The following is a 41,243-nucleotide window of genomic DNA, read 5'->3' as shown; positions in this document are numbered from 1 at the left end:
GTTCAACGCTTACGCACCGACCACCAAACCAACCTTCAACCACCACGACACGCGGCCGCTTGACATAGGAGCAACACGCTCGCGGCAAGGGTGCCGTCGTCCCCTGGATCGTTCAACGGCCACGGATTTCGGGCGGACAGTCGGTTTTCTGGTGTTCCTCGATGGCGGCGATCACGTCGTCGGAGGCCTCACGGAAAGCGGCGAGACGTTCGGGGCCAAGCACGTCGATGAAGAACTTCCGTACCCGGGCGGCGTTGGCCGGGGCGCTGGCTTTGATGGCGTCGCGGCCGGCCTTTGTCAATACGACCTCCGGGTAGCGCGCATTGCACGCTTCCCTGCGGACGAGGCCGCGTTTCTCCATCCGGCTCAAGTGATGCGACAGCCGACTCTTTTCCCATTGAGTCGCCTCGCCCAGTTCTACCGGGCGCATCCGCCCTTTCGGCGACTCGGACAGATTGACCAGAATCTCGAAGTCGGAATCTGATAACCCGAACTCGCGCTGCAGGTGACGCTCCAGATGCCGCTCCAGCAGATGCCGCATCTCCACAAAGCTGCGCCACGCCTGCTGCTCGTCGTCACTGAGCCACGGTTGGTCTGGCATCTGCCCATCCTATCCGATTCGGTTGACATATCAACCAGGCCGGGTAATATCTGCCATGTTGGTTGACGCATCAACCTAAATTGGCTCGAGTAAGGAGTTGCTATGACAGGACAGAAGCTGATCGCAGTCGTCGGGGCTACCGGATCGCAGGGCGGCGGGCTGGCGCGGGCAATCCTGGCTGAGCCCGATCGCGGGCTCACGGTGCGGGCGTTGACCCGGAACACTCAATCCGGCAGCGCACAGGAACTAGCGCGGGCTGGCGCCGAGGTCGTGGAGGCCGACCTCGACGACGAGAAGAGCATGCGCCGTGCATTCGACGGAGCCCACGGCGCGTACGTCGTGACGAACTACTGGGTCGACCGGACCCCGGAGCAGGAGGCCGAAAGGACCCGGGGCGAGATGGAACTGGCGCAGGCGGAGATCGCCGCGCGAGCCGCCCGTGACGCCGACGTCGCGCACGTGATCTGGTCGACGCTGGAGGACACCCGCGACTTCTTCGGCGACGACGAACGAGTGCCGAACGCCGAAGGCCAGTACAAGGTTCCCCACTTCGACGCTAAAGCTGAAGCCGACGAGCTTTTCGTAAAATACGGTGTCCCAACGACATTCCTGCGAACTGCGTTCTATTTCAACAACATTGCCGACGGCCTGGGATTGGCGCGCGACGCCGGCGGCCAGCTGACCCTGACCCTGCCGATGGCCGACCAGCTGCTGTCCGGCATCGCCGTCGACGATATCGGCAAGGCGGCACTAGGCATCTTCAAGCGCGATGCGGCGCTTATCGGCAAGACGGTCAGCATCGCTGGTGACCACCTGACCGGTGACCAGTATGCGGCGGCGTTAACGGAGGTGCTCGGCGAGGAGGTCGCGTATCGCCCGCTCGATTGGGACCTATACCGCGCCTTGGGTTTCCCCGGGGCCGTCGAAATGGGCAACATGTTTCAGTTCTATGCCGAGAATTCCCAGCGGTTCGTCGGTGATCGCGATCTTCACCGGGTGCGGGAGTTGAATCCCCAACTACAGTCGTTCCGCGACTGGCTGGGGGCGCATGTCAACGAAATCGCCGTGCCCTGAGTGCCTCCGCTGGGCATCAAAAGTCGCCGGCGTTGTGCCGCAGCGTCTCGATCGATGACACCAGGGCCTGTGCGTCGGCATCCGACATTCCGATGTCGACGAAGACCTGCTTGTTGAGCGTGACGGTGGCATCCTCGACCGTCGAGCGGCCCAAGTCGGTGATCTGCACCAACGTGGTCCGCCCGTCGGTCGGGTGCGGTACCCGCTGCACCAGCCCGCTGGCTTCCAGCCGCCGAATCGCATGGGTGACGCTGGTGACATGAACCTGCAGCCGGTCGGAAGCCTTGGTGATCGGCAGCGCGCCGGTGCGGGTGAACGCCAACAGGCGCAGTAACTCGAACCGGGAAAAACTCAGGTCATAGGGGCGTAATGCCGTCTCGACGCGGGCGAGCAGGATCTGGTGGGCTCGCATCACCGAGGTCACCGCGACCATGCCCTGAGCCACGTCGCCCCATCCGGCACGCTCCCAGTTGGTCCGCGCCGCAGCGATCGGATCACGGTTATCGGAGGCGGCCACGCCCCTTCTTACCGCACTTCGACGCGATCGCGCCGACTTTCATACCGCGGCCAGCACCGCCAGCGTCGACTCTCGAGCGCCGACGGTGATGCGCGCGCCGCCGTCGGCGTAACAACGGATCTGCAGTGCGCCGCCCGCCAACACTTCGCGCCACGGCCGACCCCTCGACGGCAGGTACAAGAAGTTGGCATGTGAGTCGGTGCTATAGATGCCCACCGCGGATAGCCGCATCCGCAGATACCGGCGTTCGGCAGTGATGAGCCGGATTCGCTGGAGCAGTTGGTCTTCGGCGTCATAGGACGCGGCGACGGCCGTCAGGCTGGTAATTGCCATGCCGAACGGCAGCTGGCTGGTCCACAATGTCCCGATGAGCTCAGCCGACCCGAGTCCGTAACCGATCCGGAGGCCGGCCAAGCCGTATGCCTTGGAGAATGTCCGCACCACAACCACATTCGGGAAACGTGCGATCAACATCGCCGCATCGATCCGGTGCTCGGCGGCGGCGAACTCGATATAGGCCTCGTCGAGCACGACGATCGTGTCCCCCGGCACCCGGCGCAGAAACTGCAGCACGTCGGCGACGGATTCCATGGTGCCGGTCGGGTTGTGCGGCCGGCACAGCACGGCGACCCGGGCGTTCACGGCGGCATCGGCAAAGGCGTCCAGGTCGTGGTGCCCGTGCTTGTCGAGCGGGACGAGCACCGGACGCAGCCGTGCGATCTGCGCGAAAATCGGATACCCGTCGAACGTCGGCGCAGCCATGACGATGGAGTCGCCCGGCGTGGTCATCGTCTGGAGCACCTGCATCAGCACACCGGTTGCACCGGCGCCGAGCACCACCTGGGCCTCTACCACCCCGATATGTCTGGCGATCACCCGACGCAGCTGCTGCGGCAAAAACTCCGGATACCGGTTGGCCGCATCGATCGACCGGATCAACGCCGACCGCACCGAAGGCAACGGCGGGAACGGATTCTCGTTCAACGACAAGGCAAGTGGATCGACTGGATTCGGCAGCGCCTCACCGAACACCGGGTTCGCCACGGCCGGCATCAGCCGCGTCCGCCCCAGCGGACCGCCGCGGCACCGGCAAAGTCACCCGCGTGTGCAAACGCTGCCATCAGCACCACGTCACCGGCCGCGAGCTGTCCGCCACTGATCGCGCGATCGAGGTTCACTGGGATGGCGGCGCCGAACAGGTTGCCGCACTCATCGAAGGTATCGAGGTGTTTCGCGGTCGGCACCTCGAGCGCGTCACGCCAATTCCGCAAGAACACCCGATTGGGTTGGTTGGTGACGAGCAGACCGATATCCTTGGCCGCCAGACCGATTCGATCACAAACTGCCAACGCCACTTCCGGGACCTGGCGGTTGCCGCGGGCAAGCACCTTGGCGATCTTGCTGTCGGTGAAACCGATGCAGCCTTCGCCGGTGCCGGGCTGCCAGTACTTGCGCGGCGGGTCAACGGTGTATGTCATGTCGCCGGCATATTCGCCGTAGGTGCGGCACTCCGCGTCGAGGATGGGCGAGTCGTCCGACACCGTGACCAGGCCGACCGCGGCACCGTCGCCGGGAACTGACGCCTGCGCCTTGCCGCGTACGGCGGGCTGGTCGAAAACCTGACCCGCCGCGTTCTGGGCGATCGCGATGAGCGCTGTGCGTCCTGCACCGGTAGCCAACAGTTGGCGAGCCACCTTCAGCGCCAACACGAACGCGGCGCACCCACCGTTGTGCAAGTCCAGCACCCACGACGGCCGCATGCCCAACCGGTGCGCGACGCCGCCGCCCATACCGTAAAACGGCATGTCCGGCAGTTGGGTATGGGTAATCAGCACGTCGACGTCTTCGACGGCCTCCTGGCCGTGCCGTTCTATCAGCCCGGCGCAAGCCCGCTCGATCATGTCGATCGCGGACTCTCCGGGTGCGACGTGATGGCGGAACTTCGGCGCGCGAAACATGAGATTGTCACGCAGCTCATCGGACTCGCTGAACTGTGCGTAGTAATCCGCGCTGATCGGCTCTCCGGGCAGATACGTTGCAACGTCGGTAAGGCTGACTTGATTCATAGTGGGCTCATCTCATATCGGACTGGTGATCGCTACGCGCTGGCAGCGACGCGCGTGCGGTCCTCTTTTGCGGTATCTGGCTGAGCGCCGGGCATCGCGGCCGAGGCAGGCCGGAGAAACGGTGCAAACGGCGGAATTTCGTCAGCCGCGCATTCGATGCTGACGACCGTCGGCCCGTACACGTCCATCGCCGCATGCAGCGCCGCGACGAAACCGGCCTCGTCGGCCACATCGACAGAAGCCAGTCCGGGGAACATCGCCGCCAACCCCGCTCCGAGTCGGCTTGGCGCGAACCGGTTGTAGCTGTAGCGATCGTCGTAGAGCAGCTGCTCGCGGGTCACGCACATGGCGTGAGCGTTGTTGTTGAACAATACAAACGTCACCGGGAGCTGATATTGCACAGCGGTGTGCACCTCCATGCCGTGCATGAAAAATGCGCCGTCGCCGGCAATCACCACCACGCGCCGACCCGGCGCCCTGGCCTTCGCGTGGCCGAACGCCATTCCGATCCCGGCACCGAAGCTGTAGCCCATGCCCCCCATGCCGAGTGCCACCGCGAACCGGCCGTTGCGCCGCACCGGCACATGGTGGATGGCGGCCGCGCCGGTGTTACCCGCATCGACGACAATGTCCGCCCCGTCAGGCAACACCCGGTCTAGCACGTGCATCGCGGTGCGATAACGCAAGCCCGGCCCATCGAATACCGGTGGGCGCAATTCCGTGCGGGGCACTACATCTGGCACTCGCACACCGCTGGGTCGCCCGGACCCGGTCAGGGTGCTGGTCAGCATCCGCAACGACGCCCGCAGATCGTCGGTGTGCACGTGGGTGCATGCCAGGTACGGCGGCGCGGACCCGATCGATAGGGTGCGTACCCCCTTGAGCGCATCGCCGAGACCGGCGCGTGCGGTCACCGGCAGCCGGCTTCCCACGATCAAGCACAACGCGCTGCCGGCTACTGCACCGGCCACGCCGGGATGCCCCATCACGCCGGTGACCCCGAGCAACGACGACGAGCCGAAACCGGGTGTTCCGGCGACGTCTTTGGCATCTGGCACACAGGCCACACGCGCTCGCAGTACCGCTCGCAACCACTCCAATTCGGCTCGGGCGTCATCGCGGGCCACCTGCTCGCCGGCGATGATCGTGATCTGCCCGGTCACCCGGCGTAGCGCGCGGGCGATGGGGTGTGGGTCGCCGATGGCCCGGGACGGCACAACAGCAGTGGCGTGGCCGTTGGTCCGCGTTTCAGCCTGCTGAATGTCTTTGGGCAGCAACAACACCGCCGGGCCACCTGTGCGCGCTGCTGCGACGGCGGCCGGCAACGCTGCGACGATGTCGCCGGGGGTCTGTATCCGCTGACAGAACACCGACACCGCGGAGAAGACGGCCTGCGCGTCCAGTGTGCCGTTGCAACCGCTGGTGTCCTGGAAGCTGCCCAGTCCGTCCATCGCCGTCGCCGGCTGGCCCACCAGCGCCAATACCGGCACTCGGCTGGCCAATGCTTCGCCGAGGCCGGGAACAAGGTTCAGGGCGCCGCCACCGGATGTGGCTGCGACCACCGCGAGGCCGTTCCCGCCGCGGCTGTATCCGTCCGCCATTGTGGCAGCGGAGAACTCATGCTTGGCCACCACCGCGGTGATCTCTGCACTGAAGAATGCTGCGTCATAGAGGTCTTCGATGTTGGCGCCGTCCACTCCGAAGATGTAGTCGATTCCGGCCCGCGAGAGGTACTCGACGATATAGTCGACGACCCGGTGCTTTGTTGACATGCCGTGTACACGACTCATCGGTGATGCGGGTTCACCGCGCCGAGCAGTTCACGGCGAACTCACATCATCCAGGCCGGTGTGATGGGGAGGCCGTTGCGGTAGCGGTATTCGGCGATTGCCTTGAGGTTCTTCAGTTCCAGCAGGTGTCCGGCGCCGAACATGTCCCAGAAATCGCCGACCCATACGGGCCGTTGTGGCGGCGCGGTCTCGGGATACGGGTTGTGGTCGTAAAACGGGTGGTGGCAATTGGTCCACAGCACAACTGAACCCGGCTTGTCGAATACCAGTTGCGCGTCGACCACGCGCATCAAGTAGATCATCCACAAGTGCGTGCCCTGGTCCCACGCGCAGTGGTAGTCGACCGTGCGGGCTCGTTTGTCGACCCTTGTGCGGGTGTAGATCTCGGTCTCTGAACCGAGCCGATCGTGCGCGAGCCAAAGACCGGGTTCGTCGGTGGGGGTGAAACCTCGCAGACTGTACGTCCATTCCTCCAGACTGCGGGTGTCCGCCATGTAGTCGAACAGGTCGTCGGGTGGGCAGTCGATGTAATCGTTGACGGTGCAGTACTGCCCGAAAACCTGATCGTGCGGATACACCGACCGCATCATCTCCATGATGAGCGGGGTCGCCGTCGCTCTAGGGCTGGTCTCGATGCGGATCACCCCGTCGATGGGCTCGGTAGTGCCGGCGTGGGTGGCGATATCGTCAAGTGCGGGCAGCGACATGGGTCCGGTTCTCCTTGAGATCGGCGGCGGCATCGACGATCTCGTCGACCCCGAGCGCCACGACGGCTCACCTGACTCGTGGCGATGCCAATAACACGACGGGGACGTGACGAGAGTTCAACCGGCGGCCGAAGTTTCGCCGGGACTTACAGCGCGCGCTCCAACAAAATCTGGCCGCCGTCGGCGGCAACCACCTGCACAGCGGCGATCTGGTCCACCGGCATCGAGGTGCTGGCCGCGGGCGTGGCGGTGTAACCAGGTTCTGCAACCCACGTCGCCAACCTGGTGCGGCTGCCGTCGCGGCCGACCACCACCATGGCCAGCGTGTCGTGGTGGGCGTACACCGGAGCCAGGCAGACACACTTCATGTCGATGTAGGTTCCCCACCGCTGACTGCTAAGCGACACTGTGGAACTCAGCGCCGTTGTCCCGACTTGGGCCATCGGTTGGGCTGACACGGTGGCCGTCGGCGACGACGCCGGTGGATGGCCGGCAACGCCGACCAACACGCCGATCGCCAGCACGACGGCCGCGGCCGCAGAGGCCGCCCAGGCCATCACCCGGGTGCGGTTGCGCCGTCCGCGAACAACACCCAGCAATGACGGCAGCACGTCCGCCGACATTTCCGGTGCTGTCGGGTCGGCTTGACTGATCGCGGCTACCTCGCCGCGTTCGAGTTGCGACAGCAGCGCCGGCATCCCGCTGAGTTCGGTGACCGCCTCCCGGCATGCTACGCAGTCGACCATGTGTGCCTCGAATTCGCGCCGGTCGGTAGCCGACAGTGAGCCCAACACGTAGGCGGCGTCCCACATCGCGTAGCGGTGGTCACCGTCTGCGCCTAGTCCGCCGTCACTGAGCGGGCCGAGTCCCCGTAGCGACCTCATCGCGTCACCCCATCTCCAGCCACTATCAAGTATTCGCTGTCAAAGCCTGTCCGGATGGTTCGTGACATCATCGCGTCACTCCCATCTCTTGCAGCGTGAGCCGAAGTGTTCGTACCGCGTGGTGTAGGCGCGATTTCACGGTTCCTTCCGCGATCTGCAGGTCGGCTGCGATCTGCGCGGTAGTCCATCCCCAGTAGTAGGAGCGCTCGATCACGGCCCGGTGGTCGGCCGAGAGTTGGGCCATTGCATCGCCGATCAGCAGCCGGTCCAGCGCCGCGTTCACCTCGTCTGGCGACACCTGTTCGGGCGTGGCGGTGTCGTCGAATGAGCCGACGACGTGACGGAACCGTGCGCTGCGTCGTTCGTCGATGATCATGTTGCGGGCGACGGTGAACAGCCAGGCCCGGGCCGACCGCTCAGTGTCACCGACCACTTCCGGATGCTGCCATGCCCGCAACAGGGTCTCCTGGACAACGTCTTCGGCACGGCTCGCGTCACCGAGCAGCCGTAGGGCATAGCGCCACAAGACGGCGGCGTGCTCGTCGTAGAGCGCCTTCATCAGGGCGGCTTCTGGCTCCGCCGTGCCGGCGACACGGGCCACTCGATCACCTCCTGCTAGGTATACGAGTCGAGCGCCACCTCAGTTCACAGCGGGACGGCCCGCCGCGGCCGCCTGCACGCTCGCCTCGAAGGGCAGGCGACGGTGATCACGAGGTGACGGCGCCCAGTAAGGCCGACAGCGTCGTGTGGATTTGCTGGACGGCGTCGTCGACGGTGGTGTTCATCGGTTGCAGGAGATGGCTGAAGGTCAACCGGACGTCGACCTCGACGATCGAGTCCAACTGCCGGTCGATCGCAGCCGGAAGGTCGTAGAACTCACGGACAGCGGTCGCGATTGCCTTCATCGCACCGGCCCAGATTGGCGTGGGTCCCGTTGTCAGCAGTGGGGTCAGGCCGGTGTCTCCGTCGCGGGCGCGCGCCAGGTTCGCCTTGACCAGGGCATCCTCAGCGCCGGCGCGCAGGGTGAACGCAGCGCCGGCGGCCAGACCAGCGGCGATGTCGTCGGGGTGCGCCCGCATCGCCGAAATCACCCCGGTGATGAACCGTTCGGTCTCCCGTCCCACCAGGGCCTTACCGAGCCCCTGCTTGGCGCCGAACTCTTTGTAGAGGACTTGGCGGCTGACGCCGACCATGGCGGCGATTTGCGACATATTCACCGCGCGCCAGCCTTCTGCGCAGACGAGCGCATACGCGGCATCGAGTACTCGGTCCCGCAGCAACTGACGGACCTCGGCCTGAAAGTTCAGCGCATTGGACACACCTCGGAGCATATACGACAAATCGTCACATAATGTCGTGATTGACACACTTTATCGATGGATGTATACATCACATACAACTGTGCGTTGTGTGTAATCAGCCAGGCTGGAGTCAGGGCGATGAAGTGTCCACGATCGGAGTTGGCGCGGCGGGTCGGGTGGCAAGCCGCGACTGACGCCGGCTCGGACGCAAACATGGTCCGGGATGCGGTGGCGCAGTTGTCCGACCGGCACCGCGCGATGATCTACCGATCCCACTACCTCGGACGGACGACAACCCAGATCGCGGCCGAATTCAGTACCGACGACGACGCCGTCAAGCACGAGCTGCATCACGCGCTGCGCGCCTTGCAGACGACCCTGCGGAGTGCCTCCGACCGGCCGCGCGTGCGGTAAACGACGCGTTAGCCGACGGTCAGGATGCGGGGCCCGTCCTCGGTCACCGCAACGGTGTGCTCCCAGTGCGCAGCCCGCGATCCGTCGGCGGTAGTGACCGTCCACTCGTCGTCGAGCACCTTGGTTTTGCGAGTGCCCAGAGTGAGCATCGGTTCGATCGCCAACACCGATCCGACGGCCAGCAGCGGACCGCGTCCGGGAGCTCCTTCGTTGGGCAGGAAGGGGTCCATGTGCATTTGCCGTCCGATGCCGTGACCGCCGTAGCCCTCGACGATGCCGAAGGCCCGGCCATAACGGGCTTCGGCGGCGTGGGTGGCGCTCTCGATGGCGTGCGAGACGTCGGTGAGCCTGTTGCCGGCAACCATGGCCGCGATCCCGGCGTTCATCGACTCCCGGGTCGCTTGGGAGAGCACTTCGTCGGCGGGGATGAGCTGCCCGACGCCGAAGGTGATCGCCGCGTCGCCGTGCCAACCGTCGAGGATGGCGCCGCAGTCGATGGACACCAGGTCGCCTGCGGCCAGGATCTCGGTGGCAGACGGGATGCCGTGCACCACCCGGTCGTTGACCGACGAGCAGATCGACGCCGGGTATCCGTGATAACCCAGGAACGACGGCGTGGCGCCGGCGTCGCGGATCACCGATTCGGCGATTTCGTCGAGATTCAGGGTCGATACCCCGGGCGCGGCGGCCTTTCGCACCGCGCCCAGCGCGGCGGCCACCACGGCGCCCGCGGCGGCCATCGCGTCGAGTTCACCGGAGCTGCGCTGCGGCACGACCTTGCGACTGCGCAGTCCGCCGATCACGGTTATTTACCCAGCGCCTGCAGGGCGCGGGCGAACACTTCGTCGACGGTGCCGACGGCGTCGACGGTTTTCAGTTCGTGCTCATGCTGGTAGTAGTCCAGCAACGGCGCCGTTTCGTCGCGGTAGACCTTCATCCGGTTGTGGATGATCTCTTCGGTGTCGTCGGCTCGGCCCCGGCCTTCGAGCCGCTCGAGCAGCACCTCTTCAGACACCCGGAATTCCAGCACCGCATCGAGCGGGGCTCCTCGCCGTTCGAGCATGTCGTGCAGCGCCCTGGCCTGCTCCACCGAGCGCGGGTAACCGTCCAAGATGAACCCGGAGGCCGCGTCGGGCTGGTCGATCCGGTCTTCGACCAGCGCGTTGGTCAGCTCCGAGGGCACCAAGTCGCCGGCGTCGAGGTAGCGCTTGGCCTCCAAGCCGAGTTTGGTGCCCTCGCTGATATTGCGGCGGAACAAGTCGCCGGTGGAGATCTGCGGGACCCCGAATTTGTCGGCCAGCTTGACGGCCTGGGTGCCCTTGCCCGCGCCGGGCGGTCCGAGCAAAACCACTCTCACTTCAGGAACCCTTCGTAGTTGCGCTGCATGAGCTGGCTCTCGATCTGTTTGACGGTGTCCAAACCGACGCCGATCATGATCAGGACCGCGGTGCCGCCGAACGGCAGGTTCTGTACCTGTCCGGTATTGCCGATCTGCAGGAACAGGTTCGGCAGCACCGAGATCACACCGAGGTAGATCGAACCGGGCAACGTGATGCGGCTCAACACAAAGCGCAGGTAGTCAGCGGTCGGCCGGCCGGGCCGGATGCCGGGGATGAAGCCACCGAACTTCTTCATCTCGTCGGCACGTTCGTCGGGGTTGAAGGTGATCGACACGTAGAAGTACGTGAAGAAGATGATCAGCCCGAAGTAGATCGCGATGTAGACCGGGCTGGCCGGGTCGGTGAGGTAGTTGCCGACGAACTTGTCCCACCAGCTGTTTCCCGCACCGCCGGTGCCGCTGCGGACCAGCTGGGTGATCAGATGCGGGATGTAGATCAGCGACGACGCGAAGATGACCGGGATAACGCCGGCCTGGTTGACCTTGAGCGGCAGATACGTCGAGGTGCCGCCGTACATCCGCCGGCCCACCATGCGTTTGGCGTATTGCACGGGGATGCGGCGCTGGCCCTGCTCGACGAACACCACGCCGACGATGATGATCAGGGCGGCCACGCACACTGCCGTGAAGATCACGCCGCCGCGGCTGTCCAGGATCGATTTGCCCTCGGCCGGAATCCGGGCGGCGATACCGACGAAGATCAGCAGCGACATGCCGTTGCCGATACCGCGTTCGGTGATCACCTCGCCCATCCACATCACCAGCGCCGCGCCGCCCGTCATCACCAGCACGATGACGACCAGGGTGAAGATGCTCTGGTCGGCGATTATGTCGAGGCTGCAGCCCTGCAGCAGCCCGCCGTTGGCCGCCAGCGCCACGATGCTGGTGGCCTGCAAGATGGCCAGCGCGATCGCCAGGTAGCGGGTGTACTGCGTCATCTTGGCCTGGCCGGACTGGCCTTCCTTGCGCAGTTCCTCAAACCGTGGGATGACCACGGTGAGCAGCTGCACAATGATGCTCGCGGTGATGTACGGCATCACCCCGACGGCGAACACCGTCAACTGCAACAGCGCGCCGCCGGAGAACAGGTTGATCAGCGAGTAGATTTGTGCCGCTTCCCCGCCGCTGACCTGCGCAATGCACTTCTGCACGTTCGGGTAGTTCACCCCGGGCGACGGCAGCGACGCGCCGACCCGGTAGAGAATGATGACGCCGATCGTGAACAGGATCTTCCGTCTCAGGTCGACTGTTCGCAGCGATGAGATGAAAGCCGAAAGCACTCTTCCTCCTGCGCAGCCGGGCTCGGGTCGCGGCATGCCAATGGGCTGGTCTCGCCAGCAACGGGTTGTCCTGTATTACGCGCCGACCCGCAGGCCAGAATATGCGCGTCAAGCAGTCTACGAGAGTAACAGCGCAGGCAGCGAACGCCCGCAAGCAGGCGTACAGTTTCGGTGGCTCATTACGTTGGCTAATTATCAGGAGAGCCGTGACACGCAGCGACAGTGACAGCTGGGATCTGGCGTCGAGTGTGGGAGCGACGGCGACGATGGTCGCCGCGGCCCGCGCACTGGCTAGCCGAGAGCCCGAGCCGCTGATCAACGATCCGTTCGCCGACCCGCTGGTGCGGGCAGTGGGCGTCGAGTTCTTCGCCCGGCTGCTCGACGGTGAGATCGAGGTTCCCGGCGCCGACGATGACCCGCAGTTCAACCTGCAGCGGCTCACGCAGGTGATGGCAGTGCGCACCCGCTTCTTCGACGAGTTCTTCACCGACGCCGGCGCCGCGGGGATTCAGCAGGCGGTCATTCTGGCCGCCGGTCTGGACTCGCGCGCTTACCGGCTGGTCTGGTCCGACGGCACCGTCGTCTATGAAATCGACCAGCCCGAGGTGGTCGAGTTCAAGACGTCCACGTTGGCGAAACTGGGCGCCCGCCCCACCGCTGAGCGCCGGACTGTGCCCATCGACCTGCGGGACGACTGGCCGGCCGCGTTGCGCCGCAGCGGGTTCGACGAGAGCAAGCCGACGGCGTGGAGCGCCGAAGGTCTGTTGCTGTACCTACCGCCGGAGGCGCAGGACCGGCTGTTCGACACCGTGACCGCGCTCAGCGCGCCGGGCAGTCGGCTGGCGACCGAATACCATCCCGACGGCCCGCCGATGCTCGACGAACGCGCCAAAGCGATGAACGAGCATTGGGGCAAGCATGGTTTCGACGTCGACCTGTCCTCGCTGGTATACCGCGGCGAACGCAACCCGGTGACCGATTATCTGACCGAGCACGGCTGGCGGGTGTCGACACGCAGCCGCGCCGACCTCTTCGCCGACGCTGGGCTCGAGTTGCCGGCCACGCCGATGCCCACCCAAAACACGCTGGCCGTCACTGCCGTTCGATAGTCCTGGACGGGCGGTCGGCTAGCTCCAGGAAACGGTGGTAGCGCTCGTCGGTGGCGCTCGTCCATGCCGGGTCGGGTTCGACGACACACTCGGTGCTGGCCCATCGCGCGGCGTCGGTCATCGACGATTCCAGGCCGACGGCCAGCCGGGCCAGGAACGCCGCGCCCAGCGCAGCCCCCTCGGCGACCGCTGAGACGTGCACCGGCAGGCCCGTGGCGTCGGCGACGGCCTGCATCCACGGTTGCACGCGGGTGCCGCCGCCGGCCGCCACGATGCGCGACGCCGCGGCGCCGCTGCGTTCGACGAGCTGACGGACGACGAAGCCGGAGGCCTCGTAAGCGGCCCGTCGCAGTGCCGCGGCGTCGTGGGTGAGATCCAGCCCGTCGAGCACCGCGCGGCGGTATGGATCGTGGTAGGGCGTACGCTCGCCACGGACATAGGGTGACCACACCGGAACTCGCTGCGGCGCAGCGGTTTTCGGATCGCCGGGTCGTAGGATGCGGTCCACCCAGTTCAGGAACAGCCCGCCGGCGTTGCTGGGGCCGCCGATCTGGCTCTTTCCCGTCGCGGTGTGCGGAATCGTCCACAAACCCGGCACTTGCCGCCACTCGGGAATCGTCGTCCACACGATCAGCGTCGTGCCGCACAGCACCAGCACGTCGCCGTCGGATTCGGCGCCGGCCACCAGCTGCTCGCACAGCGCGTCGATGGCCCCGACCGCCAGCACGGCGTCGGTGCCGCTCACGTGCGCCGCCGCCGCGCCCGGAGCGTCCACCCGCGGCATGTGGTGGGCGCCGGCGCCGCATTCCGCGCATGCGTGCTCGTTCCAGCCGGTGCCGTCGAAAAGCGGAAGTGTGGTGTAGGCGGTCGCGAAATCGACGACGGCGTCGCCGGCCAGCGCGTGGTTGGCCACCGCCGGCGCGGGCCAGTACCCGGCGGCTTCGGGCGCCTGGGCTGCGGTCCAGCGCAGGAACTCGGCCGCCTCTCCGGTCGGCGGAAACGAGGTGTCGGGCACCGGGACCCGGCCGCGGCTGTCGCCGTAGAGCAGGCCGGGGGTGATCGGCCGACCGGTCGCGTCGACCGCGGTCAGCGACGGCACCATCGCCGAGACCGCGACCGCTCGGGCGCCGTTTGCGGCGAGTTTTTTCAAGGCGGTTAGCGGGCCGCGCCGCCACGCCTCCTCGGCATCGTGCTCCAGCCGGTCGGGGGCCGGCACGCGAAGCTGATGCGGAATGCGTGCCCGCGTTATCACCCGGCCCTTCTCGTCGGCGGCCACCGCTTTGACCGCGGTGCTACCGATGTCGATGCCGATTGTGACCTCTGCACGTGACACGGGCGTCACCGTACGCCAGCATTGGCAGTCGTGACGCGTGCTTTGGTGACGGCGCCACTGCGTGGCGAGGGTTTCGACAAGTTGCGACGGCTGGTCGATGTGGTCTACGACCCGTGGATCGACCAGCGGCCGCTGCGCATCTACACCGCCGAGCAGCTGGCCGAGCGGATTTCCGCTGAGGGCGTCGATATCGTTGTGGTGGAAAGCGATTCGGTCAGCGGCCCGGTGTTCGAGCTCGGCTTGCAGGCGATCGCCTCCACCCGCGGCGACCCGAACAACGTCGACATCGCCGGCGCCACCGCGGCCCGTATTCCGGTGCTCAACACGCCGGGACGTAACGCCGATGCGGTCGCCGAGATGACGTTGGCGCTGCTGTTCGCCGCCACCCGCCATGTGCTGACCGCCGATACCGACGTACGCGCCGGAGAAGTGTTCCGCGACGGCACGATTCCCTATCAGCGGTTCCGAGCCTGGGAACTCGCGGGCTTGACCGTGGGGCTGATCGGCCTCGGCGCGGTCGGCCGCGCGGTGCAATGGCGGCTGACCGGATTGGGCATGCGGGTGATCGCGTACGACCCGTACAACGACGAGGCGCGCCACAGCCTCGACGAGCTGCTCGCCGAGGCCGACATCGTCTCGCTGCACGCGCCGGTCACCGACGACACCACCGGGCTGATCGGCGCCGAGCAGTTCGCCGCGATGCGGGACGGCGTGGTGTTCCTCAATACCGCGCGAGCCCAGCTCCATGACACCGATGCGCTGGTCGAGGCGCTGCGCAGCGGCCAGGTCGGAGCCGCAGGGCTGGATCACTTCGTCGGGGAATGGCTACCTGTTGACCACCCGCTGGTGAGCATGCCGAATGTGGTGCTGACACCCCATATCGGCGGCGCGACGTGGAACACTGAAGCGCGACAGGCGCAGATGGTCGCCGACGACCTGCAAGCGCTGGTGTCCGGCCAGCGACCGGTGCATATCGTCAACCCGGAGGTGCTAGGACCATGAGGTCCGTCGAGAACCCGGAAGCCGCGGTGCTGGCGGCCGCCAAGGACATGCTGCGGCGCGGCTTGGTCGAGGGGACCGCAGGGAACATCTCGGCGCGACGGGCGGACGGCAATCTGGTCATCACTCCGTCGTCGGTCGACTACGCCGAGATGACGCTCGACGATCTGGTGCTGGTCGATCCGGAAGGCAACGTGCTGCAGGCCGCCGAGGGGCGATCGCCGTCGACGGAAATGAAGCTGCACCTGGCCTGTTTCAAGGCTTTTGACGACATCGGCAGCGTGATCCACAGCCATCCGGTGTGGGCGACGATGTTTGCCATTGCGCACCAGTCGATTCCGGCCTGCATCGACGAGTTCGCGGTGTACTGCGGCGGGGATATCCGCTGCACCGAGTACGCCGCGTCCGGCACGCCCGACGTCGGCGCCAACGCGGTCAAGGCGTTGGAGGGCCGCGCGGCGGCGCTGATCGCCAACCACGGCATGGTGGCCGTCGCACCGCGCCCGGACAAAGCGCTGCACGTCACCGCACTTGTTGAGCGCACCGCCCAAATCGTCTGGGGTGCACGAGCTCTCGGCGGTCCGGTGCCCATCCCGGAGGACGTCAACGCCGGATTTGCCGGGATTTACAGCTATTTGCGCGCCAATCCGATATAGCCGGTTAGCCGACGTCGAATAGTCGCAAGCCCGCCACCCGATCGAAGTGCTTGCGGTTGCGAGTCGCGAACGGCAACTCGAAGTTCAAACAAATACCCGCCTGCAAACAATCCGCCATGCCGATATCTTGGCCGGCCGCCCGCAGCGTTGCGGCCACATCCCCTGCGCGTAACGCACTAACCGGATCCAGCGGAAAAGCCCGTGAACGTACCAAGCGGAGAATGTCGTCGCGGCCAGCCAAGAAGTCCGTACCGACGCGCAGTTCGAACGCGGTTATCGCGGTCACCCGAAGGCGGTGGTCAGCAATCAGCTCGCGCACCAGCGGTACTCCGGGCCCCTTGCCGCGGAGAAAATCGACGACGAGATCCGTGTCGACAATTACGAGGCCCGCCATCGAGCCCTTACGTCATTGATGCGCGACTGCACCTCTCGTGTCTCGGAGTCCGTGAGCGTGCCTTCGAGACCCAACAGCAGGTCTGTCTCGTTGGTGTTCAAACTCCCCAAGTACGCATCCAGCGCCTCCTGGACGAGTGCCGAGAAACCGCGAACTCCGCGGCGCTGAGCGATTGCACTGAGCGCGCGATGCTGCTGATCGGTAATCTCCACGGTTGTCCGCATGCATGCATGTTAACACATGCGGATGCTGCGACGGACGTCGATCAGGCGCGGCGGGCTGCTTCTTGGGCCAGTTGCATGCGTGAGGTGAGGCCGAGTTTCGTGTAGACGTGGGTCAGGTGTGCTTGCACTGTGCGCGGCGATATGAACAGCCTTGTGGCGATGTCTTTGTTGGCCAGGCCTTCGCAGACCAGCCGCACCACCTCGTACTCGGCGGGCGTTAAGGACGCCCACCCACTGGTCGGCCGCCGCCGTTCGCCGCGACCACGCTGTGCGTAGGCAATCGCCGCCTCCATGGATAACGCTGCACCCTCCGCCCATGCGGCCCCAAACTCCGTGTCGTCCATCGCGTCGCGCAGCGCTGCAACCGATGATTCATAACCGGTTTGATGAACCTTGAGCCGCACCATCCCCATGCGCCGCCGGAACGCCTCGGCCGCACCGAAAAGACGGGCGGCTTGTTGACTGTCGACGCTTCTGACGAGATCGGCAAGGCACTCGAAGATGTCGGCAAGGTGTAAATACACCCCGCAGCTGACGCTGCGGGCGAGCGCATCATGGGCGTCGCGGTCCGCTTCTTCGCGATCGCCTTCTGCAACTGCGATCCGAGCACGGGCCAATAGAGCCACGACCAGGTGCCATCCTGACGCCAGCGAAACGGCTTCCTCGACCCAACGGCGCGCCAGCACCAACTCTCCTTCCGCCCGCGCCACCTCGACGGCGTTGAAGGCACGCGCGGCCACGGCCATCTGGGGTTGGACCACAATGAGGTGTTGCCAGGCCCGGTCGCTCGCGAGATGGGCTGCGCTGATGTCGCCGGCCGCCAGCGCGGCCGTCGCCGCTGCCACATGACTCATCCCCTGGAAGTACTCATCTAGACCCAACGCGGCCTCGAGTGCCATGTCGGCCGCGGCGTGGGCCGCATTGATGTCACCCTGATGTGCCAGCGCAACACCTAGTCCCATCCCTGCGAGCGGTTTGAGAAACTCGTCGTGATCGGCTTCGCACTCGGCGGCCACGTTCCGGAATCCCGCAACGGCGGCGCCTACCTCGCCTTCCATCAGCTGCGCAAATGTGACGCAGAGACGGCACATCCGCGAGTTGGGCCGATCACCGATCGCATCGGCGAGATCGCGCCCTTCTTCGCCGGCCGCGCGGGCCGCGATCGGATCGCCAATGTTGACTCCGGTGTTGGCCTGCCAGGCCAGGATCTGGCTCAGGCTCCACCGATCATCCAACTGCTGGGCGAAAGCCATCGCTTCCGCGAAGTACGCTCCGGCTGCCTTGCCGTTGTATCTGCTGCCGGTGATGAAGCCACAGGCAGTCAGCGCCCTCGCCAGCAGGGCCGGGTCATCGAGTTCGCGGGCGATGGCCAGTGCGCGCTCGGCCCGATCGACGCCGTCGTCGACCCACATGTTCAACACTGCCGTGTCGGTGAGTGCACGGGCGCGTACCGCGGCGGGCACCTCGAGATCGTTCAAATCGTTCTGGGCGACAACGGTATCGAACCACGCCCGGCCTTCTAAAAAGCGCCCGCGTGTCATCCAAAGCCGCTGCAGCGACGACGCCAGCGACAACGCGCGCTCGCTGTTCGATGTCTCCAGATTCCATCCCAATGCGCTGCGTAGGTTGTCCATCTCGACTTCCGTCTGCTCGAGTCGTTGCCCGTAGTCGGTCCGGGCCGGTGCGTCGAGCAGGGCGGCCATCGACGTGTAGTAGTCGCAGTGCCGAGACCTGACGGCGTCGGCTTCGCCGGACTCCCCGAGTTTCTCCAGCGCATATTGGCGCACTGTTTCCAGCAAGCGGTATCGTGTTGTGCCGCTGGTACTTTCGGCGACCACCAACGACTTGTCGACTAGCAGGGTGAGTTGGTCGAGAACCTGGTAGCGCTCCACCCCGTCGGCTCCGGCGACGGCACGGGCGGCATCGAGGTCGAAGCCCCCCAGGAATACGGCCAGTCGGCGGAACAGAACGCGCTCGGTGTCGGTGAGAAGGGCGTGCGACCAATCAACCGAGGCGCGCAGGGTTTGCTGTCGGCGCACGGCGATGCGAGAACCGCCGGTCAAGAGACGGAACCGGTCGTGCAGGCTGTCGACGATCTCCGTCAGCGACAGCGTGCGCACTCGCGCGGCCGCAAGCTCAATCGCTAACGGCATACCGTCCAGGCGTCGGCAGATCTCGCTAACCGCGGCGGCATTGTCGTCGTTGACGGTGAAGTCGGCGCGGGCCAAGCGGGCACGATCGGCGAACAACTCGACGGCGTCGTCGGACAGCGACAGCGAGGGCACCTGCCAGCCGGCTTCCCCCATCACGCCGAGCGGCTCACGGCTGGTGGCAACCACGGTTACCCTCGGCGCGGCGGCAAGGAGCGCAGCGACCAACGAAGCGGACGAGTCGAGCAGATGTTCGCAATTGTCCAGCACCAGCAGCATATTGCGATCGCGAAGATGCTGCTGCAGCGTGTCGATGGTCGACCGGCCGGGCTGATCGGGCAGCCCAAGGGCGCGCGCTGCGGTGACTGGCACGACATCGGGATGGGTGATCGGCGCCAAATCGACGTAGCAGATCCCGTCGGCATATTCCTCGGCGAGCGCTGCGGCGACGTGCATGGCCAGGCGTGTCTTGCCCGCTCCGCCGGCTCCGGTAAGGGTAACCAGGCGATTATTGGCCAGCGCCTCGCGTAAGTTCTTGATCTCCGCGTGACGCCCGACAAAACTCGTGAGTTGGGCCGGAAGATTGTGGGAGGCAAGGGCCTTGTGCGTTCGTAGCGGCGGGAATTCGTTGCGCAGGTCCGGATGACACAGCTGCACGACCCGCTCCGGCCGGGGCAGATCGCGCAGTAGGTGGCTGCCCAGGTCGGTCAATGAGACATCGGCTGCGAGCTGATCGACGACGAGCAGCTCGGTCGCGCCCGACAATACGGTTTGGCCGCCGTGCGCCAAGTCCCGCAACCGAGCCGTGCGATTGATCGTCGGCCCGATGTAGTTGCCCTCGTCGCGCAGCCGCACCTCGCCGCTATGGATGCCGATCCGCAAGCGGATCGGCGCGAGCGGTGCCCGTTGCAAATCGAGTGCGCAGGCCACCGCATCGGAGGCGCGCCCGAACGCGATCACGAAGCTGTCGCCCTCGCCCTGCTCGACCGGCCGGGCACCGTCATGGGTGGCAATGGCCTCCGACACGGCCTGATCGAGCCGCGCAATCGCGGCGGCCATTTCGTCAGGCTGGGTTTCCCACAGCCGCGTCGAACCCTCGACGTCGGCCAGCAGCAACGTCACCGTTCCGGTCGGCAGCTCGCTCACACCAACGTCGCTCCAGTCAGTTTGGCTCATGTTAGCCAGCATGCGGCGACGCGTACGGCGGAACATCAGCGAAATCGCTAATAGTTGCCGCGTTGTATGCGTACGCGGATTGAGCTTCGCCCATCGCTGGCCGTAGCTGAAGACCTTGGTATCACTCCGGTATCATGCGAGTATGGGTATGACGCTGCGCACCAGTGCCGAGCAAACCGAAGCGCTGCGCAAACAGGCCGCTGCCGAGGGGCGGTCGATGCAGGCCGTCGCGCTCTCGGCCATCGACGAATACATCGCACGGCGGGCGCACAAAGCCAAGGTCGCGACGGCGCTGGAACGGGTGCTGCGCGAGGAGGCCGGGGTCCTGGAGCGTCTCAAAGACGCATGATCGAGTACCTCGATCTCGACGACCTGCTCGACATTGCGCGTCAGGCCGGCGGGGCCGACGCCGCAGTCCGCGATTACGGTTTGTTCGAATCCGCTCTGGCACGCCCCCGCGCATCGGTGTTCGGTCAGGACGCTTATCCCGATATCCACCTCAAGGCGGCAGCGCTGCTGCATTCTCTGGTGCGAAATCACGCGCTGGTAGATGGAAACAAGCGAACGGCATGGACAGCCTGCCGGACGTTCCTCGCGATCAACGACCAGTGGATCAGCGCCCCGGAGGATGACCGCTTCGAATTCGTCATCCAGGTTGCCACCGGCGCACTGGCCGATCTCGGCAAGATCTCCGAGCAGCTGCGCGCCTGGAGCTACCGCGAACGCTGAATCACCACGTCCGCGTAAATCTACGACCCCAGCGGCGAAAACCTACGCACGCTGGCCGATGGTCTTCGGGCGCTGCGACCAGATAGTCGAAGTGTCCGAGTACCGGCCCTAAAAGACAGGTAGTCCGCTACGCGTGTGGTGCGCGGCGGCAACGCCAAGACTTTGTGGGGCGACGGTACTTCACCGACGACCTTGGGGAGCGTGCCATGACGATCGCGATTGACCGAATCACCTACCCGAGCGTCTTTGATGCCGGCCTGCCCGAGATCGACTATGACCATTGCCAGAGCCCCGACGACGCTCACGAAATCATCTGTCAAGCACGGCAACGGGCCCCGATCGCCATTGGTACCCACGGGCCGGAGCTGCTGACCTATGAACTGGTCCGAAGTGTGCTGCGCGACCCGCGATTCCGCGTGCCGCAAGGTATGTTCCTTGCCTCCCAAGGTATTACCGCCGGCCCGTTATGGGAGCGGATGGCGGCCAGCCTGATCAGCCTCGACGGGGCCGAGCACCACCGCCTGCGCCGGCTGGTGTCCAAGGCCTTCACACCGCGAGCCACGATTCGGCTGCGCGAAACGATACTTGACGTGATCACCGGACTGGTTGACCGCTGCGCCGACAACGGCCACTGCGATGTGGTCACCGACATAGCCCGCCAGTACCCGATCCCGATCATCTGCGCTCTGCTGGGCGCACCAACCGAGGACTGGGAGCTGTTCTCCGAGTGGACCGATGACATCTTCAAGGTCTTCAGCTGGGACGTCGCCGCCCACCAGCGGGACATTTTGGCAGCGTGGGACGAACTCGACATCTACATCGATGGCATGGTCGCCCGTCGCCGCCACACCCTGTCCGACGACCTGATCTCCGAGCTGATTCGCGCCGAGGACGGCGATGATCGGCTCAGCGCCAGTGAGCTGCGGATGATGGCAGCGGGCTTGCTGATGGCCGGGACCGACACCACGCGAAATCAGCTGGCCGCATCAGTGCACGTTCTCTGCGATCACCCCGACCAGTGGGCATTGCTCGGCAGCCATCCCGAGCTGGCAGCCAACGCTGTCGAGGAGACGATGCGCCACTCCCCGATCGCCTTTGGCGCCTTGCGCATTGCGCTCGAGGATGTCGAGCTTGCCGGAGTGGTGATCCCTGCCGGCACACTCGTCATCGCCAACACCGCCGCTGCCAACCGTGATCCGGCTGTTTACGACGATCCCGTCCGGCTCGACATCACCCGCGAGAGCGCTCCAGCGATGCAGACATTCGGCGCCGGTATGCACTATTGCCTGGGCGCAAACCTGGCCCGTCTTGAACTCGCCGAAGCCCTGACCGTCATGACGTGGCGGATGCCCAACGCGCGGCGCACCGGCCCGGCCCCATGGAAGCCGCTGACAGCGTTGAGCGGACCGCTCACGCTGCCCATCGAATTCGACACTGAGCAGCGGAAGGACCTGCCATGAACATTGTTGGCGGCAACTCCGCGGTGGCCAGCCCCGCCGCGACAACAAAGAAACATCTCCGCGCGGCGCCGACGCCGGTCCTCATCAGCGAGCACGAGGTTGTCTTCGGCACCGCGGCAGCGGTACCGGTACGGCCCAACACTGTTCATTGGTGGTCCGAAGCGGCCGGTATCGTCCGCGCCGGGATGCACCGACTGTCTCTCAGCGCGACACCGAATGACCGCCAACCGCGCCGGCCCTACCCGAAGCGCTACGGATTCCTTGAGCGCTCCTGCATGGGACGCGAGATGCAGAGGCTGTGAGCGCATTTGGATCAGTGGTGGCAGGCGGCTTCTTGGGCGAGCTTTACGCGGGAGCTGGCTGAGCCGCCACCGATCACCCCAACTCGCGGGCGAGGTCGGCCGCTTCGGCGAACGATAAAGCCGCATGCCGTCAGCGACCGCAGCATCAGCCCCGTCTATCGCTGAGCCCGCGCATTCAGGCGACACCGGAAGGCGGGCCGTCTTCAGCGAAAATACGCCCTGCGCTGGCACGACAGGCCTACCATGACATCTCCCGAAACAGGAGTGCGCGGCGTGAACCATTCTGAGGGACCGGCGGCTGTGCCCTCGGGCGTCGTCACCTTCCTATTCACCGATATCGAGGGTTCGACGCGGCGGTGGGAAGCCGATGCGGACGCGATGCGGCATGCTCTCGAAGCCCACGACCAGGTGTCGTGCAAGGCCGTAGAGATGCACCACGGGTGGCTGTTCAAACACACCGGTGATGGGATGTGTGCCGCGTTCTCCTCACCGATGTCGGCCGTCGATGCCGCGGTGGCCGCGCAGCGCGAACTGCAATTACCGGTGCGGATGGGAATCGCGACCGGTGAGGCCGAGTTGCGCGGCGCGGACTACTTCGGCGCAGTGCTCAATCGTGCCTCACGGGTGATGTCGTGCGGACACGGCGGGCAAATTCTGCTCGACGGCGCCACCGCGGGTCTACTCAGCTCCGTCGACCTGATTGCCTTGGGGCCCCGGCGGTTGCGAGACTTGGTCAGGCCGGTCGAGATTTTTCAGGTGCGAGCGTCGGGCCTGCGCAGCGAGTTTCCATCGCTCCGGACGCTCGATGCGACACCAGGAAACCTGCGACCGCAGTCCACCAGCTTCGTCGGGCGCGAGTCGGAGCTGTCCGAGGTGACGGAGGCGCTGACAACACATCGGTTGGTGACCTTGACCGGCGTTGGCGGCGTGGGCAAGACCCGCCTTGCGTTGGAGGCAGCCGCACGATCGATGGCCAGCTTTCCCGATGGGGTATGGGTGATCGAACTGGCCGCGGTTGTCGATCCGGCCGCGGTACCTGAGGCGGTGGCCGCGGTACTGGGCATTACGCAGCAACCGGGACTGAGTGTGGCCGACAGCGTGGCCGCGGCACAGGAGGGCCGGATTCGGTTGCTCGTCTTCGACAACTGCGAGCACGTCCTGGATGCGGCCGCCGAAATGATACAGACGATCTTGCAGAGCGCACCGGCCGTAAGAATTATCGCCACCAGCCGGGAGGGGTTGCGGGTTTCCGACGAACAACTCTGGCCGGTGGCGTCATTGGATGTGAAAAACGGCATCGATTCGACCGCTGCAGCCCTGTTCGTCGAGCGCGTCCGCGCGGTGGCGCCCGATGTCTCGTGGGCCGGGGATGACGAGGCTGCCGCGGTCGAGATCTGTTGCCGCCTCGACGGGATACCGCTGGGCATCGAATTGGCCGCGTCACGCCTGCAGTCGATGACGGTGACCGAGTTGCGCGACCGCCTCGACGACCGATTCCGTCTGCTGGTGGGATCGCGGCGTGGGCTCGAGCGCCACCAAACTCTGCGGCACGCAGTGCAGTGGTCGCATGACCTGCTCGACGATGACGAAAAGCTGCTGTTGGCAAGGTGTTCGGTGTTCGCGGGCGGCTTCGACCTGCACGCTGCAGGTGCGGTCGCAGGCTATGACGACGAGTTCGCCACCCTGGACTTGCTGGATGCCCTGGTCCGCAAGTCGCTTGTGGTGGCCGACCGGAGGTCAGGACGGACCCGGTTTTCGATGTTGGAGACGATCCGCCAGTTCGCCGAGGAACAACTTGTCGCGGTCGGTAAAGCCGAGGAGGCCCGAGCCGCGCACGCCCGTTATTTCGCCGGACGGGAAGCCGACGTGCTAGCGCTGTGGGACAGTCCGCGCCAGCGCGATGCCTACGCCTGGTTTGCCGCCGAGCTGGCCAATCTGCGCGCCGCGTTTCGGTGGTCTGCGGACCACAGTGACATCGACACCGCCGCCGCCATCGCCGTCTACGTCGCATTTCTTGGCATTTGGGTGGAGCAATACGAACCGCTCGGCTGGGCCGAGGAACTCATCGAATGCGCCAAGTCCGTCCGACATCGCCGGTTGGCGCAGCTTTACGTCATGGCCGCAGAAAGCTACATCACCGGTCGGGTGGACAGTGCCGTCTGCTATGCCGATGCCGGGCTGCTGGCCATAGCAAGCGGGCAATTCGACAAGGTTCCGTTCGCGTTCGAAGCGTGGATCGGTGGAGGATACATAGCGAAAGGTCAACCGGAGCGGTGGGTTGACTCGTGTCGCAACATCGTTGCACGAGAACAAGGTATCGTCCCGCACGCCTGCCTGGCTTTGGCATTGAACATCGTCGGCGCCGGTAGCGAGGCGAGGGCAATCTCGGAAGATCTCCTCGAGGTGGATGATGCAACGGGTAATCCTTTGCTGAGATGTCTTGCGCTTCTCGCCTACGGTGTTACGCACCGCGAGGCTGATCCCATCGCCGCCTATGACGTTCTTCGCCAAGGCCTGAGAATCGCTCAAGAGAGTGGTAACGAATGGGCCGAGTCGCATCTTGCGGCGAGCCTGTCGCGGGTTGCGGCCACCCGCGGCAACCCCGCCGACGCCTTGGAGTACTTAGACCTGGCGATCCGCGCGTTCTACGATGCGGGCAGCTTCTCCTTGCTGAGCAGCCCGCTTGCCATCCTTGCCGGCGTTCTCGACACCCTGGGATACTACGAACCCGCCGCCACTATCAGTGCGTTCGCGAGCAACCCCTGGACGCGCTCGGCCAATCGAGAGATCGACTCGACCATCACGCATCTACGCGAGGTGTTTGGTGCCCAGGCCTACCAATCCATGGCGAATGCCGGCGAACACATGACCGACGCCGCCATGGCGGCCTACGCGCTTGATCAGATTGACCGGGCCCGAACGCAGTTCACCGCTGGTCAAACGCTACCTTGACCGCGCCGCTGTTGCCCTGGTCAGCAATGGCGAGAAACGCGTCGCGCCACTGTTCCAAGGCAAAGGTGTGAGTCAGCATGGGGCGCAGATCAATTGCGCCGTCAACGATTAGGTCGAGGTAGTGGCCGATCGCGTGTTTGCGCACGCCGTTCACCTCCTCCACACCGAAGGCGTTGGAGCCCACCCAGTCGATCTCCTTGAAATACAACGGACTCCACTCCCACCGGCCCGGCGTGTGCACACCCGCCTTCACCAACGTGCCGCGCGCCCGAAGCACTCGCACCCCGACCTCGAATGTTTCCGGTTTGCCGACGGTGTCGTAGACGACGTCGACAGCGCCCGGGTAGGCCATCGGTAGCCCCTGCAACGGTTGCCGCAGCCGCCCGCCGCCCCAGACGGCCACTTGCTCGACCACCGCCAAGCGTGGCTCGTGCGCCAGCACCAGATCGGCGCCGAACTGACGGGCCAACTCGGCCTGCGCGTCGAAGCGCGCCACCACCGCTACCGCCACTTCCGGGTACAGCGCTTGCAGGATCACGACCGCGCACAACCCCAGTGACCCCGCGCCGTACACCAGAACCCGACCGGACCGCGGCGGCGGGTGGCGGGTAATCGCGTGCAACGAAACGGAGAACGGGTCGGCGAACACGGCCAGCTCATCGGGCACCGACTCAGGAACGATGAACAACATCGAATCGTGAGCCGCCATCGACTCGGCGTAGCCACCGGTCACGTCGGCCGACACCCCGGTGTGAATGCCGGGCTTGATGTCGCCGTCGCAAAAGCTCCAGCACAGGCTGTAGTCACCGTTTTCACAAGCCGGGCAAGGGGGTTCGATACCACGTGGCCCGCAGGAGAGCCACGGGTTGAGCACCACCCGTTGCCCGACGTCCAGGCCGCGGGCCTTCGGTCCAACCGTCACGACGTCGGCCACCACCTCGTGGCCCATCACTTGCGGGAACGAGCAAAACGCCGAGATGGCGTTGTCGGCGTCGCCTTCACCGAAATCCAATAGGATCTGCTTGGAATCCGATCCGCAGATGCCGGTCAGTCGCGGCTTGGTGATTACCCAATCGTCGTGCAGCAAGCGGGGTTCCGGCATGTCACGGAGCGCGACGGGACTGTGCGCGAGGGCGTCGTCGAACCCGGGCTCCGGTGGCACCCCGAAAACCAGCGCCCTCATCGTCGCGCCATCGCGGCCGCACCGGCGAGGTAGGCGTCCACATCGGCGTTCTTGGCGTCGACGACGACCTTCATATCCGGCAGGTAGTGCTCGAAGCGGTCGCTGCCCAGCGCCGCGATGATGCCGGCCGCCACCTCCTCGGCAGGCACCTTGGGCCCGTCGTAGAGCGGATCGTCGTTGTCGGGCCGTTCCCAGATCTCGGTGTCGACGGGCCCGGGCTCGATGAGCTTCACCGAGACGCCTGTGCCGTGCAGGTCGATGGCCATCACCTCACTCCAGCCGCACAGCGCGAACTTGCTGGCGCAGTAGGCGGCCTCGTGGACGATTCCCAGCCGACCACCCATGCTGGCCACGTTGACGATCACGCCGTCACCGCGGCCCAGCATCCGCGGCAGCACCGCCAGCGCAAGCCGCATCGGCGCGACGAAGTTGACGCCCATGACCGCCTCCACCGCGGCCGGGTCCAACTCGCTGATCGCCCGGCGCTTCGGGATCGCCGCGTTGTTGACCAACACGTCGATGCCACCGAGGCCCTCCCATGCCGCAACGGCCAGCGCATCGAGGGCCGCGGTGTCGGCCATGTCGGCGACCCACATTTGCGAATCCGGCGAGCTTCGCCGGCAGACGGCCAGCACCGCGTCCAACCGTTCGCGCCGGCGGGCGACCAGCCCGACCACCGCGCCGTCGGCGGCCAACTGTTGGGCCAGCGCCGCGCCCAGGCCCGACGATGCACCGGTAATCAGCACCCGTTTGCCTACCACCGAATAGGGCATGCCCAAGCGTGGCGCGGTTGGCCCCCGATGACAGGCAAAACCGCAAGATACGTGCCTGCAGTGGCCGCTCACCGCTAAGCAAGTTATATTGGCTAAGTAACGACTTTGAAGGAGCGGACATGGCACGGACGGATAACGACACCTGGGATCTCGCGTCGAGCGTGGGGGCGACCGCCACGATGGTCGCGGCCGCTCGGGCGGTGGCGTCTCGTGCCGAGCACCCACTGATTAACGATCCGTTCGCTGAGCCGCTGGTGCGGGCCGTCGGTATCGATCTGTTCAGCCGGATGGCCAGCGGCGAGTTGAACCCCGCCGACTTGCAGGATGACGACGACCGAGCCGGGGCACACCGCATGGCCGACAACATGGCCGTGCGGACCAAATTCTTCGACGAATTCTTTCTCGACGCGGCGAAGTCCGGCATCAGCCAGGTCGTGATTCTGGCATCCGGTCTAGATGCCCGCGCCTACCGATTGGCCTGGCCGACCGGGACGGTGATCTACGAGGTGGATCAGCCTCAGGTCATCGAGTTCAAGTCCGGCACACTTGCGCAACTGGGTGTCGAACCCACCGCAGAGCGGCGCGCGGTGGCCATCGATTTGCGCGACGATTGGCCTGCGGCGCTGCGTGCGGCAGGGTTCGATCCGAGCAAGCCGACAGCGTGGAGCGCTGAGGGCTTGCTGGGCTATTTGCCTCCGGACGCACAAGACCGGCTGCTGGACACCATCACCGCGCTCAGTGCGCCGGGAAGCCGGTTCGCCACCGAAAGCGTGTCCAATCCCGATCCCGCCGACGAGGAAAAGATGAAAGAGCGGATGCAGAAGGCCTCGCAACGGTGGCGTGAGCACGGTTTCGACCTCGACATGACAGAACTGGTCTATTTCGGTGACCGCAACGAGGCCGCCCCCTACCTGTCCGGCCACGGCTGGCAGATCAATGCCGACAGCGTCCGGGATCTGTTCGCCGCCAACGGCCTTCCACCGATCGACGAGGAAGACATGCCGTTCGGTGATTTACGCTACGTCAGCGCCACGTTGAATTAGCAGCCATCGCAGCGAGCCGGCCAGACCCAATCTAGGAGGACCGAATGGCACGAACTCATGACGACACCTGGGATCTGGCATCCAGCGTGGGCGCCACGGCCACGATGGTGGCCACCTCACGCGCGCTGGCTTCCCAGGGACCCGACGCGCTGCTCGACGATCCGTTCGCCGATCCACTGGTCCGCGCGGTCGGCCTTACTCCGTTCATCCGGCTGCTCGACGGCGAGGTGGACCTGGATGACGACGCGTGGCTCAATCGCAAAACGCGGACAGAGCAAATGGCAGTGCGCACAAGGTTTTTCGACGACTTCTTCACCAGCGCGACGGGGTGCGGCGCGCGGCAGGCGGTGATCCTGGCCTCGGGCCTGGACACCAGGGCCTATCGGCTGCGGTGGCCGGCAGGAACCGTGGTCTATGAGATCGACCAGCCGCAGGTCATCGACTTCAAGTCCAGCACCCTTGCCGACGTCGGCGCCACACCGTCGGCGCAGCGTCGCACGATCGGCATCGATCTGCGCGACGACTGGCCGGCGGCCCTGAAAGAAGGCGGTTTCGACCCCGACCAACCAACCGCGTGGAGCGCCGAAGGGCTGTTGCCCTATCTACCGCCGGAGGCCCAGGACCGGTTGTTCGACAACATCACCGCGCTCAGCGCGCCGGGTAGCGGCCTGGCCACCGAACACTTCCCCGAACCCGATGCCTTCTCCGGCGACCATGCCCAGCGAATCAGCGAACGGTGGCGCCGGCTCGGTGTCGACGTCGACATGGCCGACCTGTTTTATCAGGGCGAGCGCAGCATCGTCGTCGACTACCTCTCCGATCACGGTTGGCAGGTCAGCCTCTACCCGATCCGGGAGCTGTATGACAGCAACGGCTTTGAATTTCCCGAGGGCGATTTGGTGGCTGTCTTCGGCAAGATGAGCTATGTCTCAGCCACGCTCGGATAAGGCGCCCATGGCACGCACACACGACGACAGTTGGGATCTGGCCTCCAGCGTGGGCGCAACCGCGACCATGGTCGCCGCGGGACGGGCGATGGCGACAAAAGATGCGCGCGGGCTGATCAACGACCCGTTCGCCGAGCCGTTGGTACGCGCCGTAGGGCTGGACTTCTTCGTCAAGATGCTCGACGGCGAGCTGGATCTGTCGGCCATCGAGAACGCCTCACCGGCGCGTGTACAGGCGATGATCGATGGAATCGCGGTGCGCACCAAGTACTTCGACGACTACTTCGTCGATGCGATGGGAACTGGCGTGCGTCAGGCGGTGATCCTGGCATCCGGCCTTGACTCGCGTGCCTACCGGTTGGACTGGCCGGCCGAGACGGTGGTTTACGAGATCGATCAGCCACAGGTCATCGACTTCAAGACCACCACACTGGCCGGCATCGACGCTGCCCCCGCCGCGACGCGGCGCACCGTCCGCATCGACCTGCGATCGGATTGGCCGGCGGCGCTGCAGGAGGCCGGCCTCGACACCAGCGTCCCGACGGCATGGCTGGCCGAAGGACTGCTGATCTACCTACCGCCCGAGGCCCAAGACCGGCTGTTCGACAACATCACCGCGCTGAGCGTGCCGGGCAGCACCATCGCCACCGAATATGTGCCGGGCATCCGGGATTTCGATGCCGACCGGGTGCGGGAAATGTCCGCGCCGCTGCGTGAACAAGGCATCGATATCGATATGGCGTCGTTGGTGTACGCCGGTGAGCGCAACCACGTCGTCGACTACCTTCACGGCAAGGGATGGGAAGCCAGCGGTGTGACGCGCGCGGAATTGTTCGTGCGCAACGGACTCGACGTTCCCGCAATCGAAGACGACGATCCGCTGGGCGAGATCATTTTCGTCAGCGGGACGCTTGCGGGCTAAAGCCGCGACTCCCCCAGCCATAGCACGCTCGCACCGGTCAGCGTCCGCTCAGCCTGGTCCAAAAGTCCGATGACCGACTGGCCGATCAACGCGCCCACCGCATCCGGCAGCGACGCGGCGGCCGGTTGCGATGACGGGCGCGGCCGGAGGAACTCCCACAGCGAGGACCCGGGGTAGCTGACGATACGGACCTCGGCATCTTCGTCAAGGCCGGCGAGCACTTTCGCCCGGCGCAGCGCGGTACGCAATCCGCCGAGTTCGTCGACCAAGCCACGCTCGAGGGCATCCGCGCCGGTCCAGATCCGGCCCCTGGCGACCTCCTCCACTGCCGCCTCGCTCAGGTGCCGGCCCTCGGCGACCCGCTGCACGAAGTCGGCGTAGATCAGGTCGGCCTCCGCTTCAACCTGGGCATGCTGTTCTGGGGTGAACGGCGCGTTGACCGACCATGCGTCGGCATTCGCGTTGGTGCGCACCGTATCTGAGCCGACCCCCAGCCGGTCCTTGAGGTCTCGGGCGACCAGCTTTCCAGTCACCACACCGATTGAACCGGTGATCGTTCCCGGATTCGCCACGATCGCGTCGGCGCCCATCGAGATGTAGTAGCCGCCGGATGCGGCGACGGCACCCAGCGACGCGACCACCGGCTTGCCGCGACCGCGGGCCTTGGCGACCTCGCGCCAGATGACTTCCGATGCGGTGACCACGCCGCCCGGGCTGTTGACGCGCAGCACGATCGCCGACACCGACTCGTCGGCGGCGGCTTCGCGCAACGCCGCCGCGATGGTGTCGGCGCCCACGCTGGATGTGCCGAACGGGAACACCCGGGGGCCGCCGCGCCCGCTGTCGATCATGCCCGCGACGGTGACCAGCGCGACGGTCGGCTTGGGCCGGCGGCCGGGAATCGACGGAAACGGAGCCGACCGCGGGGCACTCGCACGGGCATAGCGGGCCAGGTAGAGTCGTGCCGGCGCGTCATCGCTGTCCGCGTCGCCGGTCTCGGGTGAGATACCCTCGGCGCCAACGAGTTCCGCGATACGCGCGTACGCTTCGTCGCGGTAGCCGATGCGGTCGATCAGTTTGGCGCTCACCGCATCGTCGCGCAGCAGGGGCGCCCGATCGGCCAGTGCATCAACGGCGTCGAGGTCGATCTTTCGGGACTCGGACACCGCCTGCCACACCTGCGCACGCAGGCTCTCCAACAATCTGGTGTCGGCTTCGCGATGGGCGTCGGTATAGCGGTCCTGGGTATAGCGGTTAGCCGCCGACTTGTATTCGCCCCGGGCGACATACTGCGCCTCGATACCGAGCTTGTCCAGGGCTTCACGCAGGAACAGGGCATTGGTGGCGAAGCCGATCAGCCCGACGCTGCCCGCCGGCTGCATCCATACCTCGCCGAACGCCGAAGCCAGGTAGTACGACAGCGTGCCCGGATAGGTCTCGGCCCAGGCCAACGACGGCTTGACGGCCGTGAACGCGGTGATGGCCTCCCGCAACTCTTGAACCGGCCCGGGAGAGGCGGCGGGAAGCTGCACCCGCGCGATCAGGCCGGCGACCCGAGGGTCGTCGGCGGCCCGGTGGATCGCGGCCACGGATTCGCGCAGTACCTGTGGCCGGCCACCGGCGCTGATGATCGCCAGCGGGTCGAAGCCGCTCGTTTCCGGCGGTGCGGCGTACAGGTCGAGTTCGAGTACGCACCCGTTGGGGATGCCGTGGTGGCGGGCGGCGTCGACGCGACGTACCAGCGCGCGCACCCCGTCGGCGCCGGGCGGGTCGGGTAGGAAACCAAACATGTCGTCGAGACTACCGATGGCCCAGGTCACCGCGGCGGCCTACGGTGAGCAGGATGAGATTTTCAATCTCCATCCCGCAACTGGACTCGACCGTGAGCGCGCGAGCGTGCGTGTCCCCGGTCGACACGCCGAACAAATCACCGGGTCTGCGCACCTTCGCGCCGCGGTGGAAATTCCGATTCGCCCGTCCCCGGCGGGGAGTCGCGATATAAACACGCGATGGTTCTCAAAGTCACCGTGTCCCCGGATCTGATCGACGGCGACGTCGACGAGGGTTATGGCAAGGTCGCGGACGCGTTTCGGGCCAATTTCGTCCGCGGCGGTGAGGTCGGTGCCGCCGTCGCGGTCTACCGCAATGGCGTCAAAGTGGTCGACTTGTGGGGCGGCTACCGCAACGGCATCACTAAGGAACCGTGGCGCCAGGACACGATGGTCAACATGTTTTCGACGACGAAAGGCATTGCCTCCCTTGCGGTTGCCGTCGCCGCCTCCCGTGGGCTAGTCGACTACGACGCCAAGGTCACCGACTACTGGCCGGAGTTTGGGCAGGCGGGCAAGGGCGAAATAACCGTGCGGCAGCTGCTGTCCCATCAAGCCGGACTACCCGTGCTGGATGCGCCACTGCGGCTGGTCGACCTGGCCGACCCGAGCAAACTGTCGGCGGTGCTGGCTGCACAGGCTCCGGTCTGGCCACCGGGAACGCGGCACGGCTACCACGCCATCACCCTGGGCTGGTACGAGTCCGAACTGATCCGGCACGCCGATCCAGCGGGCCGCACGTTGGGCCGATTCTTCGCCGACGAGATCTCTACCCCGCTTGGTCTGGACCTGCACATCGGATTGCCTGCCTCGGTGGATCGCGACCGCGTGGCCCACTTGCACGGTTGGCGGCGCTCCGAGGCGCTGCTGCACGTCAATACGATGCCGCCACGAGTCGCGCTGGGCTTACTGAATCCCTTCGGCCTCACCAGCCGAGCCGCTCTGCTGCCCAACGACATCGACGCGATGCGCGACTACAACCGCGAAGACGTGCGAACCGTCGAGATACCGGCTGCCAACGGAATCGGCACCGCCCGCTCGGTCGCGAAAGCCTACGGTTGCGCGGCGACCGGAGGCAGCGAACTCGGTTTAACCACAACCGCTTGCGATGCGCTCACCCAGCCAGCGGTCGCTCCCACCGACGGGCTGCACGACAAGGTGCTGCACGTCGACTCAGTGTTCTCGTTGGGCTATTGCAAACCGGTGTCACACTTCTGCTTCGGCTCCTCCGACAAAGCGTTCGGCACGCCGGGGCTCGGCGGCTCGTTCGGATTAGCCGACCCCGACACCGGTATCGGATTCGGGTATGTGATGAACCGCTTGGGTTTTCACCTGTGGAGCGACCCACGGGAAATCGCGCTACGCCAGACGTTGTTTCGCGACGTGTTGGGCACTCGACCGCAGACTTAGCCGCGACGAGCGTGCGCAAACCCGGTCCTGTGTGCGGCGTGTCGACCGGGGACACGCACGCTCGCGCCAGAAGGTTACAGCTCGGTGACCGAACCGCCCGCGGCGGTGATCTTCTCCCGGGCGCTGCCGCTGAACTTGTGGGCGGTGACGTCGGCCTTGACCGTCAGCTTGCCGTCGCCGAGCACCTTGACCACTGAATTCTTGCGCACTGCGCCCTTAGCCACCAGTTCATCGACACCGATCGAACCACCTTGCGGGAACAGCCGATTGATGTCGCCGACATTGACGATCTCGTATTCGGTGCGGAACCGGTTACGGAAACCCTTCAACTTGGGCAGCCGCATGTGGATCGGCATCTGCCCACCTTCGAAGGTCACCGGCACGTTCTTGCGGGCCTTGGTGCCCTTGGTTCCGCGGCCGGCGGTCTTGCCTTTGGATCCCTCACCCCGACCGACGCGGGTGCGTTTGGTCTTCGACCCCGGCGCGGGCCGCAGGTCGTGAAGTTTGATCGTCACTTCTTGGCCTCCGCAGGTTCTACCTCGACGAGGTGGCGCACCACTGCGATCAACCCGCGAGTCTGAGCATTGTCTTCGCGGACAACCGAATGGCGAATTCGCCGCAGTCCCAGGGTACGCAGGCTTTCCCGCTGCTTCCAGCGAGCACCGATGGTGCTGCGCACCTGGGTGATCTTCAGGTCTGCCATGGCTACGCCGTACCTTCCCGCTCAGCACGCGCCGCGCTGGTCGCCAGCGCTTCGCTTTCCCGCCGCGCCTTCAACATGCGGGCCGGTGCGACGTCCTCGATCGGCAGACCACGACGCGCGGCCACTTCCTCGGGCCGCTGCAGCATCTTGAGCGCGGCCACCGTCGCATGCACCACGTTGATCGCGTTGTCGCTGCCCAGCGACTTGGCCAGAATGTCGCGCACCCCGGCACATTCGAGCACCGCCCGCGCAGCACCGCCGGCGATCACACCCGTACCCGAGCTGGCCGGGCGCAACAGCACCACACCAGCCGCCGCCTCACCCTGCACCGGGTGAGTGATGGTGCCACCGATCAGCGGCACCCGGAAGAAGCCCTTGCGCGCCTCTTCGACACCCTTGGCGATCGCGGCCGGCACCTCCTTGGCCTTGCCGTAGCCGACACCGACCATCCCGTTGCCGTCGCCGACGATGACCAAAGCGGTGAAGCTGAACCGGCGTCCACCCTTGACCACCTTCGAGACGCGGTTGATGGTGACGACCCGCTCCAGGTAATTGCTGTCGCGGTCGCGGCCACGACCCCCGCCGCGGTCGTCGCGACGTCCTCGACCCTCACGCCCTTCGCCGCGCCCTTCCCCGCGCGTCGCGCCGCCGGTGTCCGGAGCGGCGGCCCCTGCAGTCGGCTGCTCCGTCATGATGCGGTCCCTCCGTTGTCTGTCATCAGAACTTCAACCCGCTCTCGCGCGCGGCGTCGGCCAGCGCGGCGATCCGCCCGCCGTAGGTGTAGCCACCCCGGTCGAACACCACGGTGTCGATTCCAGCTGCTTTGGCCCGCTCGGCGATCAACTGGCCGACCCGCACACTGTGGGCCTTCTTGTCGCCGTCGACGCCGCGCACATCGGCCTCGATCGAGGAGGCGGCCGCCAACGTGGTGCCGTTGAGGTCATTGACCAGTTGCACATGGATATGGCGCGACGACCGATGGACCACCAGGCGCGGACGCTCCGCGGTGCCCGAAATCTTCTTGCGCAGCCGCGCGTGCCGGCGCAGCCGGGCTGCGCGACGAGCAGCGGATACGCTCTGCCCCACCGGCTTCCGCGCGGCAGTACCAGCTTGCGTTTGTGCCATGACTACTTACCTGTCTTTCCGACCTTGCGGCGGATCTGCTCGCCTTCGTAACGCACGCCCTTGCCCTTGTACGGGTCGGGACGGCGCAGCCGGCGGATATTCGCCGAGATCTGACCGACCTTCTGCTTGTCGATCCCGGAGATGGAGAACTTCGTCGGCGTCTCCACCGCGAACGTGATGCCTTCGGGCGCCTCGATCACCACGGGGTGGCTGTACCCGAGCGCGAATTCCAGCGTGTTGCCCTTGAGCTGCACGCGATAACCAACACCGAAGATCTCCATTTTCGTGGTGTAGCCCTGCGTCACGCCGGTGACCAAGTTGGACACCAGGGTGCGGTTCAGCCCATGCAAAGAACGGTTGCGCCGCTCGTCGTCGGGGCGGGTCACCACGATCGCGCCGTCGTCGTCTCGCGCGACGCGCAGCGGGTCCGACACCTTGAGTTCCAAGGTGCCCTTAGGGCCCTTGACCGACACGTTCTGACCGTCGATCGTCACGTCGACACCGGCGGGAACCGGAATCGGCTGCTTACCAATACGCGACATCTCTACGTCTCCCTCACCACACGTATGCGAGGACTTCGCCGCCCACGCCCTGTCTGGCTGCCTGACGGTCGGTGAGCAGGCCTGAGGAGGTCGAGATGATCGCCACGCCCAAGCCGCCGAGCACCCGCGGCAGGTTGGTTGATTTCGCGTAGACGCGCAGGCCCGGCTTGGACACCCGCCGCAGACCGGCGATGCTGCGCTCTCGGCTCGGCCCGTACTTCAGCTGCACGACAAGCGATTTGCCGACTCGAGCGTCTTCGACGTGATAGTCGCTGATGTAGCCTTCGCGTTTGAGGATCTCGGCGATGTTGGCCTTGATCTTCGAATGCGGCAGACTCACCTCGTCGTGGTACGCCGAGTTGGCGTTGCGCAGACGTGTCAGAAAGTCTGCGATCGGGTCCGTCATCGTCATGACTGAGGTGTCACCTTTCTCGCGGTGGTTCCCATGCCGGGCCTACCGCGCCTCACCAACTGCTCTTCTGCACGCCGGGCAGCTCGCCGGCATGCGCCATCTCGCGTAGGCAGATTCGGCACAGCCCAAACTTGCGGTACACCGCACGCGGACGGCCGCACTTGCTGCAGCGGGTGTAGGCGCGCACCGCGAACCGCGGCTTGCGCTGGGCCTTGTTGACAAGTGCCTTCTTCGCCATCTGTTCAGTTCTCCTTGAACGGAAAGCCGAGGGCCCGCAACAGCGCTCGTCCTTCGTCGTCGGTCGCCGCCGAGGTGACGACGGTGATGTCCATGCCACGGGCCCGGTCAATCGAGTCCACATCGATCTCGTGGAACACCGACTGCTCGTTCAGCCCGAAGGTGTAGTTGCCGGACCCGTCGAACTGCTTGGGCGACAGGCCGCGGAAGTCGCGGATACGCGGCAGCGCAATCGAAGTGAGCCGGTCGAGGAACTCCCACATCCGGTCGCCGCGCAGCGTGACCCTGGCACCGATCGGCATACCCTCGCGCAGCTTGAACTGTGCGATCGACTTACGGGCCCGCCGGATCTCCGGCCGCTGCCCGGTGATCAGCGCCAAGTCGTTGACCGCGCCGTTGATCAGCTTGGCGTCGCGTGCGGCGTCGCCGACGCCCATATTGACGACGACCTTGACCACGGTCGGGATCTGCATGACGTTGACGTAGCCGAACTGTTGGTTGAGCGCGTCACGGATCTCTTCGCGGTAGCGCACCTTCAGGCGCGGCTGAACCTTTTCTGCAGTCGTCATCGCTAGATGTCCTTGCCGTTGCGCTTGGAGATGCGGACCTTCTTGCCGGTTTCCTCGTCGACCCGATAACCCACCCGGGTGGGCTTGCCGTCGGAGTCGACGACCATCACATTGGAGACGTGGATCGGCGCTTCCTGGGTGACGATGCCGCCCGACTGCGCGCCGCGTTGATTGGTCGAGATCGGGGTGTGCTTCTTGATCCGGTTGACGCCTTCGACGAGCACCTTGTTGCGCGTCGGGTAGGACTGCAACACCTTGCCCTTGGCGCCCTTGTCCTTGCCGGAGATGACCAGCACGGTGTCGCCTTTGTGGACCTTCATTTACAACACCTCCGGGGCCAGCGACACGATCTTCATGAAGCGCTTCTCGCGCAGTTCCCGCCCGACCGGACCGAAGATGCGGGTTCCGCGCGGGTCGTTGTCGGGCTTGATGATGACCGCCGCGTTCTCGTCGAACTTGATGTAACTGCCGTCGGGGCGGCGACGTTCCTTGACGGTGCGCACCACGACGGCCTTGACCACGTCGCCACGCTTGACGTTGCCGCCCGGAATGGCATCTTTGACGGTCGCCACGATGACATCACCGATACCGGCGTACCGCCGTGACGAGCCGCCGAGCACGCGGATGCACAAGATCTCCTTGGCGCCGGTGTTGTCGGCCACCTTCAGCCGCGATTCCTGCTGAATCACTAGATCTCCTCGGCCCTGGTTAACGTGTGCACGGCAGACAGTGCCCTCAGGAGCCTGGAGGCCTGACGTGCGTGGTCTTCATTACCGAAGGGCACGCGGGGCCGACTCGCGCCGGCCGAGGTCTGCCCACGGCAACCCCTAGAGTCTAGGTGACGACCAGCTCAGCGCCAAATTCGTCGCCCTCTCCCCCGCGCGGGGGCCCCCGCTTGCGGGGGCCGTGCGTGTTCCCGGACCCTCGCCACTAACCGACGTCGACCACGCAGCGAAACCCGATATGGCTGGTCGCGGTGTCCTGCGTCTGGGGTGACCGCGCCGCGGGCCGGTAGCGGTGGCAGTACTCCGGCGCGCACAGGTGCGAGCCGCCTTTGAGGGTTTGGCTGACCGCCGGATCAGCAGCTTCGGCCGGCATACAGCAGGCCTTCGCCGGCTGGTCGAGCCGATGATGCGCCGAGAATTCGGTGGTCGTCCACTCCCAGACATTGCCGATCATGTCGAGCAGGCCGACGTCGTTGGGCGGAAAGATCCCCACCGGCGAGGTTCCGGTCCAGCCGAGGGCGCCGTCGTTGCGGTACGGAAAGCTGCCCTGCCAGGTGTTGGCCATCAGCTGCCCACCCGGCCTCTCCTCGTCGCCCCACGAGTAGGTGGCGGTGGATCCGCCGCGGGCGGCGTACTCCCACTCGGCTTCGGTCGGTAACCGCCGACCGGCCCAGCGCGCGTAGGCGGCGGCGTCCGGATAGGCGATCTGCACGACGGGATGGTCGGCCTTGTCCGCCACATCGCTGGCCGGGCCCAGCGGGTGTCGCCAACTCGCGCCCGGCACCCAGTGCCACCACTGCCGCCAGTCGCGCAGGTCGACCGGACCCGGCGTCGGACGAAACACCAGCCCGCCGGGCTGCAGCTCCGCCGGATTGACGCCTGGGTAGAGCGCCGGATCGATCGGCTGCTCGGCCACCGTCACATAGCCGGTCGCAGCCACGAAGTCGGCGAACTGGGCATTGGTCACCGGGTGACGCTCCACCGCCACGGCAACCACCGTCGCGGTGTGAATCGGCGCCTCTTCCGGATAGAAGCTGGTCGATCCCATCCGGAACGAGCCGCCGGGTAACTCAACCAGGTCGGTCAGCATGCCAGTCAGTCACGCGAAAACGCCAGCGCCAGCGTCGTTTCCAGATCTTCGTATGGCGTGCCCGAGATGTCCACAGTGACATGCGCGATGCTGCCTCCGGTGAAGGTGAATGGCGCTTTGTAGCGACTCGACACCGCCGAACCGCTGTTGCGACCGACGCTGACCGTGGCGCCGGCCAACCCGAACGTTCCCGGCTGGGTCGTCATCTCCGACAACGTGGCGACGGCCTGGTCGTCGATGTAGAGCGCGGCTTCGCCCAGCGGTGTGTGGCTGTTGGGCACGATTCCCGCCCGGGTGTAGCGGACCCCGAACAGGTGGCGGCCCAACGGTACTGGGCTCGACGACGACATCAGCTGATGCCGCTCGCCGAGGAAGTTGTAGACGTAGTGCAGTCGTCCGTCCTGAATGAACAGCGCATGGCCGCCGTGCGCCCCGCCCTGCTTGAACAACACGCCTTCGGCGCCGGTGGTGTCCACCATCACGTCGGCCACTATCGAAAACGACTGCCCGCGTAGCTCGACGGCAGCGCCGATACCCACCTCGGCGGCATTCGGATAGTAGATGAAGCTGGAACGGTCGCCGGCCAGATGGGGCCGCCACCGCGACATCGTTTCGAAGATGTTCAAATCGGCCAGTGGCAGGCCGTTGTATTTGTCGGCCTCGGAATACCACAGCGCTTTGAGTTCCTCGAGCTTCTCCGGATGGTCGTCGGCGAGGTCATGGCACTGGCTGCGGTCAACGGCGATGTGGAACAACTCCCAGCGGTCGGCATCGAAATGTGACCAGCCGGCAGGGGTGGCGGCATGCACGGTGTTGGCGAACCAGCCGTCGTGCCAGATCCCCCGAGTGCCCAGCATCGTGTAGAACTGCGTGTGCTTGCCGGTGTCTGCCGCCGGATCATCCAGGGCCGCTTTGAAACTCACACCGTCCAGCGGCCGCTGCGGAATCCCCTTCACCACCTCCGGCGGGGTGATGCCCAGCATCTCGTAGACGGTCGGGGTGATGTCGCAAACATTGATGTAGTTGTCGCGCACCTCACCGTGGGCGGCAATTCCGCTGGGCCAGGAGATGATTGCGCTGTCGGCGATACCGCCCTCGTGGGATGCGTAGCGCTTGAACAGCTTGTAGGGCGTGTTGAAGGCCATCGCCCACCCGATCGGGTAATGGTTGTAGGTCTCCGGGCCGCCGAGACGATCGAGGAATTTCAGGCTCTCCTCGACGGTGTCGATGTAGCCGTTGAAAAACTTCGACTCGTTGACCGATCCGTTCGGTCCGCCTTCACCGCTGGCGCCGTTGTCACAGATCACCACGACGATGGTGTTGTCCAACTGCCCGGATTCTTCGAGGTAATCCAGGATCCGCCCGATCTGGTCATCGGTATAAGACAGGAACCCGGCAAAGACCTCGGCCATCCGGGTGAACAGCTTCTTCTCGTCGGCGCCCAGCGATTCCCAGGGGCGCACCGTGTCCTGCAACGGCCACGCCTCACCGGAGGGTCCCGTCACGTCGACATATGGGTTGATCGGCGAAAGCTCGGTATCGGATGGGACGATGCCCATCGACTTCTGGTTCTTCAACACGGTCTCGCGGTATTGCTCGTAGCCCATGTCGAAGCGACCGGCATATCTGTCGGCCCATTCTTTGAACACGTGGTGGGGCGCATGGCCGGCGCCGGGGCACACATAGCTGAACCACGGCTTGTCGGGAGCAATCACTTTGGCATCGCGGATGAATTCGATTGCCTTGTCGGCGATGTCCTTCGACAGGTGATAGCCGTCCTCTGGGGCGCCGGGCGGAGTCACCGGGTGGTTGTCGTAAACGAGGTCGGGATACCACTGGTCGGTCTCGCCGCCCAGGAACCCGTAGAACCGTTCGAAGCCGCGGGATAGCGGCCAGTGCCGCTTGGTTGACGCCAGGTTGGACTCTTCCAGCGGCGTCAGATGCCATTTGCCGACGCAATAGGTGTTGTAGCCGCGTTCGGCGAGCACTTCGGACAGCAGCGCGGTGTCAGCGGGGATGCGCCCGTTGCAGTTGGGGAACCCGTCGGTGAATTCCTCGATGGTGGCCATGCCCACCGTGGTGGCGTTGCGACCAGTCAGCAGCGCCGCTCGCGTCGGCGAGCACAGCGCCGTGGTGTGGAACTGCGACAGTCGCACCCCGCGGTCGGCGATGCGGGTCATGTTCGGCATGTCGACCAGTCCACCGAAGCAGTCCCA

Annotated in this window: 45 protein-coding genes; 14 read left to right on the top strand and 31 right to left on the bottom strand. The window is 65.6% G+C overall.

Features of this window, described 5'->3' with window-relative positions; genetic code table 11:
- Window positions 1–112: 112 nt before the first annotated feature.
- On the bottom strand, window positions 113–601 hold the full coding sequence (locus A5707_RS17550) for a MarR family winged helix-turn-helix transcriptional regulator (protein ID WP_065015727.1): 489 nt from the start codon (window positions 599–601) through the stop codon (window positions 113–115).
- A 102-nt stretch (window positions 602–703) separates the two neighbouring features.
- Between A5707_RS17550 and A5707_RS17545 the strand changes: the two genes are divergently transcribed.
- Complete coding sequence (locus A5707_RS17545) at window positions 704–1,675, top strand: NmrA/HSCARG family protein (RefSeq protein ID WP_065015726.1); 972 nt, start codon at window positions 704–706, stop codon at window positions 1,673–1,675.
- 16 nt (window positions 1,676–1,691) lie between these two features.
- On the opposite strand, the gene A5707_RS17540 is transcribed toward A5707_RS17545, so the two are convergent.
- From A5707_RS17540 to A5707_RS17505, 8 genes are all read right to left on the bottom strand, one after another.
- Window positions 1,692–2,192 carry a MarR family transcriptional regulator gene (locus A5707_RS17540; RefSeq protein WP_065015725.1) on the bottom strand — a complete coding sequence of 167 codons (501 nt, stop codon included), beginning with the start codon at window positions 2,190–2,192 and terminating at the stop codon, window positions 1,692–1,694.
- Between the two features lie 39 nt (window positions 2,193–2,231).
- The gene (locus tag A5707_RS17535; protein ID WP_065015724.1) at window positions 2,232–3,245 is read right to left on the bottom strand and encodes a pyridoxal phosphate-dependent aminotransferase; all 1,014 of its coding nucleotides are present in this window, start codon (window positions 3,243–3,245) and stop codon (window positions 2,232–2,234) included.
- Window positions 3,245–4,258: a 3-oxoacyl-ACP synthase III family protein gene (locus A5707_RS17530; RefSeq protein ID WP_065015723.1), complete on the bottom strand. Its 1,014-nt coding sequence runs from the start codon at window positions 4,256–4,258 to the stop codon at window positions 3,245–3,247. The genes A5707_RS17535 and A5707_RS17530 overlap by 1 nt, the downstream gene beginning before the upstream one ends.
- Before the next feature lie 32 nt (window positions 4,259–4,290).
- Window positions 4,291–6,030 (bottom strand): thiamine pyrophosphate-binding protein, encoded by a 1,740-nt coding sequence (locus tag A5707_RS17525; protein ID WP_082969527.1) that lies wholly within the window; start codon window positions 6,028–6,030, stop codon window positions 4,291–4,293.
- 59 nt (window positions 6,031–6,089) lie between these two features.
- Complete coding sequence (locus A5707_RS17520) at window positions 6,090–6,755, bottom strand: hypothetical protein (RefSeq protein ID WP_065015721.1); 666 nt, start codon at window positions 6,753–6,755, stop codon at window positions 6,090–6,092.
- A 146-nt stretch (window positions 6,756–6,901) separates the two neighbouring features.
- Window positions 6,902–7,639, bottom strand: coding sequence for an anti-sigma factor family protein (locus A5707_RS17515; protein ID WP_065015720.1), 738 nt, complete (start codon window positions 7,637–7,639; stop codon window positions 6,902–6,904).
- Window positions 7,640–7,706: 67 nt separating this feature from the next.
- Entirely contained in the window at window positions 7,707–8,240 is a 534-nt protein-coding gene (locus A5707_RS17510) for a sigma-70 family RNA polymerase sigma factor (protein WP_082969526.1), read from the bottom strand.
- Window positions 8,241–8,346: 106 nt separating this feature from the next.
- The gene (locus tag A5707_RS17505; protein ID WP_197495355.1) at window positions 8,347–8,958 is read right to left on the bottom strand and encodes a TetR family transcriptional regulator; all 612 of its coding nucleotides are present in this window, start codon (window positions 8,956–8,958) and stop codon (window positions 8,347–8,349) included.
- 120 nt (window positions 8,959–9,078) lie between these two features.
- On the opposite strand from A5707_RS17505, the gene A5707_RS17500 reads away from it, so the two are divergent.
- Window positions 9,079–9,354 carry a sigma factor-like helix-turn-helix DNA-binding protein gene (locus A5707_RS17500; RefSeq protein WP_065015718.1) on the top strand — a complete coding sequence of 92 codons (276 nt, stop codon included), beginning with the start codon at window positions 9,079–9,081 and terminating at the stop codon, window positions 9,352–9,354.
- A gap of 8 nt (window positions 9,355–9,362) precedes the next feature.
- On the opposite strand, the gene map is transcribed toward A5707_RS17500, so the two are convergent.
- The 3 genes from map to secY are packed head-to-tail and all read right to left on the bottom strand — an operon-like array spanning window position 9,363 to window position 12,033.
- Complete coding sequence (map, locus tag A5707_RS17495) at window positions 9,363–10,157, bottom strand: type I methionyl aminopeptidase (protein ID WP_419866439.1); 795 nt, start codon at window positions 10,155–10,157, stop codon at window positions 9,363–9,365.
- Between the two features lie 2 nt (window positions 10,158–10,159).
- A complete protein-coding gene (locus A5707_RS17490; protein WP_065015716.1) occupies window positions 10,160–10,711 on the bottom strand; it encodes an adenylate kinase in 552 nt (183 codons plus the stop codon).
- Complete coding sequence (gene secY, locus A5707_RS17485; RefSeq protein WP_065015715.1) at window positions 10,708–12,033, bottom strand: preprotein translocase subunit SecY; 1,326 nt, start codon at window positions 12,031–12,033, stop codon at window positions 10,708–10,710. Before secY ends, A5707_RS17490 begins: the two co-directional genes overlap by 4 nt.
- A 206-nt stretch (window positions 12,034–12,239) precedes the next feature.
- Between secY and A5707_RS17480 the strand changes: the two genes are divergently transcribed.
- A complete protein-coding gene (locus tag A5707_RS17480) occupies window positions 12,240–13,142 on the top strand; it encodes a class I SAM-dependent methyltransferase (RefSeq protein WP_065015714.1) in 903 nt (300 codons plus the stop codon).
- On the opposite strand, the gene A5707_RS17475 is transcribed toward A5707_RS17480, so the two are convergent.
- Entirely contained in the window at window positions 13,126–14,475 is a 1,350-nt protein-coding gene (locus A5707_RS17475) for a xylulokinase (protein ID WP_065015713.1), read from the bottom strand. The genes A5707_RS17480 and A5707_RS17475 overlap by 17 nt on opposite strands.
- A gap of 21 nt (window positions 14,476–14,496) precedes the next feature.
- Here A5707_RS17475 and A5707_RS17470 point away from each other — a divergent pair, with 21 nt between their 5' ends.
- Window positions 14,497–15,477, top strand: coding sequence for an NAD(P)-dependent oxidoreductase (locus tag A5707_RS17470; protein WP_065015712.1), 981 nt, complete (start codon window positions 14,497–14,499; stop codon window positions 15,475–15,477).
- Window positions 15,474–16,130 (top strand): L-fuculose-phosphate aldolase, encoded by a 657-nt coding sequence (locus tag A5707_RS17465; protein WP_065015711.1) that lies wholly within the window; start codon window positions 15,474–15,476, stop codon window positions 16,128–16,130. The genes A5707_RS17470 and A5707_RS17465 overlap by 4 nt, the downstream gene beginning before the upstream one ends.
- A gap of 4 nt (window positions 16,131–16,134) precedes the next feature.
- Here the strand turns inward: A5707_RS17465 and A5707_RS17460 are convergent, their stop codons facing one another.
- From A5707_RS17460 to A5707_RS17450, 3 genes are read right to left on the bottom strand one after another with little or no spacing between them, the layout of a single operon-like run.
- Window positions 16,135–16,524 carry a type II toxin-antitoxin system VapC family toxin gene (locus A5707_RS17460; RefSeq protein WP_065015710.1) on the bottom strand — a complete coding sequence of 130 codons (390 nt, stop codon included), beginning with the start codon at window positions 16,522–16,524 and terminating at the stop codon, window positions 16,135–16,137.
- Window positions 16,509–16,748 carry a hypothetical protein gene (locus A5707_RS17455; RefSeq protein ID WP_065015709.1) on the bottom strand — a complete coding sequence of 80 codons (240 nt, stop codon included), beginning with the start codon at window positions 16,746–16,748 and terminating at the stop codon, window positions 16,509–16,511. Before A5707_RS17455 ends, A5707_RS17460 begins: the two co-directional genes overlap by 16 nt.
- Before the next feature lie 41 nt (window positions 16,749–16,789).
- Window positions 16,790–20,074 (bottom strand): helix-turn-helix transcriptional regulator, encoded by a 3,285-nt coding sequence (locus tag A5707_RS17450; RefSeq protein WP_419866438.1) that lies wholly within the window; start codon window positions 20,072–20,074, stop codon window positions 16,790–16,792.
- A gap of 142 nt (window positions 20,075–20,216) precedes the next feature.
- Here A5707_RS17450 and A5707_RS17445 point away from each other — a divergent pair, with 142 nt between their 5' ends.
- The 5 genes from A5707_RS17445 to A5707_RS17425 all read left to right on the top strand — a co-directional run bounded on the left by A5707_RS17445 (window position 20,217) and on the right by A5707_RS17425 (window position 25,517).
- Window positions 20,217–20,423 (top strand): CopG family transcriptional regulator, encoded by a 207-nt coding sequence (locus A5707_RS17445; protein ID WP_065015708.1) that lies wholly within the window; start codon window positions 20,217–20,219, stop codon window positions 20,421–20,423.
- Complete coding sequence (locus A5707_RS17440) at window positions 20,420–20,803, top strand: type II toxin-antitoxin system death-on-curing family toxin (protein ID WP_065015707.1); 384 nt, start codon at window positions 20,420–20,422, stop codon at window positions 20,801–20,803. The genes A5707_RS17445 and A5707_RS17440 overlap by 4 nt, the downstream gene beginning before the upstream one ends.
- Before the next feature lie 206 nt (window positions 20,804–21,009).
- Window positions 21,010–22,263: a cytochrome P450 gene (locus A5707_RS17435; protein WP_065015706.1), complete on the top strand. Its 1,254-nt coding sequence runs from the start codon at window positions 21,010–21,012 to the stop codon at window positions 22,261–22,263.
- Window positions 22,260–22,565, top strand: a complete 306-nt coding sequence (locus A5707_RS17430; RefSeq protein ID WP_065015705.1) for a hypothetical protein — start codon at window positions 22,260–22,262, stop codon at window positions 22,563–22,565. Before A5707_RS17435 ends, A5707_RS17430 begins: the two co-directional genes overlap by 4 nt.
- 243 nt (window positions 22,566–22,808) lie before the next feature.
- Entirely contained in the window at window positions 22,809–25,517 is a 2,709-nt protein-coding gene (locus tag A5707_RS17425) for an adenylate/guanylate cyclase domain-containing protein (protein ID WP_065015704.1), read from the top strand.
- Here A5707_RS17425 and A5707_RS17420 read toward each other — a convergent pair.
- Together A5707_RS17420 and A5707_RS17415 are read right to left on the bottom strand one after the other, a co-directional pair.
- On the bottom strand, window positions 25,492–26,700 hold the full coding sequence (locus tag A5707_RS17420) for a zinc-dependent alcohol dehydrogenase (protein WP_065015703.1): 1,209 nt from the start codon (window positions 26,698–26,700) through the stop codon (window positions 25,492–25,494). The two genes, A5707_RS17425 and A5707_RS17420, sit on opposite strands and share 26 nt — an antisense overlap.
- Window positions 26,697–27,473 (bottom strand): SDR family NAD(P)-dependent oxidoreductase, encoded by a 777-nt coding sequence (locus tag A5707_RS17415; RefSeq protein WP_065015702.1) that lies wholly within the window; start codon window positions 27,471–27,473, stop codon window positions 26,697–26,699. The genes A5707_RS17420 and A5707_RS17415 overlap by 4 nt, the downstream gene beginning before the upstream one ends.
- A gap of 119 nt (window positions 27,474–27,592) precedes the next feature.
- Here A5707_RS17415 and A5707_RS17410 point away from each other — a divergent pair, with 119 nt between their 5' ends.
- From A5707_RS17410 to A5707_RS17400, 3 genes are read left to right on the top strand one after another with little or no spacing between them, the layout of a single operon-like run.
- Window positions 27,593–28,516 carry a class I SAM-dependent methyltransferase gene (locus tag A5707_RS17410; RefSeq protein ID WP_065015701.1) on the top strand — a complete coding sequence of 308 codons (924 nt, stop codon included), beginning with the start codon at window positions 27,593–27,595 and terminating at the stop codon, window positions 28,514–28,516.
- Window positions 28,517–28,560: 44 nt separating this feature from the next.
- The gene (locus A5707_RS17405) at window positions 28,561–29,463 is read left to right on the top strand and encodes a class I SAM-dependent methyltransferase (protein WP_065015700.1); all 903 of its coding nucleotides are present in this window, start codon (window positions 28,561–28,563) and stop codon (window positions 29,461–29,463) included.
- Between the two features lie 7 nt (window positions 29,464–29,470).
- Window positions 29,471–30,385: a class I SAM-dependent methyltransferase gene (locus A5707_RS17400; RefSeq protein WP_065015699.1), complete on the top strand. Its 915-nt coding sequence runs from the start codon at window positions 29,471–29,473 to the stop codon at window positions 30,383–30,385.
- Here A5707_RS17400 and sppA read toward each other — a convergent pair.
- Window positions 30,382–32,175: a signal peptide peptidase SppA gene (sppA, locus tag A5707_RS17395; RefSeq protein ID WP_065015728.1), complete on the bottom strand. Its 1,794-nt coding sequence runs from the start codon at window positions 32,173–32,175 to the stop codon at window positions 30,382–30,384. The two genes, A5707_RS17400 and sppA, sit on opposite strands and share 4 nt — an antisense overlap.
- Before the next feature lie 219 nt (window positions 32,176–32,394).
- On the opposite strand from sppA, the gene A5707_RS17390 reads away from it, so the two are divergent.
- The gene (locus A5707_RS17390; protein ID WP_065015698.1) at window positions 32,395–33,624 is read left to right on the top strand and encodes a serine hydrolase domain-containing protein; all 1,230 of its coding nucleotides are present in this window, start codon (window positions 32,395–32,397) and stop codon (window positions 33,622–33,624) included.
- Between the two features lie 74 nt (window positions 33,625–33,698).
- Here A5707_RS17390 and rplO read toward each other — a convergent pair whose 3' ends face one another.
- From rplO to A5707_RS17330, 12 genes are all read right to left on the bottom strand, one after another.
- On the bottom strand, window positions 33,699–34,139 hold the full coding sequence (gene rplO / locus A5707_RS17385; RefSeq protein ID WP_065015697.1) for a 50S ribosomal protein L15: 441 nt from the start codon (window positions 34,137–34,139) through the stop codon (window positions 33,699–33,701).
- Entirely contained in the window at window positions 34,136–34,327 is a 192-nt protein-coding gene (rpmD, locus tag A5707_RS17380) for a 50S ribosomal protein L30 (protein ID WP_065015696.1), read from the bottom strand. Before rpmD ends, rplO begins: the two co-directional genes overlap by 4 nt.
- Window positions 34,328–34,329: 2 nt before the next feature.
- On the bottom strand, window positions 34,330–35,019 hold the full coding sequence (gene rpsE / locus A5707_RS17375) for a 30S ribosomal protein S5 (RefSeq protein ID WP_065015695.1): 690 nt from the start codon (window positions 35,017–35,019) through the stop codon (window positions 34,330–34,332).
- 25 nt (window positions 35,020–35,044) lie between these two features.
- The gene (gene rplR, locus A5707_RS17370; RefSeq protein WP_197495356.1) at window positions 35,045–35,413 is read right to left on the bottom strand and encodes a 50S ribosomal protein L18; all 369 of its coding nucleotides are present in this window, start codon (window positions 35,411–35,413) and stop codon (window positions 35,045–35,047) included.
- Between the two features lie 41 nt (window positions 35,414–35,454).
- On the bottom strand, window positions 35,455–35,994 hold the full coding sequence (gene rplF / locus A5707_RS17365) for a 50S ribosomal protein L6 (RefSeq protein WP_065015693.1): 540 nt from the start codon (window positions 35,992–35,994) through the stop codon (window positions 35,455–35,457).
- Between the two features lie 13 nt (window positions 35,995–36,007).
- Entirely contained in the window at window positions 36,008–36,406 is a 399-nt protein-coding gene (gene rpsH / locus A5707_RS17360) for a 30S ribosomal protein S8 (RefSeq protein ID WP_065015692.1), read from the bottom strand.
- A gap of 52 nt (window positions 36,407–36,458) precedes the next feature.
- Complete coding sequence (locus A5707_RS17355) at window positions 36,459–36,644, bottom strand: type Z 30S ribosomal protein S14 (protein WP_065015691.1); 186 nt, start codon at window positions 36,642–36,644, stop codon at window positions 36,459–36,461.
- A 4-nt stretch (window positions 36,645–36,648) separates the two neighbouring features.
- Window positions 36,649–37,212, bottom strand: a complete 564-nt coding sequence (rplE, locus tag A5707_RS17350) for a 50S ribosomal protein L5 (RefSeq protein WP_065015690.1) — start codon at window positions 37,210–37,212, stop codon at window positions 36,649–36,651.
- 2 nt (window positions 37,213–37,214) lie between these two features.
- Window positions 37,215–37,532, bottom strand: coding sequence for a 50S ribosomal protein L24 (gene rplX, locus A5707_RS17345; protein ID WP_065015689.1), 318 nt, complete (start codon window positions 37,530–37,532; stop codon window positions 37,215–37,217).
- A complete protein-coding gene (rplN, locus tag A5707_RS17340; RefSeq protein ID WP_045373371.1) occupies window positions 37,533–37,901 on the bottom strand; it encodes a 50S ribosomal protein L14 in 369 nt (122 codons plus the stop codon).
- 241 nt (window positions 37,902–38,142) lie between these two features.
- Window positions 38,143–39,027 (bottom strand): formylglycine-generating enzyme family protein, encoded by an 885-nt coding sequence (locus A5707_RS17335; RefSeq protein ID WP_065015688.1) that lies wholly within the window; start codon window positions 39,025–39,027, stop codon window positions 38,143–38,145.
- Between the two features lie 5 nt (window positions 39,028–39,032).
- The coding region (locus A5707_RS17330; RefSeq protein WP_065015687.1) for an arylsulfatase at window positions 39,033–41,243 on the bottom strand (2,211 nt) is incomplete at its 5' end.

This window comes from Mycobacterium kyorinense (genome assembly GCF_001672775.1).
Classification (GTDB): domain Bacteria; phylum Actinomycetota; class Actinomycetes; order Mycobacteriales; family Mycobacteriaceae; genus Mycobacterium; species Mycobacterium kyorinense_A.
The sequence above is the reverse complement of the archived record's forward strand: the minus strand, read 5'-3'. Positions and strand labels throughout refer to the sequence as shown.

Excerpts from the sequence above, each read along its gene's own strand:
- A5707_RS17550 (WP_065015727.1), bottom strand. The coding sequence starts at position 601 with ATGCCAGACCAACCGTGGCTCAGTGACGACGAGCAGCAGGCGTGGCGC.
- A5707_RS17545 (WP_065015726.1), top strand. The coding sequence starts at position 704 with ATGACAGGACAGAAGCTGATCGCAGTCGTCGGGGCTACCGGATCGCAG.
- A5707_RS17535 (WP_065015724.1), bottom strand. The coding sequence starts at position 3,245 with ATGCCGGCCGTGGCGAACCCGGTGTTCGGTGAGGCGCTGCCGAATCCA.
- A5707_RS17530 (WP_065015723.1), bottom strand. The coding sequence starts at position 4,258 with ATGAATCAAGTCAGCCTTACCGACGTTGCAACGTATCTGCCCGGAGAG.
- A5707_RS17525 (WP_082969527.1), bottom strand. The coding sequence starts at position 6,030 with ATGTCAACAAAGCACCGGGTCGTCGACTATATCGTCGAGTACCTCTCG.
- A5707_RS17520 (WP_065015721.1), bottom strand. The coding sequence starts at position 6,755 with ATGTCGCTGCCCGCACTTGACGATATCGCCACCCACGCCGGCACTACC.
- A5707_RS17515 (WP_065015720.1), bottom strand. The coding sequence starts at position 7,639 with ATGAGGTCGCTACGGGGACTCGGCCCGCTCAGTGACGGCGGACTAGGC.
- A5707_RS17500 (WP_065015718.1), top strand. The coding sequence starts at position 9,079 with ATGAAGTGTCCACGATCGGAGTTGGCGCGGCGGGTCGGGTGGCAAGCC.
- A5707_RS17465 (WP_065015711.1), top strand. The coding sequence starts at position 15,474 with ATGAGGTCCGTCGAGAACCCGGAAGCCGCGGTGCTGGCGGCCGCCAAG.
- A5707_RS17460 (WP_065015710.1), bottom strand. The coding sequence starts at position 16,524 with ATGGCGGGCCTCGTAATTGTCGACACGGATCTCGTCGTCGATTTTCTC.
- A5707_RS17455 (WP_065015709.1), bottom strand. The coding sequence starts at position 16,748 with ATGCGGACAACCGTGGAGATTACCGATCAGCAGCATCGCGCGCTCAGT.
- A5707_RS17450 (WP_419866438.1), bottom strand. The coding sequence starts at position 20,074 with ATGAGCCAAACTGACTGGAGCGACGTTGGTGTGAGCGAGCTGCCGACC.
- A5707_RS17445 (WP_065015708.1), top strand. The coding sequence starts at position 20,217 with ATGGGTATGACGCTGCGCACCAGTGCCGAGCAAACCGAAGCGCTGCGC.
- A5707_RS17440 (WP_065015707.1), top strand. The coding sequence starts at position 20,420 with ATGATCGAGTACCTCGATCTCGACGACCTGCTCGACATTGCGCGTCAG.
- A5707_RS17435 (WP_065015706.1), top strand. The coding sequence starts at position 21,010 with ATGACGATCGCGATTGACCGAATCACCTACCCGAGCGTCTTTGATGCC.
- A5707_RS17430 (WP_065015705.1), top strand. The coding sequence starts at position 22,260 with ATGAACATTGTTGGCGGCAACTCCGCGGTGGCCAGCCCCGCCGCGACA.
- A5707_RS17425 (WP_065015704.1), top strand. The coding sequence starts at position 22,809 with ATGACATCTCCCGAAACAGGAGTGCGCGGCGTGAACCATTCTGAGGGA.
- A5707_RS17420 (WP_065015703.1), bottom strand. The coding sequence starts at position 26,700 with ATGAGGGCGCTGGTTTTCGGGGTGCCACCGGAGCCCGGGTTCGACGAC.
- A5707_RS17415 (WP_065015702.1), bottom strand. The coding sequence starts at position 27,473 with ATGCCCTATTCGGTGGTAGGCAAACGGGTGCTGATTACCGGTGCATCG.
- A5707_RS17410 (WP_065015701.1), top strand. The coding sequence starts at position 27,593 with ATGGCACGGACGGATAACGACACCTGGGATCTCGCGTCGAGCGTGGGG.
- A5707_RS17405 (WP_065015700.1), top strand. The coding sequence starts at position 28,561 with ATGGCACGAACTCATGACGACACCTGGGATCTGGCATCCAGCGTGGGC.
- A5707_RS17400 (WP_065015699.1), top strand. The coding sequence starts at position 29,471 with ATGGCACGCACACACGACGACAGTTGGGATCTGGCCTCCAGCGTGGGC.
- sppA (WP_065015728.1), bottom strand. The coding sequence starts at position 32,175 with ATGTTTGGTTTCCTACCCGACCCGCCCGGCGCCGACGGGGTGCGCGCG.
- A5707_RS17390 (WP_065015698.1), top strand. The coding sequence starts at position 32,395 with ATGGTTCTCAAAGTCACCGTGTCCCCGGATCTGATCGACGGCGACGTC.
- rpmD (WP_065015696.1), bottom strand. The coding sequence starts at position 34,327 with ATGGCAGACCTGAAGATCACCCAGGTGCGCAGCACCATCGGTGCTCGC.
- rpsE (WP_065015695.1), bottom strand. The coding sequence starts at position 35,019 with ATGACGGAGCAGCCGACTGCAGGGGCCGCCGCTCCGGACACCGGCGGC.
- rplF (WP_065015693.1), bottom strand. The coding sequence starts at position 35,994 with ATGTCGCGTATTGGTAAGCAGCCGATTCCGGTTCCCGCCGGTGTCGAC.
- rpsH (WP_065015692.1), bottom strand. The coding sequence starts at position 36,406 with ATGACGATGACGGACCCGATCGCAGACTTTCTGACACGTCTGCGCAAC.
- A5707_RS17355 (WP_065015691.1), bottom strand. The coding sequence starts at position 36,644 with ATGGCGAAGAAGGCACTTGTCAACAAGGCCCAGCGCAAGCCGCGGTTC.
- rplE (WP_065015690.1), bottom strand. The coding sequence starts at position 37,212 with ATGACGACTGCAGAAAAGGTTCAGCCGCGCCTGAAGGTGCGCTACCGC.
- rplX (WP_065015689.1), bottom strand. The coding sequence starts at position 37,532 with ATGAAGGTCCACAAAGGCGACACCGTGCTGGTCATCTCCGGCAAGGAC.
- A5707_RS17335 (WP_065015688.1), bottom strand. The coding sequence starts at position 39,027 with ATGCTGACCGACCTGGTTGAGTTACCCGGCGGCTCGTTCCGGATGGGA.